This window comes from Lentibacillus sp. L22, assembly GCF_040812445.1.
Lineage (GTDB): Bacteria > Bacillota > Bacilli > Bacillales > Amphibacillaceae > Lentibacillus_C > Lentibacillus_C daqui.
Map to the genome: position 1 here is coordinate 1 of NZ_JBFNXI010000005.1, position 57671 is coordinate 57671.

63 protein-coding genes, 1 tRNA gene and 1 other RNA gene (1 of these 65 running past the window's edge) are annotated in these 57671 nt (G+C 40.9%); 5 read left to right on the forward strand and 60 right to left on the reverse strand.

What is annotated here, in order from left to right:
- Positions 1 to 399: 399 nt before the first annotated feature.
- The 14 genes from lysS to spoIIE all read right to left on the reverse strand — a co-directional run bounded on the left by lysS (position 400) and on the right by spoIIE (position 15480).
- A complete protein-coding gene (lysS, locus tag ABRT01_RS03695) occupies positions 400 to 1884 on the reverse strand; it encodes a lysine--tRNA ligase (protein WP_367746351.1) in 1485 nt (494 codons plus the stop codon).
- A gap of 176 nt (positions 1885 to 2060) precedes the next feature.
- Positions 2061 to 2207, reverse strand: a complete 147-nt coding sequence (locus ABRT01_RS03700) for a hypothetical protein (protein ID WP_367746352.1) — start codon at positions 2205 to 2207, stop codon at positions 2061 to 2063.
- Positions 2208 to 2262: 55 nt separating this feature from the next.
- Positions 2263 to 2772, reverse strand: a complete 510-nt coding sequence (gene folK / locus ABRT01_RS03705) for a 2-amino-4-hydroxy-6-hydroxymethyldihydropteridine diphosphokinase (protein ID WP_367746353.1) — start codon at positions 2770 to 2772, stop codon at positions 2263 to 2265.
- A complete protein-coding gene (gene folB / locus ABRT01_RS03710; RefSeq protein WP_269410850.1) occupies positions 2769 to 3134 on the reverse strand; it encodes a dihydroneopterin aldolase in 366 nt (121 codons plus the stop codon). The genes folK and folB overlap by 4 nt, the downstream gene beginning before the upstream one ends.
- On the reverse strand, positions 3127 to 3957 hold the full coding sequence (folP, locus tag ABRT01_RS03715) for a dihydropteroate synthase (RefSeq protein WP_367746354.1): 831 nt from the start codon (positions 3955 to 3957) through the stop codon (positions 3127 to 3129). Before folP ends, folB begins: the two co-directional genes overlap by 8 nt.
- Before the next feature lie 130 nt (positions 3958 to 4087).
- Positions 4088 to 5014 (reverse strand): cysteine synthase A, encoded by a 927-nt coding sequence (gene cysK, locus ABRT01_RS03720; protein ID WP_367746355.1) that lies wholly within the window; start codon positions 5012 to 5014, stop codon positions 4088 to 4090.
- A gap of 112 nt (positions 5015 to 5126) precedes the next feature.
- Positions 5127 to 5993 (reverse strand): Hsp33 family molecular chaperone HslO, encoded by an 867-nt coding sequence (gene hslO / locus ABRT01_RS03725; RefSeq protein WP_269410847.1) that lies wholly within the window; start codon positions 5991 to 5993, stop codon positions 5127 to 5129.
- 13 nt (positions 5994 to 6006) lie between these two features.
- Positions 6007 to 6774 carry a type III pantothenate kinase gene (locus tag ABRT01_RS03730; protein WP_269410846.1) on the reverse strand — a complete coding sequence of 256 codons (768 nt, stop codon included), beginning with the start codon at positions 6772 to 6774 and terminating at the stop codon, positions 6007 to 6009.
- Positions 6775 to 6933: 159 nt separating this feature from the next.
- On the reverse strand, positions 6934 to 8952 hold the full coding sequence (gene ftsH / locus ABRT01_RS03735; protein WP_367746356.1) for an ATP-dependent zinc metalloprotease FtsH: 2019 nt from the start codon (positions 8950 to 8952) through the stop codon (positions 6934 to 6936).
- 152 nt (positions 8953 to 9104) lie between these two features.
- Positions 9105 to 9650 (reverse strand): hypoxanthine phosphoribosyltransferase, encoded by a 546-nt coding sequence (hpt, locus tag ABRT01_RS03740; protein WP_269410844.1) that lies wholly within the window; start codon positions 9648 to 9650, stop codon positions 9105 to 9107.
- 36 nt (positions 9651 to 9686) lie between these two features.
- Positions 9687 to 11078, reverse strand: coding sequence for a tRNA lysidine(34) synthetase TilS (gene tilS, locus ABRT01_RS03745; protein ID WP_367746357.1), 1392 nt, complete (start codon positions 11076 to 11078; stop codon positions 9687 to 9689).
- A gap of 151 nt (positions 11079 to 11229) precedes the next feature.
- On the reverse strand, positions 11230 to 12177 hold the full coding sequence (locus ABRT01_RS03750) for a protein kinase domain-containing protein (protein ID WP_367746358.1): 948 nt from the start codon (positions 12175 to 12177) through the stop codon (positions 11230 to 11232).
- Positions 12137 to 12880, reverse strand: a complete 744-nt coding sequence (locus ABRT01_RS03755; protein ID WP_269410841.1) for a VWA domain-containing protein — start codon at positions 12878 to 12880, stop codon at positions 12137 to 12139. Before ABRT01_RS03755 ends, ABRT01_RS03750 begins: the two co-directional genes overlap by 41 nt.
- Before the next feature lie 149 nt (positions 12881 to 13029).
- Positions 13030 to 15480 carry a stage II sporulation protein E gene (gene spoIIE, locus ABRT01_RS03760; protein ID WP_367746359.1) on the reverse strand — a complete coding sequence of 817 codons (2451 nt, stop codon included), beginning with the start codon at positions 15478 to 15480 and terminating at the stop codon, positions 13030 to 13032.
- A gap of 605 nt (positions 15481 to 16085) precedes the next feature.
- Here spoIIE and ABRT01_RS03765 point away from each other — a divergent pair.
- Positions 16086 to 16159, forward strand: a tRNA-Met gene (locus ABRT01_RS03765).
- A gap of 106 nt (positions 16160 to 16265) precedes the next feature.
- On the opposite strand, the gene ABRT01_RS03770 is transcribed toward ABRT01_RS03765, so the two are convergent.
- The 24 genes from ABRT01_RS03770 to metG all read right to left on the reverse strand — a co-directional run bounded on the left by ABRT01_RS03770 (position 16266) and on the right by metG (position 39198).
- Positions 16266 to 16649, reverse strand: a complete 384-nt coding sequence (locus ABRT01_RS03770) for a S1 domain-containing RNA-binding protein (RefSeq protein ID WP_269410839.1) — start codon at positions 16647 to 16649, stop codon at positions 16266 to 16268.
- Between the two features lie 212 nt (positions 16650 to 16861).
- Positions 16862 to 17242 carry an FtsB family cell division protein gene (locus ABRT01_RS03775; protein WP_367746360.1) on the reverse strand — a complete coding sequence of 127 codons (381 nt, stop codon included), beginning with the start codon at positions 17240 to 17242 and terminating at the stop codon, positions 16862 to 16864.
- Between the two features lie 7 nt (positions 17243 to 17249).
- Positions 17250 to 17849 carry a spore cortex biosynthesis protein YabQ gene (yabQ, locus tag ABRT01_RS03780; protein ID WP_367746361.1) on the reverse strand — a complete coding sequence of 200 codons (600 nt, stop codon included), beginning with the start codon at positions 17847 to 17849 and terminating at the stop codon, positions 17250 to 17252.
- Positions 17846 to 18145 (reverse strand): sporulation protein YabP, encoded by a 300-nt coding sequence (gene yabP / locus ABRT01_RS03785; protein ID WP_269410836.1) that lies wholly within the window; start codon positions 18143 to 18145, stop codon positions 17846 to 17848. Before yabP ends, yabQ begins: the two co-directional genes overlap by 4 nt.
- Positions 18146 to 18201: 56 nt before the next feature.
- Positions 18202 to 18456 carry an RNA-binding S4 domain-containing protein gene (locus ABRT01_RS03790; RefSeq protein WP_269410835.1) on the reverse strand — a complete coding sequence of 85 codons (255 nt, stop codon included), beginning with the start codon at positions 18454 to 18456 and terminating at the stop codon, positions 18202 to 18204.
- A gap of 5 nt (positions 18457 to 18461) precedes the next feature.
- Positions 18462 to 19910 (reverse strand): bifunctional methyltransferase/pyrophosphohydrolase YabN, encoded by a 1449-nt coding sequence (gene yabN, locus ABRT01_RS03795; RefSeq protein WP_367746362.1) that lies wholly within the window; start codon positions 19908 to 19910, stop codon positions 18462 to 18464.
- A complete protein-coding gene (locus ABRT01_RS03800) occupies positions 19895 to 21490 on the reverse strand; it encodes a putative polysaccharide biosynthesis protein (protein ID WP_367746363.1) in 1596 nt (531 codons plus the stop codon). The genes yabN and ABRT01_RS03800 overlap by 16 nt, the downstream gene beginning before the upstream one ends.
- Before the next feature lie 112 nt (positions 21491 to 21602).
- The gene (spoVT, locus tag ABRT01_RS03805; protein ID WP_269410832.1) at positions 21603 to 22139 is read right to left on the reverse strand and encodes a stage V sporulation protein T; all 537 of its coding nucleotides are present in this window, start codon (positions 22137 to 22139) and stop codon (positions 21603 to 21605) included.
- Positions 22140 to 22559: 420 nt separating this feature from the next.
- Positions 22560 to 26084: a transcription-repair coupling factor gene (gene mfd, locus ABRT01_RS03810; RefSeq protein WP_269410831.1), complete on the reverse strand. Its 3525-nt coding sequence runs from the start codon at positions 26082 to 26084 to the stop codon at positions 22560 to 22562.
- A 69-nt stretch (positions 26085 to 26153) separates the two neighbouring features.
- Positions 26154 to 26384, reverse strand: coding sequence for an anti-sigma-F factor Fin (fin, locus tag ABRT01_RS03815; protein WP_269410830.1), 231 nt, complete (start codon positions 26382 to 26384; stop codon positions 26154 to 26156).
- A gap of 105 nt (positions 26385 to 26489) precedes the next feature.
- A complete protein-coding gene (pth, locus tag ABRT01_RS03820; RefSeq protein ID WP_269410829.1) occupies positions 26490 to 27050 on the reverse strand; it encodes an aminoacyl-tRNA hydrolase in 561 nt (186 codons plus the stop codon).
- Between the two features lie 205 nt (positions 27051 to 27255).
- Positions 27256 to 27882: a 50S ribosomal protein L25/general stress protein Ctc gene (locus tag ABRT01_RS03825; RefSeq protein WP_269410828.1), complete on the reverse strand. Its 627-nt coding sequence runs from the start codon at positions 27880 to 27882 to the stop codon at positions 27256 to 27258.
- 146 nt (positions 27883 to 28028) lie between these two features.
- Positions 28029 to 28982, reverse strand: a complete 954-nt coding sequence (locus tag ABRT01_RS03830; protein WP_269410827.1) for a ribose-phosphate diphosphokinase — start codon at positions 28980 to 28982, stop codon at positions 28029 to 28031.
- 17 nt (positions 28983 to 28999) lie between these two features.
- On the reverse strand, positions 29000 to 30379 hold the full coding sequence (gene glmU / locus ABRT01_RS03835) for a bifunctional UDP-N-acetylglucosamine diphosphorylase/glucosamine-1-phosphate N-acetyltransferase GlmU (RefSeq protein WP_269410826.1): 1380 nt from the start codon (positions 30377 to 30379) through the stop codon (positions 29000 to 29002).
- A 152-nt stretch (positions 30380 to 30531) separates the two neighbouring features.
- Positions 30532 to 30819, reverse strand: a complete 288-nt coding sequence (gene spoVG / locus ABRT01_RS03840) for a septation regulator SpoVG (protein WP_269410825.1) — start codon at positions 30817 to 30819, stop codon at positions 30532 to 30534.
- A gap of 172 nt (positions 30820 to 30991) precedes the next feature.
- A complete protein-coding gene (gene purR, locus ABRT01_RS03845; protein WP_269410824.1) occupies positions 30992 to 31807 on the reverse strand; it encodes a pur operon repressor in 816 nt (271 codons plus the stop codon).
- 59 nt (positions 31808 to 31866) lie between these two features.
- Positions 31867 to 32730: a 4-(cytidine 5'-diphospho)-2-C-methyl-D-erythritol kinase gene (ispE, locus tag ABRT01_RS03850; protein WP_367746364.1), complete on the reverse strand. Its 864-nt coding sequence runs from the start codon at positions 32728 to 32730 to the stop codon at positions 31867 to 31869.
- 117 nt (positions 32731 to 32847) lie between these two features.
- Positions 32848 to 33027: a small, acid-soluble spore protein, alpha/beta type gene (locus tag ABRT01_RS03855; RefSeq protein WP_269410822.1), complete on the reverse strand. Its 180-nt coding sequence runs from the start codon at positions 33025 to 33027 to the stop codon at positions 32848 to 32850.
- A 196-nt stretch (positions 33028 to 33223) separates the two neighbouring features.
- The gene (veg, locus tag ABRT01_RS03860) at positions 33224 to 33490 is read right to left on the reverse strand and encodes a biofilm formation stimulator Veg (protein ID WP_269410821.1); all 267 of its coding nucleotides are present in this window, start codon (positions 33488 to 33490) and stop codon (positions 33224 to 33226) included.
- A 312-nt stretch (positions 33491 to 33802) separates the two neighbouring features.
- Positions 33803 to 34675 (reverse strand): sporulation peptidase YabG, encoded by an 873-nt coding sequence (yabG, locus tag ABRT01_RS03865; protein WP_269410820.1) that lies wholly within the window; start codon positions 34673 to 34675, stop codon positions 33803 to 33805.
- Between the two features lie 158 nt (positions 34676 to 34833).
- On the reverse strand, positions 34834 to 35730 hold the full coding sequence (gene rsmA / locus ABRT01_RS03870) for a 16S rRNA (adenine(1518)-N(6)/adenine(1519)-N(6))-dimethyltransferase RsmA (RefSeq protein WP_439649445.1): 897 nt from the start codon (positions 35728 to 35730) through the stop codon (positions 34834 to 34836).
- Entirely contained in the window at positions 35699 to 36268 is a 570-nt protein-coding gene (rnmV, locus tag ABRT01_RS03875; protein WP_269412409.1) for a ribonuclease M5, read from the reverse strand. Before rnmV ends, rsmA begins: the two co-directional genes overlap by 32 nt.
- Before the next feature lie 71 nt (positions 36269 to 36339).
- Complete coding sequence (locus tag ABRT01_RS03880; protein ID WP_269410818.1) at positions 36340 to 37107, reverse strand: TatD family hydrolase; 768 nt, start codon at positions 37105 to 37107, stop codon at positions 36340 to 36342.
- Positions 37108 to 37239: 132 nt separating this feature from the next.
- Positions 37240 to 39198, reverse strand: coding sequence for a methionine--tRNA ligase (gene metG / locus ABRT01_RS03885; RefSeq protein WP_269410817.1), 1959 nt, complete (start codon positions 39196 to 39198; stop codon positions 37240 to 37242).
- A gap of 233 nt (positions 39199 to 39431) precedes the next feature.
- On the opposite strand from metG, the gene ABRT01_RS03890 reads away from it, so the two are divergent.
- Positions 39432 to 39710 (forward strand): transition state genes transcriptional regulator AbrB, encoded by a 279-nt coding sequence (locus ABRT01_RS03890; protein WP_269410816.1) that lies wholly within the window; start codon positions 39432 to 39434, stop codon positions 39708 to 39710.
- A gap of 179 nt (positions 39711 to 39889) precedes the next feature.
- Here the strand turns inward: ABRT01_RS03890 and rsmI are convergent, their stop codons facing one another.
- The 19 genes from rsmI to tadA all read right to left on the reverse strand — a co-directional run bounded on the left by rsmI (position 39890) and on the right by tadA (position 52156).
- Entirely contained in the window at positions 39890 to 40771 is an 882-nt protein-coding gene (rsmI, locus tag ABRT01_RS03895; RefSeq protein ID WP_269410815.1) for a 16S rRNA (cytidine(1402)-2'-O)-methyltransferase, read from the reverse strand.
- The gene (locus ABRT01_RS03900) at positions 40749 to 41039 is read right to left on the reverse strand and encodes a GIY-YIG nuclease family protein (protein ID WP_269412408.1); all 291 of its coding nucleotides are present in this window, start codon (positions 41037 to 41039) and stop codon (positions 40749 to 40751) included. The genes rsmI and ABRT01_RS03900 overlap by 23 nt, the downstream gene beginning before the upstream one ends.
- Entirely contained in the window at positions 41029 to 41775 is a 747-nt protein-coding gene (locus ABRT01_RS03905) for a tRNA1(Val) (adenine(37)-N6)-methyltransferase (RefSeq protein ID WP_269410814.1), read from the reverse strand. The genes ABRT01_RS03900 and ABRT01_RS03905 overlap by 11 nt, the downstream gene beginning before the upstream one ends.
- An 85-nt stretch (positions 41776 to 41860) precedes the next feature.
- Complete coding sequence (gene yabA, locus ABRT01_RS03910) at positions 41861 to 42208, reverse strand: DNA replication initiation control protein YabA (RefSeq protein WP_269412407.1); 348 nt, start codon at positions 42206 to 42208, stop codon at positions 41861 to 41863.
- Between the two features lie 13 nt (positions 42209 to 42221).
- Positions 42222 to 43049: a PSP1 domain-containing protein gene (locus ABRT01_RS03915; RefSeq protein ID WP_269410813.1), complete on the reverse strand. Its 828-nt coding sequence runs from the start codon at positions 43047 to 43049 to the stop codon at positions 42222 to 42224.
- A 6-nt stretch (positions 43050 to 43055) separates the two neighbouring features.
- Entirely contained in the window at positions 43056 to 44045 is a 990-nt protein-coding gene (holB, locus tag ABRT01_RS03920) for a DNA polymerase III subunit delta' (RefSeq protein ID WP_367746392.1), read from the reverse strand.
- A gap of 20 nt (positions 44046 to 44065) precedes the next feature.
- Positions 44066 to 44164 carry a DUF327 family protein gene (locus ABRT01_RS03925; RefSeq protein ID WP_367746365.1) on the reverse strand — a complete coding sequence of 33 codons (99 nt, stop codon included), beginning with the start codon at positions 44162 to 44164 and terminating at the stop codon, positions 44066 to 44068.
- Between the two features lie 47 nt (positions 44165 to 44211).
- Positions 44212 to 44436 (reverse strand): DUF327 family protein, encoded by a 225-nt coding sequence (locus tag ABRT01_RS03930; protein ID WP_367746366.1) that lies wholly within the window; start codon positions 44434 to 44436, stop codon positions 44212 to 44214.
- A gap of 200 nt (positions 44437 to 44636) precedes the next feature.
- Entirely contained in the window at positions 44637 to 44966 is a 330-nt protein-coding gene (locus ABRT01_RS03935) for a cyclic-di-AMP receptor (protein ID WP_269410812.1), read from the reverse strand.
- A 14-nt stretch (positions 44967 to 44980) separates the two neighbouring features.
- Positions 44981 to 45622, reverse strand: a complete 642-nt coding sequence (gene tmk, locus ABRT01_RS03940) for a dTMP kinase (RefSeq protein ID WP_269410811.1) — start codon at positions 45620 to 45622, stop codon at positions 44981 to 44983.
- Positions 45623 to 45634: 12 nt separating this feature from the next.
- Positions 45635 to 47068 carry an aminotransferase class I/II-fold pyridoxal phosphate-dependent enzyme gene (locus tag ABRT01_RS03945; RefSeq protein WP_367746367.1) on the reverse strand — a complete coding sequence of 478 codons (1434 nt, stop codon included), beginning with the start codon at positions 47066 to 47068 and terminating at the stop codon, positions 45635 to 45637.
- Between the two features lie 136 nt (positions 47069 to 47204).
- Positions 47205 to 47396, reverse strand: a complete 192-nt coding sequence (locus tag ABRT01_RS03950; protein ID WP_269410809.1) for a sigma factor G inhibitor Gin — start codon at positions 47394 to 47396, stop codon at positions 47205 to 47207.
- A 156-nt stretch (positions 47397 to 47552) separates the two neighbouring features.
- Positions 47553 to 47819: a pro-sigmaK processing inhibitor BofA family protein gene (locus ABRT01_RS03955; protein WP_269410808.1), complete on the reverse strand. Its 267-nt coding sequence runs from the start codon at positions 47817 to 47819 to the stop codon at positions 47553 to 47555.
- 251 nt (positions 47820 to 48070) lie between these two features.
- On the reverse strand, positions 48071 to 48286 hold the full coding sequence (locus tag ABRT01_RS03960; RefSeq protein ID WP_367746368.1) for a YaaL family protein: 216 nt from the start codon (positions 48284 to 48286) through the stop codon (positions 48071 to 48073).
- A 195-nt stretch (positions 48287 to 48481) separates the two neighbouring features.
- Entirely contained in the window at positions 48482 to 49078 is a 597-nt protein-coding gene (recR, locus tag ABRT01_RS03965) for a recombination mediator RecR (RefSeq protein WP_269410806.1), read from the reverse strand.
- Positions 49079 to 49089: 11 nt separating this feature from the next.
- Positions 49090 to 49404 carry a YbaB/EbfC family nucleoid-associated protein gene (locus tag ABRT01_RS03970; RefSeq protein ID WP_269410805.1) on the reverse strand — a complete coding sequence of 105 codons (315 nt, stop codon included), beginning with the start codon at positions 49402 to 49404 and terminating at the stop codon, positions 49090 to 49092.
- Between the two features lie 64 nt (positions 49405 to 49468).
- Positions 49469 to 51169, reverse strand: a complete 1701-nt coding sequence (dnaX, locus tag ABRT01_RS03975; protein WP_269410804.1) for a DNA polymerase III subunit gamma/tau — start codon at positions 51167 to 51169, stop codon at positions 49469 to 49471.
- 184 nt (positions 51170 to 51353) lie between these two features.
- Positions 51354 to 51619, reverse strand: an RNA gene (ffs, locus tag ABRT01_RS03980) — signal recognition particle sRNA large type.
- A gap of 72 nt (positions 51620 to 51691) precedes the next feature.
- Entirely contained in the window at positions 51692 to 52156 is a 465-nt protein-coding gene (gene tadA, locus ABRT01_RS03985) for a tRNA adenosine(34) deaminase TadA (RefSeq protein ID WP_367746369.1), read from the reverse strand.
- Between the two features lie 77 nt (positions 52157 to 52233).
- Here tadA and ABRT01_RS03990 point away from each other — a divergent pair, with 77 nt between their 5' ends.
- Both ABRT01_RS03990 and ABRT01_RS03995 read left to right on the forward strand, forming a co-directional pair.
- Entirely contained in the window at positions 52234 to 52767 is a 534-nt protein-coding gene (locus ABRT01_RS03990) for a cysteine hydrolase family protein (protein WP_367746370.1), read from the forward strand.
- Positions 52768 to 52862: 95 nt separating this feature from the next.
- Positions 52863 to 54167: a glycoside hydrolase family 18 protein gene (locus ABRT01_RS03995; RefSeq protein WP_367746371.1), complete on the forward strand. Its 1305-nt coding sequence runs from the start codon at positions 52863 to 52865 to the stop codon at positions 54165 to 54167.
- A 91-nt stretch (positions 54168 to 54258) separates the two neighbouring features.
- Here ABRT01_RS03995 and ABRT01_RS04000 read toward each other — a convergent pair whose 3' ends face one another.
- Positions 54259 to 54777, reverse strand: coding sequence for a type 1 glutamine amidotransferase domain-containing protein (locus ABRT01_RS04000; RefSeq protein ID WP_269410800.1), 519 nt, complete (start codon positions 54775 to 54777; stop codon positions 54259 to 54261).
- Between the two features lie 89 nt (positions 54778 to 54866).
- The gene (locus ABRT01_RS04005; protein ID WP_269410799.1) at positions 54867 to 55304 is read right to left on the reverse strand and encodes an Rrf2 family transcriptional regulator; all 438 of its coding nucleotides are present in this window, start codon (positions 55302 to 55304) and stop codon (positions 54867 to 54869) included.
- A 202-nt stretch (positions 55305 to 55506) separates the two neighbouring features.
- Here ABRT01_RS04005 and hmpA point away from each other — a divergent pair, with 202 nt between their 5' ends.
- Positions 55507 to 56745 (forward strand): NO-inducible flavohemoprotein, encoded by a 1239-nt coding sequence (gene hmpA / locus ABRT01_RS04010; RefSeq protein WP_269410798.1) that lies wholly within the window; start codon positions 55507 to 55509, stop codon positions 56743 to 56745.
- Positions 56746 to 57086: 341 nt separating this feature from the next.
- Here the strand turns inward: hmpA and acsA are convergent, their stop codons facing one another.
- Positions 57087 to 57671 carry the 3' portion of an acetate--CoA ligase gene (gene acsA / locus ABRT01_RS04015; protein ID WP_367746372.1) on the reverse strand. Its footprint extends 1131 nt past the window's final position, so 585 of the gene's 1716 nt are visible here — the last part of the coding sequence; the start codon falls outside the window, past its right edge — the gene reads right to left on this strand; its stop codon occupies positions 57087 to 57089.

A 57671-nucleotide genomic window follows, 5' to 3' on the forward strand; every position in this document is an offset into this window, starting at 1 on the left:
TTCTAACCTCAACCTCTGACATCTGTTACATACTGGTTGTTTTGTTCAGTTTTCAAAGAGCAAATTTCTGATCGCCTTCGTTTTTGGCGACTTGATTAGTATAGCAACTTTAGTGATTGTTGTCAATAACTTTTTAAATTATTTTTTGTCGCTTTTTTGTTTCGCTGAACTAGCAGCGCAACGTTTACTAATTTACCACGAATATTCCCCAAGCGCAATAGTAAAATTAATGTTCCTATTTTCAAATTATATTATCACCCATCTGATAGCTGTAATACATTGCTCAAACGGTATGGCAATCATTATCCACCCAAACCAAAAACCACAGTTACCACCGGGGTATAAGAAAAAGCCAGATGTTGAAAGAATTCTCAATCACCTGGCTTCTTTATCATTCCATTATTTATTCCGCATCTGCGGGAACAATAAAACATCCCGTATTGATGGCGAATTGGTTAACAGCATGATGAGTCTATCAACGCCTATACCTAATCCTCCTGTCGGCGGCATCCCGTACTCTAATGCCTCGAGAAAGTCCTCGTCCATTAGATGTGCTTCATCATTTCCCTGTTCCCGTTCCTTTAGTTGTGCTTCAAAACGTTCACGCTGATCAATCGGATCATTCAACTCACTAAATGCGTTTGCGTGTTCACGACCGACAATGAATAGTTCGAATCGATCGGTAAAGCGACTATCCTCTTTATTTTTTTTCGCAAGTGGGGAGATTTCCACTGGATGCCCATAGATAAACGTAGGCTGAATCAGCTTTTCTTCCACTTTTTGTTCAAAAAATTCGTTTACAACATGGCCAAATGTCATTGTTTCTTTTATTTCAACGCCATGTTCGTGCGCCAGTGCCCTTGCCTGCTCATCACTCATATGATCCCAAAAGTCTACTCCAGTATATTCTTTTACCGCATCAGCCATATGCAACCTTGTCCATTCCGGCTTAAGAGATACCTCATGCTCACCATACGTAATTGTTGTGCTGCCCAATACTTCATCTGCAATATGCGCAATTAAATTCTCGGTTAGCGTCATAACATCGTGAAAATCAGCATATGCTTCATACAATTCCATCATGGTAAATTCGGGATTATGCCGTGTGGATACACCTTCATTACGGAATACACGCCCAATTTCATAGACTTTCTCCATGCCGCCGACAATTAGACGTTTTAAGTGTAATTCAATGGCTATGCGCATATACAAGGGGATATCCAAGGCATTGTGGTGTGTTTTAAATGGGCGTGCAGCGGCTCCTCCGGGAATAGCATGCATCATTGGTGTCTCTACTTCTAAAAAGCCCTGTTCATCCAAATAACGCCGCATTGATCTTATTATTTTACTTCTGAGGATGAACGTCTCCTTGCTTTCAGGATTTGTAATTAAATCGAGATAACGTTGACGATACCGTTGTTCTACATCTTTTAATCCATGATATTTTTCCGGCAAGGTACGCAGTGATTTCGTCAATAAAACAAATTCGGTTGCTTTGACAGACAGCTCACCGACTTTGGTTCGGAACATGACACCTGTTACACCGACAATATCCCCCAAATCGATGGATTGAAAAATTTCATAGGCATCCTCACCAATTGTATCTTTACGAACATAAATCTGAATCTGTCCAGATAAATCCTGCAAGTGGGCAAATCCCGCTTTTCCTTTGCCACGTTTGGTCATAATCCGGCCTGCAATGGTAACCTTGTCCGGTTTTTCTTCCAATTCTTCTTTGGTAAATTGCTCATATTTATCGAACAAATCTTGTGCCATATCTGTTCGATTATATTTATTTCCAAACGGGTCAAGTCCATGTTCGCGGTACGTATCCAACTTTTCCTTCCTTACCTGCATATGCATATTTCCTTCTTCTGACACCATCATCAACTCCAATATTTTAATTACCGTTCAAGAGGATTTCCAGTCTTTTGAACATCCTTTATTAAATAAAAAACTGCCAGTGACTTGCTGGCAGATACGCTCCATCAATAGTATAGAAAAATCAGCTGATAGAGTCAATCATGCAGGGTCAAGCAACCAGCAGAGCATTTTCATCGTTATCTTTGACTGATACTCCCCTTACCGCTTTCCATTTCCACTGTAACCAATCTTACCCCAAACTCATTGGCAGTCAAATGAAACGCATAGTTGGAAATATTGGCCATCGAAGCTAGCACGACCAGTTCGGAACGATATATCACCAATTTAATACATCTTGATCCTTATGTGATTCCTGATATCAATTATAAAGCTCATTTATCAATCCGAAATATCTGTTGGGGTCCACTTTACAACACCTTGCCTGTCCGCGGCCGGTAAGTCTTTGACCATTTCAGAGACAGTGCGATTAAAACCCGTTATTTTTAAATCGGGAGCTATTTCCGCTAATGGAACCAGCACAAAGGCCCGTTCATGCATCCTTGGATGGGGTATCGTCAGTCGTTTCGTTTCTATTTGTTCCTGACGATAAAGCAAAATATCCAGATCCACTGTGCGTGGTCCGAATCGTATTTCCCTTTTCCTTCCCAGTTGCTGCTCAATTGCTTGGCAAGCAACAAGTAATTGGGAAGCGGAAAGGGATGTATCTATCTCAATAACCATATTTAAAAAATCCGCTTGCTCTGTATATCCAACAGGCTTTGTCTCATAAACAGATGATTGCTTGTTAAGAGTAATTGTTTCCTGTTCCCCCAGTAATAAAATGGCATCCATCAAATAGTTATATCGTGGTTCAATATTTGACCCTAATGCAATATATACGCGTGTCATTTTGTTTTCTCCCGGTGAATTTCCACGGCTACGGATTGGTAATGACCAGGTATTGGCGGATCCGGTTTGATTACTTTCACTGTACAAGCGTTTAATAACTCCAGGGATTGTAATAACTCATTGGCTACTTGCTCAGCAACGGCCTCAACTAGATTCTTAGGTTCGCCTTCCAAAATGTCTTTAATGATACCATATACATGTCCATAATCAATTGAATCTTCCATCTGGTCACTCGTCCCCGGTTTCTTTAAATCGAGAAATAACTCGACATCCACAAGGAATCGTTGACCCAGTTTCGTCTCTTCCGGGAATAAACCATGGTAGCCGTAAAATTCCATTTGCTTGATAATAATTTTATCCATTTGCTGTCACTCCTTCACTTAACATGGCATCCATCATCCTGGCCAGCTCCACATTTATTTTTACATGATGAACTCTGACGATGTGTACCCCTTTTACAATACCAAGACATGTTGTTGCACCTGTACCATTATCCCGTTCAGCCGCGGGGAGATCGAGAATTTTCCCGATAAAACCTTTTCTTGATGTCCCTAGTAAAATAGGATACCCTAAATCGGAAAACTCCTCCAGATGATTCATGACAACCAAATTATCGGCGGCTGTTTTAGCAAAACCAATACCAGGATCAAGAATAATGTTCTTTTCAGGCACTCCTCTTTGAATAGCCATATCAATGCTTTCTTGTAGATCACGCTTCATATCATCAATTAAAGACGTATAATTCATGTCGGTCCGGTTATGCATCAGGATAATCGGAACATTGTATATGGCGGCAACGTTCAGGATTTCGGGGTCCTTTTTCCCACCCCATATATCATTAATGATTTCAGCACCGGCTTCCACTGCTTGTCTAGCTGTTTCCGCCTTATATGTATCGATGGAGAGCGGGATATTAATTTCTTGTTTCACAGCCGTAATGGCTGGTAAAATCCGCTTTAATTCCTCTTTTGCAGAAACTTGCTGATGACCTGGTCTGGTGGACTCACCACCGATATCAATCATATCCGCACCCTGTTGTTCCATCAATATCGCCTGTTTAACTGCATTTTCAAGAGATACATAGTTGCCACCGTCTGAAAATGAATCTGGGGTCACATTTAAAATCCCCATGATATGAGTCCGTGCCGTTAAATCAAATGTTTTTGTACTTGTCTTTAACATCATATTCCTGATCCTCCTTTTGACGCTTTTCTCCTAGCCTGGTGACTAAAACAGGCATTGCTTTTATCGTACTACAAAAAAAGGATCAGTATCAGATAAATTGGTACTGACCCAAGCTATGTGCGTTTTTGTATTATTCTTCATCAAATTGATAAAGCGGTGTTGATAAATAACGCTCCCCATTATCTGGAAGGACCGCCAGCACTTTTTTTCCTTCACCTAACTTTTTGGCAACCTTTTTTGCAGCAGCAATAGCAGCACCGGAAGATATGCCCCCCAGAATTCCATCCAATCTTGCTGCCTCGCGAGCTGCTTGAAATGCTTCATCAGTGGAAATGCGAATGACATCCTCGTAAACATCTGTATCAAGAACCTCAGGGACAAAACCGGCACCCAGCCCCTGAATTTTATGCGGTCCGGGATTTCCACCCGATAATACGGCTGAGTCCTCCGGTTCAACTGCATAAATTTTTACGTTGTCAAAGTGATTTTTCAATACTTTCCCTGCACCTGTGATCGTACCACCTGTTCCGATTCCAGATACAAATGCGTCTACACCATCTTTCATTTGTTCAACAATTTCTTCACCGGTTGTACGTGCATGTACCTCAGGGTTCGCCTGATTACTAAATTGCTGCGGCATAAAATAGCCATTTTCTTCTTTCAGTTCTTCCGCTTTCTGAATGGCCCCCTTCATGCCATCGGCTCCAGGGGTTAATACCAATTTTGCTCCATACGCACGTAATAAATTCCGACGCTCCTTACTCATCGTATCCGGCATAACAATCACTGTTTTATATCCCTTTGCGGCACCAACCATAGCTAAACCAATTCCTGTGTTCCCGCTGGTAGGTTCAATAATTGTATCGCCTTCTTTTAATACTCCTGCTTTCTCTGCAGCCTCAATCATGGCAACCGCTATCCGATCTTTAACGGAGCTTGCCGGATTCATAAATTCCAATTTTAAATAAATGTCTGCACCATCTTTTTCGGCTGCACGATTCAATTTCACTATTGGTGTTTTACCAACTAGCCCAGCAATGTTATTAGCAACTCTCATTTGATGATTACCTCCCCAATCCCTAGTAAAATAATAGGATTTAATTATAATGTACGTTTTAAACTGTAATTTGTCAACAGAAAAAGCAAAATAATACCCGTAAATAGAGCCCTTATTGTAATGCCCTGAGTTCAGCCTCTGAAAAATGATAAGTTTCATTACAAAAGTGGCAAATTGCCTCTGCACCATGATCTTCGTTAATCATGTCCTCGATTTCCTCATCCCCAAGACCTTTAATTGCATTGGCAAAACGTTCACGGGAACATTTGCAATGGAACGCAACAGGCATTTGCTCATGAATGGTTACCTGTTCATCCGGAAACAATCGCTGTAAAATTTGCTCTGGATTATTTCCTTCCCTAACTAATGCGGAGATTGCCGGAAATGATTGAATTTGTTCCTCCAGTCTGGTGATTACCTCTTCATCAGCGCCAGGCATCACCTGAACGATAAACCCGCCAGCGGCCAAAATCGATTGATCCGGATTGACCAATACACCTGCACCGACAGCAGAAGGAATTTGTTCCGAGTTTGCATAATAATATGTGAAATCCTCACCAATTTCCCCGGAAACGATTGGTACCTGCCCAGTGAAATAATCTTTTAAGCCTAAATCTTTCACCACACTCAGATTTCCTTGGGTACCAACTGCCCGGGCAACATCCAGCTTCCCCCGGTCATTCAGGTCAAAGTCGACATGCGGATTGGTTACATAACCGCGAACCTCCCCTTTGGCATTGGCATCCGCAACCATCGCACCTATTGGACCATTTCCCTCTACTTTTACCGTTAACGAGTCATCACCTTTTAGCATCGCACCCATCATGGCGGTAATCGTAACCGTACGTCCGATCGCAGCGGATGTTGTAGCCCATGTATCCTGACGCTGTCTGACCTCTTCTACCAAATTGGTTGAGATAATTGCATATGCCCGTACCATTCCCTGGAATGTTGTTGCTTTTACCAAGTAATCATTCATATGTACAACCTCCTTATCTGTTTTTTTGGTTAATTATATGGAGTCCCTTTAATGTTAGATGCTGATCCACAATATCAATTGCCGGTGATGCATCGGAAATAAGCGGGGCAAGACCTCCAGTTGCAATTACTTTAGGATCCATTTTCGTTTGATGTTTCATACGCGCTACAATACCGTCTACCTGGCCAACATATCCGTAAAACATGCCGGATTGCATGGCCTCCACTGTAGAGTTGCCAATCACATGCTCTGGTGCTTCTATTTCAATCTTGGGTAATTTCGATGCCCTTGTGTATAGCGCCTCCATGGAAATTTGAATTCCGGGGGCGATTAGTCCACCTTGATATTTTTCCTCTTCATCGACATAACAATACGTGGTTGCCGTACCAAAATCAATAATTATTAGTGGTGAGCCATATTCAGCAATGGCACCAACCGCGTTGACAATCCGGTCAGCACCAATTTCTTTTGGATTTGGATATCCCATTTTTAAATAGGAATGAACGGTATCCCTGCCGATGATAAGTGGCTGTATATTAAAATAAATGGCACACATCCGTTCCAATGCACGCATCATCGGCGGAACCACAGAAGAAATAATCACTCCATGAATATCGGAAAATGCGACACCCTTATGATCAAATAATGATTTGATTAATACACCAAACTCATCTTCCGTTTTATGTTTGTCCGTCTTTATTCGCCATTCATGTTTTAACTTGTCATTGTCGAATACACCAAGAACCGTATTCGTATTCCCTACATCAAGTACAAAAAGCATCGGCGCCTCAACCCTTCTTATCTGGTTTCTTCTTTTTTAAGTTACTTTGTTTTCATTTCTTAGTTATCAATACCCGTATACTTTCTTACACTATACCTTATTTTTGCAAAAACACCATAAAATAACCTCCCATTTACATGCGGAGGTTATTTTTGAAATCTATTCTTTTTTGTCATCGGATGAGTCATTTTTATCCGGGTTTTGCTTATCCTGATCGCGGTTCAGCTTTTCTTCTGCTTTTTGTTTTGCCTCATCATAGCTTTCCGGACTTTCTTCGTCATCTTTATATTGAATGTTTACACGCAGATCATCCGAATCAGATGGTTTCCGCATTGCCTCTTCCGGTTCTGCCGGTTCAGGAAGGACGCCATCTTCAAACAGACCTTTTATTTGCTTGGCATCTAATGTTTCCACTTCAAGCAATGTTTGGGCCATAAGTTCCAGCTTATCTTTATGCTCGGTAAGAATTTTCTTCGCACGGTCATAACAGTAATTGATAAAGCTTTGCATTTCCTTATCAATCTCATAAGCAATGGTATCACTGTAATTCTGCTCGTTTTGAATATCACGGCCGAGGAAGACATTTCCACCGCCGCCACTGCTGAATTGCAGCGGACCAATTTTGTCACTCATTCCGTACTCGGTAATCATTTTGCGGGCAATACTTGTCGCACGTTCAAAGTCATTGGATGCGCCTGTGCTTACTTCACCAAAATTAATTTCCTCTGATACCCGGCCACCCAACAGACCTGTAATTTTATCAAATAGCTCCGGTTTGGTCATAAAGTAACGATCTTCTCTTGGAAGCATGACAGCATAACCCCCAGCTTGCCCGCGGGGGACAATGGTGACTTTATGAACCATATCGGCATCATCAAGGACCATACCGATAATCGTATGTCCACTTTCATGATATGCCACGATTTTTCGTTCTTTTTCAGAGATCACCCGGCTTTTCTTAGCAGGACCGGCAATTACACGATCGGTCGCTTCATCAATGTCAAACATGTCGATTTTATTCTTATCCCGACGTGCAGCGACCAATGCAGCTTCGTTTAGCAGGTTTTCCAAATCAGCCCCCGAGAAACCAGGGGTCCGCATTGCGATAACCTTCAGATCGACTGATTCATCAAGCGGTTTGTTTTTAGCATGTACTTTTAATACTTCCTGACGACCTTTTACATCTGGCCGGCCTACCGGAATTTGACGGTCAAATCGGCCCGGACGAAGCAATGCCGGGTCAAGGATATCCGGACGGTTGGTTGCAGCGATAATAATGATTCCTTCATTTGCTCCAAACCCATCCATTTCAACAAGCAATTGGTTTAAGGTTTGTTCCCGTTCATCATGGCCACCGCCAAGTCCGGCTCCACGTTGACGACCAACAGCATCAATCTCATCGATGAATATAATACATGGCGAATTCTTCTTCGCATTTTCAAATAAGTCGCGTACTCGTGATGCACCGACACCGACAAACATCTCCACAAAATCTGATCCACTTATGGAGAAAAACGGTGTACCTGCTTCACCAGCAACAGCGCGCGCTAATAAAGTTTTACCTGTTCCCGGTGGTCCTACCAACAGGACACCTTTTGGAATACGCGCACCAATAGTTGCAAATTTACGCGGATCCTTCAGAAATTCAACAACTTCTACAAGTTCCTGTTTCTCTTCATCAGCTCCTGCTACATCCTTAAAACGAACTTTCTTTTTATCTTCACTATACATTTTCGCTTTACTCTTACCAAAATTCATCACGCGACCGCCGCCGCCTTGCGATTGACTAAGAATAAAGAAGAAAAATAGTCCTATAATCAAAAATGGAATCATCGTCGTCAAAAAGGTAACCCACCCGCTTGGCTGTTCCTCTTCCTTGACTTTGAGTACGCTTTGTTCCTGCGCTTTTGCGGTTATATCAGCAACAATGTCAGTATTATCCGGGACTTGGGCAACGAATTGTTTGTCATCCTTTTGTAACGTCCCTGTTAAGCGAATAATCCCATTTGCAGGCTGCATCGTCATTTCGGCGACTTCACCATTATTTAACGATTGCATAAACTCTTCAACATTTAATTGTTCTGCTTGATCATTTTGTCCTTTAAATACTCCTATTACGCCAATAATGACAAGAAATATAAGGAAATAAAAGATCACATTCCGAAATAGTCGGTTCATTGCCTACCTCCTCCCAAGCGGGAAAAACTATATTACATAGTACCATATGAAAAAGTTCAAATACAACTAATTCCTCTTCAATAGCGTTAAATTTCTTACTGGTTTTTTATAGGTTAACACGATATGCTATCGGGAATTTGCTCTAAGGCCTTTTATTTTTCTCCGCCGTAAATTTTTGGCTTTAATACACCAATGTATGGCAAATTACGATATTTTTCCTGGTAATCCAGACCGTACCCAACAACAAATTCGTTGGGCACCTTAAAACCAATCATATCTGCTTTAATATTTGCCGTCCGTCCTGATGGCTTATCAAGCAATGTTACAATCTTAATGGACTTTGCTTTACGGTATTTAAACAAATCTACCAAATAGCTTAACGTTAACCCACTGTCAATAATATCTTCAATAATCAACAGGTCACGGCCCTCTACCTTTGTATCCAAATCCTTGACAATTTTCACTTCACCGGATGAACGCATTTCCCCGCCATAGCTTGATACATCCATGAAGTCCATTTCCAGATAGGTTTCGGTATACCGCAGTACGTCTGACATAAATGGTAATGCACCCTTTAACACCCCTACCGCTAACGGAAATTTGCCTTCATATTCTTCCGTCAGTTGCTTGCCGATCACAGCACATTTTTTGGCAATCTCCTCTTGTGAAACCAATATTTTTTCAATATCCTGATGCATTTTCAATCCTCCTGCAATGTCCCCTTCAAGTCGTTTTTAACAGTCTTTTGCGCTATTCTTATAACTCAGTTTAATCAATGAGGAACTGTTTGTCTGCTTTTTTGGCTGCCCTTTTTTCAAACCGATAAGCCAAAGGATCTCCCCATTATTATCGGTAACAATCGGCCATTTATCCCGTTCTTTTGGCGGAATTTTTGCATCGATAAAGATATCTTTCACCTTTTTACTGCCGTTTAAGCCCTTCCAGCTCATCCGGTCTCCAGCCCATCGTGTTCTAATATGTAGAGGCAATGCGATTTGATCTATTCCACAAACATATGTATCCTCCGTCCAGGTTGGCATATCCGTCCATTCAGCACTTATGATTGATCCGTCCGGCAAACGAATTTCTCCTGGAATATGAAGGGTTTCATGAATTGATTGTGATTCATGAACATGGAAACGAAAATACACTTTTTGGTAGGACTTTTCCACTTTAAGGTGTAATGGAAAGTCTACGCCAGTATTCGCTTTTTTACTTAATAATAACGCAAAAAACTGTTCCTCATGAGTATAGGACAAATCTTTAGGTAATTCATCATATAGATAGTTTAATATTAGATGATAGAACCTCCGTTGTAAAGCATTGGGAAAGGATTGAAAATGATCAATTTGAAAAACCGCTGATCTGTAAGTTTGATCCAATGTAACGACATCATCAAATAGCCGTTTTGCCTCTTCATGCAAAAACTGCTCATCTTGTTGCAAGGCATTACTTAAATGCTGTACTGTAGTATGTATATTATTATTTTTCACTTTTATTAACGGAACAATTTTTTTCCGGAAATAATTTCTGGTGAATTTGGTTTCATCATTTGTAGAATCCCGTCTTGGAACAATACGATGTTTTTTGCAATAGGTTTCAATTTCATCCTTCGTTACTCCCAGGAAAGGACGGATAATAAACCCACATGCAAATGGCCGGGTGACCGGAATTCCTGCCAAAGCTTTTACATTTGCCGAGCGCACAAGGGCCATTAGCATCGTTTCAACCTGATCATCCCCATGATGTCCAAGCGCCAGGTAATCAGCATGATATTTCTGCATTTGCTCAGCGAAAACCCGGTAACGTAATTCCCGTGCGGCAACCTCTACACCAATTTTTTTATTTTCCGCATAGGCGGGAACATCTACAGAGGTACCAAAAAATTCAATATCCCATTCTGCACATTTCTGCTGAACATATAAAAGATCTGCTTGGGATTGTTCACCACGCAGCTGATGATCAACTGAACATGCGATGATCTGCAATTGATATGATGTTCTTATCGATTCAAAAAAGTGCAGTAATGCCATTGAATCAGGGCCGCCGGATACTCCGATGATCACTGTCTTTTGCTTGGCCAGTAGTTGATGTTTGTTCATAAACGCTGTTACCGCTTCACGCATATATCAACAACCCCATTTTGAGGATGTTCAAAAAGTCCGGTAAAAATGACGTGCCTCTAAAAAAGATCTTCTGCCAAAATCGCCCACGTCCTGTTCTTTTTGAACACGCAATTATACTGATACGATCGTTACCATTATAGCATCCTGTTTCTTATGGAAGCAAAAGAGAGGATACGTAATAGAAAATTGATAAAACAGAAATCCCGGCAAGTTCGATTGCTATTGGTGTTTTCACTGTTGCATGATTTCTCATCATACGCCGTACAGGGGGCTTGTCAGGTTGTACCTGATAGAGTATTTTTGCGATATCTTCTTTCATTTGTGCACTCGTTTGGTAGTTTCCCTCTATTGCCTTTTGCAGACAGGACCGATACATCTTTAACGGTCGAATTCGATCAACTTTGTGAAGCAACTGTTTTTTTGGATGGGTATCTTTGCTAAATCGCTTTGGATAAAATATTTCTAAAAACACCATTACAAACGCAAACAAATCATAGCTTGGTTCTGCCTGACGCGATCCCATTCCCCAGTATCCTCGATCATAAAACTCGGTATATTCCTTAATTGCCCTTCCTTGTTTTGTTGTCCCCCCAACATCCACCCAACGAATTTTTACCGGCGAGGATAAAACCAGGAGATTATCTGTCTTTAAATCACCAAATATCCACCCTTGCATATGCAGCCTTTCCAAATCATCTAACAACTGCAGCATCAATACACCAATCCATTCACTGCCGTTACGCTTGATGAACGTGGAAATTTCTTCACCATGCAAATATTCCATGATATAAAATACATATGTTGTCCCTTGTGGTGATATCCAATCATCCACATCGAACAAAGAAGGTCCAAGTCGATATCCTTGGACCTTTGCCAGCGATTGTAATACATTGACTTCCATCGTCATCGATGCGCTGTTATCACTAATTTTTAACGCACGTTCTTTGCCATTATGTTCACAGAGATAGACAGATCCAATTGCACCACTTCCCAGTTTTCGTTTAATGACATAATGTTGGTGGTGCCACTTGCCTTGTATCGTCATACCTGCATATAAATCAATACCCTGTTTCTTCTTCTGCGACTGATTCATCTTCATGTTTAAAGCCCCTTAACAAGCTTTTTTTACCGAATTGATACATCGCCTCGCGAATGGCTGGTCCTGTCGGTGTAATCCCTCCACTTGTCAGTTTGGGAAATGCGGTTGAGACAGCATCAAGTTTAGGTGACCAGTCAAAAACCTTTTGAATATTTTTTCGCCGGCCTGGAAAACTATAAATACAAAACCGATTACGGCCAATTCGTGCATTTAAGCTGATAGACAGATCAATTAATGCCTCTTTTACTGTTGGCAGTTTGTCACCCATACTTGCGCTTGTGTCGACAAGCACAAGCACTTCTAAATCACATGTCTCACCCATATCTTCTACAACTTCCATGATCTCTCCGCGCTTTTGTGGTTCCAAATCATCCATCGATTGTTCCGGACCAAGGATTTGCTTTAATTCCTGATTAACAAACCCCTGCAATGTTTGCGTCATCGCCTGTTTCGTAACCGTTTGTACCGTTTGTACCAATGATTGTTTATACACCAATTGGCTGACACCATTTCCAGACAAAGCAATGTCTTCAATCTCTTGCAGTCCCTCCGGATCTTCAGTCTGATCATCGTCCAATATGCCGATAACATTCACTGTGATTCCTTGCTGGCCAGCAATTGCCGCCACAGCAGCCGGATCTTCTCCGCGGTTAGAGCATCCATCGGTCAGCAACAAAATTTGCTTTAGTGTACCCTTTTTCATTCGTTTACCTCCCAACTATTCCAGTACCATCATCACCAGAATACGAGAGGAATATACATCTACATCGAAAGACAGGTTCCTATTAAACCATGTTAAAAAGAGGGGAAATTCGATAGTGCAATTTTCATCGGGTCGTTGCATACGCTCTATTATTGTGCTTCCTTACTATAAGCAGGGATGTTTGCCCATTTTGGTGTATTCGTTTTGATTTTCGCTACCATGACGGTCATATCATCCTCAATCATCCCTGATCTGGTACGAACAACCTCCTCTAATAATAAATCAGCAATTTCTTGTGGGTCCTCCGTGTTTATTTCACGGATTTTTCGTTTCAACCAAAGATCTGTATTCTCTACATGCTTAGGGCCGTCGAAAATGCCATCACTCATCATAATCAGGATATCCCCTGCCTGCAGCTGTTCACTGACAATGTCCACATCGAACTCACGAATGATGCCCATTGGTAAATTACTTGCTTCAATTTTTATCATTTCATTGTCCCGTTTAATAAAGCTGGGTGTTGACCCGATTTTTAAAAAGCGGACGAACGCATTATGCAAATTGATCACGGCCAGATCCAATGTTGCATACATCTCGTCCGTCGACCGTAATGACATGATAGAATTAATTGATTTAATGGCGACTTTCTCCGGGATACCGGTCTGTAATATTTGCTGAAGCAACCGTAGTGTTTCATCGCTTTCTTCATGGGCTCGTTTTCCGTTTCCCATCCCATCACTAATAGCCATAGCATACTTCCCAGCCCCGAGTTCAATCGTTGTAAAACTATCACCGGAAATTAATCCACCACCTTTCGCAGCATTGGCTACCCCAGTTTCCACCACAAATTCCCTTGCTGAGCCAAAGGTTAGGTAGCAATAGCCATAAGGGATTGGTGAAATTTCTTCCTGTTTGACAACAATCATCTCATTCAATATATCTGAAAGCACTGGTGCAATTAATTTGCTGCCTTCTCCGTGATAATCGTAAAAGGAGACAGTCATTTCAATATCAACATTCCCTTTTTCCAGACAAAAAATATCCAGCTTGTCCAAATTAATGCCCATATGCTTTAATGCATGAACAATTTGCACCTCTTGTTTTTCATGTTGCTGTCTTTCTTTTACTATTTCCTTGGCAAAGTTCTCCATGACTTCAGAGACACCTTGCAGTTGATCTGCCACAAATCGCTTACTCTCCATTACCTGTTCCCTTAACTGTTGATTTGCTTCAAAGAACGTCATTTCATCCCGCATTGTATTCATTACCCGTTTTGACTTAACACAATGATTGGCAAAATCCCGATGCAATTTAATATTCGGCTCCTTGCCTTTATCAAGTTCATCTTTAATTTCACCCATCAATGAATACGTTTTATCAAATTCCTGCTGCCAGCATTTGTTTTTCATAAAGCAACTTTGACAGGTCTTTTCAGTTACCTGACTGAGGAAAAAATCGGTCTCCCGTTTTTTGTGAGTTTCCTCGTCAGGTATACCCTCTGTACTCGAGAAACTTTTTGACAGGGCGGCAAACACATTGGAGAATTGCTCCACCCGTTTTGCAGTTACATTTCGCACCTTTTGCAAATATTGTTCTTGCTCATTCGTGTATTCTTCTGTTCCGGGTATGTAACGTGACAATCGCTTAAACCAGCTTGCCGGGGTAAGAAAGAAGAAAGCAATCGCTATGGATGACTCTGTAATCGAAGGGATCAATGAGGAAGCGTCTCCATAAATACCAACCAGAAACGTTCCTACCAATAATCCAACACTGACACCGATCTTCTTTCCTTCCTTCAGTAATCCGCCTAGCAACCCGGAAAATGCGAGCAGACCCATTTGATAGAGGTTAGCCACATTTGCCAGGGATAGTATGAGGCCCGCAACAACACCAACTGTTGATCCGACTGCTGCCCCGCCCACATAAGCAAGCAGCAGGACAAAATAGCGTGAAAATATCTGCTCAAATGATGCATCATATATATGCCAGCCAATCATCCCTGTCAAGATGGAAGCAATTAAAATGATCATGCAGACAATCTCTTCATTTTTCAAGGTCGGTTTATACCTTTTTGGTGATAATAATGGGATACTCTGCATAAAAATTAATACTAATACCGTACCAAGCACACCCTCAACAAATAACAGCATCCATTCATACGATGTAAGCTGCCCCGCCAGAGAATAAAGAAACAATCGCGGTGCAATCGTAGATAGAAACACAAATAGCGGAATGATCATCTGCTGGTTATTTGCTTTTTTAAACACGCCAGCTAAGAGGACAAATAAAACCATTGATAATGTAACAAATATCCCCTGTGTGCCGGAATAGGTTAATGCTCCTGCAATGATGGCCAACATTACCTTGAGAGCATTTTTCTTGTGTGCAAACCAGATGGTCGCCAAAAACGCGACAGCAAATGGTGATACAGCCGATAAAATAACAGCTCGTCCAAGTAAAAAGCCAACAAGCACAAATAGCCATCCTTTTTCCAATAAGATGGTTTTACTTATAGATGGTAACTTTTTCTTCAGTTTGTGCCCGCTTTTTGCACCTTTTCCAATTGCTTTCGCTTCTACTCCAGTAATTGAATCCATCATACAATACCACTCCTTCTTTCAAGGATGTTCAAAAAGTCCGGTAAAAATGACACTTCGAATTTCTTTGTTGGCTTGTTTCTCCGCTGCTCATGTATCAAATTGCTCAGGGGATCTTCTGCTAAAACCGCCCATTCGGGCAACGCAGAAGTCAGCACATTCGTGCAAGCCCGTTCTCGAAACTACGCCGCCTCGAACTTCTCGGTCCTTTTTATCCTACTTTTGAACATGCACTTTCAGTTATTAAATCATAGGATAGATTCTTTTTTTGTCAAAACAACGGGGTGTATTCCCAAAATCGTTCGACTAAGTTTCAGCCAAATAAACAATTTTTCTACAAGTGTACAAGCAAGTTTATCGTACCAGCTGCTTTTGATTTACCTGATCGTGCCATCATTTAACCCAAAGCAGCGACAAATGATCGCGGCTAACCTTAAGATGTTTTGTCGTTCAATCCCCGTAAACTAGTGTTTATTACTATCGGGATTGCTCGAATATTGCATGAAACTTTCTAATATAACAAGGTGTTTTTTATTTATTCTGTATACGATCTATGCTATTGACACCTTAGTCTGGCTATTGTAATATGTCATTTGTGACTTATTTACGGCGGTGTAGCTCAGCTGGCGAGAGCGTACGGTTCATACCCGTAAGGTCGGGGGTTCGATCCCCTCCGCCGCCATTAACTTAAATAAAACCCCGCATAAAAAAACAGGTATCAACTTTTCAACAGTTGATACCTGTTTTTTGTTTTATTGGACAAGAGCATCCTAAATAGACAGCAGTTGCTATCCTCTTTTAGCACCTCGACCTCCACGTTTGGATTCCGTGTGCTTCTTTAAAGAGGCTAAACGGTCTTCGGAATCTTTGAGAAAGCGATTCATTTTGGATTCAAATGATTCAGTCCGCTCACGGGTGTTCCTTTGGCGTTGTGGCCGATCTTTTGCTTTCTTGATTGACAGACCAATTTTGCCATCTTTTTCGACATTGATGACTTTTACCTTAACCTCATCACCGACACTAAGATGGTCATGAATGTCTTTCACATAGTTATCGGCAACCTCACTAATATGAACAAGACCTGTTTTACCCTCCGCGAGTTCAACAAAGGCCCCAAAATTAGTAATACCGGTTACCTTTCCCTGCAGCTTGCTGCCTACTTCGATTGACATAAAAAAAATGCTCCTCCTTAAAAGTATAAAATATATAACTAATTAGTGCGGGTTCAAAAAGGAGATAAAAAGAACAGGATCGGCTAAGTTCTCAGGCGTCCTGTTGCAACGCCGACACTAGCACGTCTGAGTGCGTCGAAATTCCATGGTTCATTTTTACCGTACTTTTTGAACTTCCTCTATTATATTATAGCGACATACATGAAAGCGTGTCAATATGACGGATCTTCATCAGGAATTTTAAAAATGGTTTCCCCTTTGTCTGAGAAAAAATAGTTCGTTCGTGCTATATCCAGAACATAATCCTCATCTTTTAACAGTTTTATTTCCTCATTCAACGTTTTTTCTTCCTTTTGCAGTGTTGACAGTTTATCCTGCATCTCGGCATATTGTTCTTTTTTCTCCGCATGTATTGCCCGTTGTTTAACATGGTATGCAGTCATACTGCCAAAAGCGATGAAAACAACGATCGCAAAAAGCATCAGACGACGGATAAGACGCTTCTTTTTGTTTTTTTGGCGTTCCATATATGCATCATATTGTTGCATATACTCGGAATCCAAACGTGTTACTGTTTGTTTATTTGCCGACAAAGCCTTGCTACCTCCTTTTAAACTTGATATAATCCAAGCCCTTTTTACATATATTCTCCATTGTACTATAAAATCCTGCTGTTTTGTGTAAAAAGTTTCGGATATTTTTGGGCAGCATCCGATAAAGAAGTATCAATATCCATTTTATTGGGAAGAAAATGACTTTGACGACAAAAAGGAAAACCTTTACAAGGAGCTGAACGATAAATAATATCAGTGTTATTAACAATTGAATGATATATTTTATTGGCGCTATCACCAATGTCTTAATCAACTTTTCAATAAAATGGTAACACGTCAGGATAATCCGAATAAATAATTCCAGCAGACGTTTATATAGCGGTGCAAACAAAGCCTTGTAAGCAGCAAACCCCATAAATAGGGCGAGGAATACGTAAACACGTAATTCACCCGCATTAACAAGAAATAATACATAAAATAACAGCAGTACTTGTGACAGCCAAAAGGCAATCTCCATGAAATATAACATAAACCAATTGGATTTCCAATATGGCTTGAATCGCAGGAAGGTTTCCAGTGCCGCTCCCAAGTAGATACCACTAATAATCATGACGATCATTGTCAGGAACTGGACGTCTAATGTCATCGAAATAGCTTGCTAAAGATTCCTTTAGCTTTCTCCTGATGTTGTTCGTCTACATAGGAAAGCTCATATATTTTGCCTTTGATAGAAACTAGTCCTTCACCAACATCAAGGTTTTTCAATTGCAAGTTTTGTCCACGAATAATCAGGTAGCCCATTACCGTTTCCAATAAAAACTCTTCATTATCAAAACTATCTACCTCTTTAACACCGGAGATTTCCAGGTTTTTTCGGTTGTTAATTTTTATAAAATGATCTTGCTGTACGCTTTGTGTGGAATTTTTCTCATAATAATTCATATGCCTTGTCCCTCCTTATCGTTATTAGCTTATGAAAGGATGGACAAGGTTAGAACTTAACTTTTTTCTTCTTTGACAACCTTATATAAGTTTTGGGCCTCATCTTTTTTGACTGCTTCTTTCAACGCGGTTACTTCAACAGTTACCAGTTTTTGTCCGTATTGAATGGTAAGTATATCACCGATGGCTACATCAGTTGCTGCTTTTGCCTGGTTGCCATTTATCGTAATTCGCCCTTTATCTGCAATTTCCTTGGCAAGTGTGCGGCGTTTGATTAACCGGGATACTTTTAAAAATTTATCAAGACGCAATACTATCACTCATTTCTTTTTGCTTGATTCCAATATTGATCCATTTCTTCAAGATCGGCATCATGGATATCCTTATTTTCTTCGCTTAACCTTTGTTCAATAAAAGAAAACCTGGAAGTGAATTTTTGATTGGTTCGATTTAGGGCTAGCTCAGGGTTTATTTTATAATACCTGGAAATATTCGCAAGGACAAATAGCACATCGCCAAATTCACATTCTATCTCGTTATCGTTTCCTTGTTTAATCGCCGCTTGCACCTCATTAATTTCCTCGTTTAACTTGTCCCAAACTTCTCCAACGGATTTCCATTCAAACCCGACTTTACCCGCTTGTTTCTGTAAATGATACGCTTTGGTCAAAGCTGACATGCTCTTTGGAACACCATCCAACACAGATTTTCGCTGACCTTCTTTTTCTGCTTGCTTTAAAGCATCCCAGTTTCGATTGACATCGGCAACTGTTTTGGCCTCTTTATCGGCAAACACGTGGGGATGACGATGGATCATTTTATTGGTAATAGACCGAATCACATCATCAATTGTAAAATAACCGGCATCCTCACCGATTTGACTGTGCAGCATCACCTGTAACAGCACATCACCGAGTTCCTCGATAATCCCTTCATCATCCTGCTCATCAATCGCATCAATTAATTCATAAACTTCTTCAATCGCATATTGACGCAATGTCTCATGTGTTTGTTTCTTATCCCACGGACAACCGTTTGGCCCCCTGAGTGTTGCAATTACTTCACGCAGCCGGTTAAAGGTATGATGAAGGTAATCCGCTGCTACGGGCGGGATATAAACACTGGTTAAATTACTGATTGAAAGCCTGTGATCGAGTTCTTCCAATGGAATGGTTCGCAAATGTTCTTCCTTGCTTCCTGCCGCAACAATAATCGTAACCGGATAATCGGCTGGAAGATCTTCCAATAAGGCAAGCTTGATATTTGAGGCAACAAACTGATCATACACCTGACAGAAAATGATATGATGCGTATAATCGAGTTGATTCCGTTTAAATGATGTAGCATCAACAAATTGAAACCCGTCAATTGGATCTATTTGCAAGCTGGTAAACAAATCATCCAGATAGCTTTTCCCGCCCGCTATCGTAACTTCTGCCTGCTTTTGCTCCAGTAGCAATTGAACTGTTTTTTCAGCTAACATCGGGTGGCCCGGAACAGCATAAATCACCGGAGAATTTGCCGCTATGTCTATTAATTGGTCCGCAATCTCCTGGTAAACATTAGCGAACTGGTCTTTGGACTGATACACATCATCAAACGAGGCAAACATTACCCCTTCGTCCTGTAAAGCTGCAATAACCGGATGGTCCATTGTCCGAACATAAATTTTTTCCCGGGAATGAATCAGTTTTTTATAAATCCCCAGTGGCAACTGATCAAGATCCCCTGCCCCAAGGCCGATAATTTCTATTTTCTTCTCCATACGCAGACATCCTCTCCTTTGCCAAACCGGGCTAATAACGAGGAAAACGGGAGCAACTTTATTTCCTCTTTTGTAAATGCACCGATCTTTATGAGTAATAGCAAATAAACGAGCGCACCTGTTAATACAACCACCAGAACATAAATAAGTAAGCCAACCCTCGTCTCAATCCCAACCATGGTAGTGATTATCTGAATGAAAAAAAGGTAAACGGCCATCCCAAGTCCAGGTATTATCAAAGATCGCCATTTTAAGGATTTGACCAAGTGCAGTTTTGGCAATTTTCGTTTGAGTTCGATTAAGTCCAAACAGCACAAAACAAGTAGACTAGTGACCGTGGCTATTGCACTGCCTGTAAGACCCCATAATGGAACAAGCAACTGATTGAGAAGCCATTTAATCAATAGTGCCAGCAAAATAAACATCGCTGTACGTTTAACATACCCTAACCCCTGGAGGATAGAAGCAGCAGTAATCGCGACTGAACAAAGCAGGATAGCAACCACCAAAGTTCTAAGGCTGCCTGTCCCTTTATCATCCTGAAACAGCAGCATATTAACTTCCGGAAAAATCATCACTAACCCGATTGTTGCCCCAATCGCCAAGTAGATGCTGCACTTCATGGCGGCACGAATATGAAAATAAAATGGCCCGGGTGATTGGGAGCGTTCTTCTTTGCTGATGGAGGGGATCAATGCCAGGGCAAACGATGAACCAACCACTGTACCAAGCTGAATCAATGGCTGCCCCCTGTCAAACACACCTTTGGCTTCCATTGCCTCAAACGCAGACAGGCTATGTTTCACTAACCCTGGTACAAGTGTGAACGCATCCGCAAATTGAATCAGCAATAACAACATATGATTCAAGGCAGCAATTAGCCCAAAAATAGCTACCGTTTTTAAATAATATCTCCATGGTATCGGGAAAAAAACGGTACGATTCAGCAAATTTTGTTTCTGCAAACTTCCAATCAAGATGATAAGTGCAACCACGCCACCAGCAATCGCAGCAATTGCGGCTGCTGAACCAATATCATATATATGATTGTGTTTTCCCGCGATAACTGCTGCAGCAGCGATTATAATACAAACTCGCGTACATTGCTCACCAATTTGTGATAACGCAGTAGGTTTCATTTGATAATTACCTTGGGATACCCCACGTAACAATGCTGTAAAGGGAATGAATATAAAAACAAAGGCACTAAGCTTCAATCCCTGTTGCAAATGGATATTCCCCATCCAGCAGGCTATTGTATCGGCATTGAAATACAGAACAACAGCAATCGCTCCATTGATGGTGAATAAAATAAACAAGAGCGGAATATAAAAATTTGTAATGGAGAGCTGTTTATTCGCCCCTTTCATATCGACTGTTACCTTTGATATTGCCGAGGGAAATCCATACAACGATAAAACAAGGGCGATTCCGAGGATAGGATAGACTTGCTGATATATGTAAAATCCCAGGTCACCCGTCATATTTTGTAGCGGTATCCGATATCCGGCACTTAACAACTTACTAATAAACCCTGCCACTGTTAAGAGCAAGGCACCTTTTACTAATTTATTATCCATGTTGACATTATAGCATATATAAAAGGAGCAAGCGCCCGGTTAACAACGTACAACAAAAGTGGTCAGTCCCCCACCACTTTAATGCGTTAGTGTGGTGGGGGACTGACCCGGTTTATTCCATTTGTTTGGCAAGGAAGTGCGCAGCTGTTTCGGTTGCCTTTTGCTCCACATTGCTTAATGCATTTCCTTCCTTCGCATATATCATTACGCAACCAATCGGATCACCATTAGCAATGATTGGGCTGACACTGTAGGAAACAAGCTCTTCCTCATTACCCTCCAGGATTTCCAATGTGCTTGTTTCTGTCACGAATAAGGATGAACGATCCTGAATTGTTCTTCCCAGCTTGGTTCCAATGTTTTTATTTAAGTAATCTTTTTTAGAATCTCCGGCAACGGCAATAATCTCGTCTCGGTCACAAATAATAACGGGATAGTTTAATGAATCAAATAATGCTTCAGCATATTCCTGTGCAAAGTTGCCTAACTCGTTGATTGGGGAGTATTTCTTTAAAATCACTTCACCTTCCCGGTCAACAAAAATTTCCAATGGATCTCCTTCTCGAATTCGTAATGTCCTCCTGATTTCTTTCGGGATTACTACTCTTCCTAAATCATCAATTCGACGTACAATTCCTGTTGCTTTCATCTCTATGAAGCCTCACTTTCCTATGATGATCGTCTCCGGTATCCATTTCACTCGCTTCGTTCAAATGCGTCCGCCACTTTTTTCTTTCATTATCCTTGGTATGACACTCGAGCTTGTACAACAGAAGTTTTTTTATCTTTTACTCTAGCCCACTTATCACTATTTTTGAACGGTCATTTAAGTTCCGAATGTGAAAAAGCACCAGGTGTGATTTTAGTATAAATCATCTAGTAAGAACTATGCATAAAACACATTTTTTTCTAATTGTCCGTGTTCAAAAAGGAGGATAAAAAGGACCGAGAAGTTCAAGGCGGCGTAGCTTTGAGCACCGGAGTGTACATAAAAGGTACATGAGGAGCGGAAAAGCAAGCCAACGCAGAAATTCGAAGCGTCATTTTTACCGGACTTTTTGAACATCCTCTAATTGTCCCGATCAACAGTGGAAAGCCGATCCAATAACTCCGTCACAATATCATACCTTTTGTCTTTCGTTTTATTTGACCATTTAAATACGATCTTCAACTTTTTATCTTCTGTGCCAAGCTGTACTTCCCTTCCGAATTCATTCGCCAGTGCAAACAGTTTTGAACCATCAACCCGCTGACTGCGCTTATCCTCCATGAGCAGCTCGAGTTTGTTATTTTTCTCCCGGATGGATTCTATTCTTTCACGTTTGGCATACATTTTCAATTTGGAAACAATAAACAAATTACCCACTTCTTCAGGATAATCTCCAAATCGGTCAATTAATTCTTCTTGTAAATCAGCCAGATCGTCTGCAGATGTCGCCGTTTGGAAGCGTTTGTACATGTCAATTTTTTGTTTCCCATCTTTAATATAGCTTTGAGGAATATATGCATCCAGATCAATGTTAAGTTCTGGTTCAAAAGCCTTTATTTCGTCCAGTTCTTTTCCTTCCTTACGCGCATCAATAGCATCTTTTAACATTTGTGAATACATATCGAAACCTACTGAGTCAATAAACCCATGTTGCTGTGCGCCAAGCAGATTACCTGCTCCGCGGATCGATAAATCCCGCATGGCAATTTTAAACCCTGATCCAAGTTCGGTAAATTCTTTAATAGCCTGTAATCGTTTCTCAGCAACTTCACTTAATATTTTATCCCGTTGATACGTAAAGTAGGCATAGGCAACCCGGTTTGAACGGCCAACTCTTCCGCGCAATTGATATAGTTGACTTAGCCCCATACGGTCAGCATCATAGACAATTAATGTGTTGACATTTGGAATATCCACTCCAGTTTCAATAATAGTGGTGCTAACCAACACATCAAATTCACCTTCTAAAAACCCAAACATGACACTCTCCAGTTCCGACTCATTCATTTGTCCATGGGCAACACCAATTCTGGCATCAACGAGCATTCCGATTTCCCTGGCAATACGATCAATATTCTCCACACGGTTGTAAAGAAAGAATACCTGTCCGCCACGAGCCATTTCACGCTCAATGGATTCCCTAATAAAAACAGGGTTATATTCCATAACATACGTTTGAATTGGGAAGCGGTTTTCCGGTGGTGTTTCGATAACGGATAAATCACGGACACCCAGCATGGACATGTGCAATGTTCTTGGAATCGGAGTTGCTGTTAAAGTTAGCACGTCCACATTTGTTTTTAATTGTTTAATCTTTTCTTTATGTTTGACACCAAAGCGCTGCTCCTCATCGACTACCAATAAACCAAGGTCACGGTATTGAACATCCTTTGACAACAGCCTGTGTGTCCCGATAACAATATCAACTGTGCCTCGTTTCAAGCCCTCAAGTGTCTCTTTTTGTTGTTTCTTGGTTCGAAATCTGCTTAACAATCCAATCGTTACTGCCTGGTCTTGAAACCGCTCACGTATCGTTTCAAAATGCTGCTGGGCCAAAATCGTTGTTGGTACTAAAATGGCGACCTGTTTACCATCGACAACCGCTTTAAATGCTGCACGAATGGCTACTTCAGTTTTGCCATATCCAACATCTCCGCATAACAAACGATCCATTGGCCGTTGTCTTTCCATATCCTGTTTAATTTCTGCAATACAACGTAATTGATCCTCTGTTTCCTGATATGGAAAGGCCGCTTCAAATTCACGCTGGAGTTCTGTATCCTCGGAAAATGCATACCCTTTTCTTGCCTCACGTTCGGCATAAAGCTTGATCAGATCATCGGCAATATCCTCAACAGATGATTGCACCTTTCGTTTTACTTTGGTCCATTCACTTCCGCCCAGTTTATATAATTTCGGTTCTTTTCCTTCAGATGCAACAAATTTTTGTACCAGATCTATTTGATCGATCGGTACATATAGCTTGTCGTCACCGGAGTACTTAATCAGCATGTAATCATTGTGTAAACCATTGACTTCCAATGTCTCAATGCCGATGTATTTACCAATCCCATGGTTGGCGTGGACGACATAATCACCGATTTTTAGTTCCTGATAATTTTTTATCCGTTCAGCATTGGAAATTTTTTGTTTCTTTCGGGCACGTTTGGGAACCTTTTTAAATAATTCATTTTCTGTGATAATGACTAGTTTATGCATGGGAAATTCAATACCACTGCTGATATGGCCAATGGTTATGATTGGTTTGCTTACCGGTAAAGTTAGCTGCTTAACTACCGTTGCATCCATATCATAATCAGAAAGAATGGCTTGAACCTTCTCTGCACGTTGTTCATTAGGAGCTATAATCACAACGGAATAGCCACCTTTTTCCCAACGTTTTAATTCGTTTTGAAATAAGTTCATTTGTCCATGAAATTCTTGCATCGCCCGCGTTGATAAATTGATGATATTTTCCGGCTGTGTGTTGGGAATATGCCGCAGAAACACTGACATATATAGACGCTGCCGCTGCTGCATCCCATCGAAAATATCATGCCAATCAAAGGAAAATGTATGATGTTGTACCATTTGGTTGGAAGCCAGTAAACTGCTGTACCATTCCGCCTCTTCCGTATCCAAATGGGTTGCGGTTTCCTGGATTCTGCTCATTTCATCGAGTACAATCAATCCATCATTTGGCAAATAATCTAATAAACTAGCAGGGTTATTATAGAGAAACCCGATGTATTTGTTCATTTCCGGAAAATGTTCAAGATTGCGCAAGCGCTCTAAATCTTGTTCGATTACCTCATTTAGTTTTTCCTTTCCTTCATCGGTTTTTATTTTTCCGAGTGACTTTTGCAATGCATTCTCCAGCCGTTCCGCACCTGCGATAATATCTTCCTCTGTTAATAAAAGCTCTGTCGCAGGTCCAATTTTGATGCTGTTCAGCTTTTCCATCGACCGTTGTGAATCGGCGTCAAAATAACGGATCGAATCTACTTCTTCATCAAATAATTCAATACGTACCGGATTTGCTTCTGTTACGGGATAGATATCAATAATACCACCACGTATACTAAATTCACCCGGCGCATTGACCATAGGCTGACGTTCATATCCCATATCTATTAATGATTGGATATATGACTGAATAGCAATTTCCTCACCAAGGTTAAATGGCAGCTGGTATTTACGCCAATAGCTTGAAGGTGGCAGCATTCGTTTTAACGCCGCCACCGGTGCAATCAGAATACCTGATCTTTTTTCTGACCACGCGGATAACGCCTCGATTCGCTGGCTTCGTAATTCAGGACTGGCCACCGCAATTTCCGAGGCAATCAATTCGTTAACCGGGTATAAATAGATATCATCGTCGCCAACGAACGCTGATAAGTCGTCATATAACTGCTGAGCCTGCACTAATTGGTGTGTTACCAGCAGTATTGGTTTGTTTATCGATTCATTAATGATCGAGACAAGCAAACTTCTTGCCGAGCCTGACAACCCGGCTATAAGTTGTTCTTTCATGCCATTTTTAACCCCGGTTATAATGGACTGTATATCTTCTTTTGATTGTAAAAATGCATTAATCCCTTTCATCGTAAACCCCCGTAAGCTTCAACCGCAAAAATGCCTTGGCCATAGAACCAAAGCTGTTTTTCGCGTTTATTATTGAATAAAATAGTCCAATTCATGATACTGCGGATTAGCTCCCAAAGACGCTTCACAGTTTTCGCAAATTGTCTTAATCTGAACGTCACCATCTTCTTGATAGTCAACCATTTCCTTCTTGTCCGCTACAGATAGTTTATCCAGGCCAAGCATCGCTTCATCAACTACCTGCTGGTTGATTCTTCCGACAACTTGGCCGCAATGCCTGCATCGATAGACAATGGACATATGTATACCTCCTCAAATAACATGGGGTACCATAAAGTTTATCCGAAAAGCCGTATTTTATACTTCCTACACTGTCACATTATCTATTTCTGTATAGCGGATATATTATGCATTAAAATCATTCATCACTTCAATAAATGGTTTCTCCAGCCATTGTTGACATGCATCTGCTGCCTTTTTAATACTGGCTGTCACATCTTCTCTTTGTTCCTTTGTAAAAGTGCCTAGCACATAATCAACAACTGGCATTGGTTCAGCAGGCCTGCCTATTCCAATCCGTAACCGGTTAAATTCTTTCGTCCCCAAGTGATCAATAATCGAACGAATACCGTTATGACCACCATGGCCACCTTTTTGTCTCAAGCGGATTTTACCAGGAGGCAGATCCAAATCATCATAAATAACCAATAGCTCATCAGCGCTTATATGGTAATAATCCATAAACGGCCGGATCGACTCACCGGAAAGGTTCATGTAGGTTTGCGGCTGTAACAATAAAACTTTCTCACCTGAAATGAATTCTACTGTAAATTTGCCATTAAATTTTCCCTTTGTTAAATCAGTATCAAACCGGTGAAGTAGTTCATCGATAACCATAAACCCAATATTGTGCCTGGTCTTGTTATATTTTCTGCCTGGATTACCCAATCCTACGATACACTTCATGTTACTTCTTCCTTTTCACTAAAGACCTTTATAAAGCGGGATTACATTCAAGTGAGGGTATCCCTTCTACCTCCGCCAAATGTACTTTACCCTCCTTTTTAGGCAAACAGCTACTAAAGGAGGGTTATTATCCATTCTATTGTATTAGATTTATTTTAGGTAGGAATGCTGGATAATGTGTCTTCCAGCATTCCTAAATCATATCTTACTCTTCTTCCGGTTCAGCGTCTACCAATTCAGGCTGAGCATTTTCGTCAGGCGCTTCCTCTACATCGCTAACCGTATCCGGTGGTACAATTGTTGCTATGGTTGTCTCCGGATCGTCAAGGAATTCATAAACATTACTTGATGGTAAATCAGCAATTGCAATGCTATCACCCATACCAAGATCGGTAACATCGACACTAATTTCATCTGGAATATCAGCAGGTTTTGCACGAACTTGAAGTTCATAGAATGGTTGCTGCAAAACGCCACCTTCTTTTACTCCGGTCGGCTCTCCATTCAATTTCAATGGAACTTCAACATCCATTTCCTGAGACATATTAACGATATAGAAATCAGCATGTAATAATTCATCCTTGATTGGATCCATTTGATAATCGTGCAGCATAACATCAACAGGTTTGTCATTTTCAACATCAAGCGAAATGATGGAGTTTCTGCCTTCATCACGAACGGTCTTATATAATGCTAACGTATCTACGGAGATAGATTTAGCTTCTTTGTCCTTCCCATATACAACAGCAGGAATATGTCCTTTTTCCCTGATTGCCTTTGTAGTGGATTTTTTATGATCCTTTCGAGTTGCTGCTTTTAACTTTACTGCCATATTCATCATCCTCCAATTATTTGAACCTAAGATTATTAAGTTTTCTTGAATTATGCTAAATTACTGGTTGTTACTTTCAAAAAAGTCTTTGCCAAAGTAATAAGGGCTAGTATAGTTATTTCCCGAATAGATATGATTCTAAACCTTTAATCGAACAAGATACTCACAGATTGCAATTCGTGTACACGAATAATGGCTTCACTCATGAGTGGTCCTACTGATAATTCCTTCACTTTATCAAATCGTTTCTCCTCTGGAAGTGGTATCGTGTTTGTTACAACCAATTCCTTGATCGATGAATTTTGGATGCGCTCAATTGCCGGCCCGGACAATACTGGATGGGTACAGCAGGCATACACATCTGTAGCACCGTTTTCAATCAAAGCCTCGGCTGCCAAAGTAATCGTACCAGCTGTATCGATGATGTCGTCAATCAGAATGGCCGTTTTTCCCTCGATATTTCCAATAATGTTCATGACTTCAGCTACATTGGGTCTTGGTCTGCGCTTGTCAATGATACCAATTGGTGCTTTCAGTCGATCAGCCATTTTTCGTGCCCGGGTCACACCGCCATGATCTGGTGACACAACCACAATGTCGTCCAGATTCTTTTCCTCAAAATATTGTGATAGAATTGGCACCCCTTGCAAATGGTCTATTGGTGTATCAAAGAATCCCTGTATTTGCGGCGCATGTAAATCAAGGGTAATCATCCGATCAGCCCCAGCAGTTTCATATAAATCGGCTACAAGTTTGGCTGTGATTGGTTCTCTGGCCCGAGCTTTACGATCCTGGCGTGCGTACCCATAGTAAGGCATTACGATATTAATCGATTTTGCTGATGCCCGTTTACATGCGTCAATCATAATCAACAGTTCCATGATGTGTTGATTGATTGGAGCACAGGTCGATTGTACAATGTATACATCACAGCCACGTATACTCTCCTCGATATTTATTTGAATTTCACCGTCACTAAATGCCGACACCGTACATTTGCCAAGGGAAGTACCGATATGGTCGGCAATTTCTTCTGCCAGTTGCCGATTTGAATTTAGTGAAAACACCTTTAAAGCTGGATCTTTATAGGTTGATGTCATGAGAAAAAAACCCTCCGTTAATCTTTTTGTCTGCCTTTTAATTTTGCGACATAGCCTTCTTTGTTCGTCTGTCTGGAACGTGCAACAGATAATGACTCCGCTGGTACATTTTTGGTTATGGTCGATCCTGCTGCAACATATGAACCCTTACCCACTGTAACAGGTGCGATTAAATTGGAATTACAGCCGATGAATGCATCATCTTCTATGGTTGTTAAATATTTATTTTTGCCATCGTAATTAACTGTTATCGTTCCACAGCCAACATTTACATTACTGCCAACATTTGCATCGCCTATATAACTCAAATGGGAGAACTTGCTTCCATCACCGAGGGTCGACTTCTTCACTTCGACAAAATTACCCACCTTTACCTCATTTCCTATTTCTGCCTCAGGTCTAATATGTGCATAAGGACCAATTTGTACCCGGTTACCAATGTTACTCTCCTTGGCAACACTTTGCCGTACAACGGTTGCCTTCCCGATGGCACAATTGGAAATTTCTGTATGCGGGCCTATAAGCGCATTTTCTTTAATAGACGTTTTTCCAGTAATAATCGAACCTGGGTAAATCGTTACATCCCGGCCAATTGTTACGTCTGGGCCAATATATGTGTTATCTGGATCCATGATGGTAACTCCATTGCGCATATGTCGTTCATTAATCCGTCTTTTCATGACTTTCTCCGCATAAGCCAGGGCAACCCGGTCATTAACACCGAGGGTTTCATCATAATCTGCAGTTTGAAATGCACTTACTTTTTCCCCTTTATTGCGAATAATTTCTATCACATCGGGTAAATAATATTCCCCTTGCGCATTATCATTGGATACCTCTTGTAATGCCTGAAAAAGAGTTTGATTATCAAAACAATATGTAGCTGTATTTATTTCATTAACAGCACGCTCTGTCTCATTTGCATCCTTATGTTCAACTATTTTTTCCACCTCACCGGTCTGATTACGAATAATTCGTCCATATCCGGCCGGGTCTGGTGCCTTTGTTGTTAAAACAGTAACCTTAGCCCCTGTCTTTTCATGGTGATCATAAAGCGCTTGATAGGTTGCACTGGTAATCAAAGGGGTATCGCCACATACGACAATGGTTGTACCGGTTTTATCACCTAATAGCTCTTCTGCTTGTTGAACAGCATGACCCGTTCCAAGCTGTTCTCTTTGGGTAACAAACTTACTTCGATCACCGATTTGTTCCATCACCTGGTCAGCTCCAAACCCAACGATGGTTACAATTTCATCTAAATTAACGGATTGTAATTGATCAATAACGTGTTGTACCATTGGTTTACCTGCTACCGGATGAAGGACCTTATAAACATCTGATTTCATCCTTGTGCCTTGTCCTGCTGCCAGAACTATACAAAAGCGTTTTGCCATGAGGTAACCTCCATTCTAATTATCCATTATGAATATATCTCAAAAAGCCATTAATTTCAACAAACACCTTCCAAAGGTTCTGGGCAATATCTGTAGTTAAAGACAAAAAAAGAGACTAATCATAGTAGATTAGACCCTTGTTATATCAGTTTTCACGAAGCACCTGCTTCCTCATATTCCATTTCTTCTCCAACACGGCGATACTCCTCTAATACAGCGGTTTGAATCTTGCCGCGAGTACCCGAATTGATCGGATGTGCAATATCGCGGAATTCTCCATCTGGAGTACGCTTGGATGGCATGGCAACAAACAACCCATTATTTCCATCAATAACACGGATATCATGGACAACGAACTCCTGATCCAATGTGATCGAGGCAATTGCCCGCATTCTTCCCTTAGTAGCAACGCGGCGTAATCTTACGTCAGTAACTTCCATGATGTTTCACCACCTTTTCTTTTTCCCTTTTAAACTCATTACCAATATTCAACAAAAATTAGATAATTCCTGCCTAATATTAAAAAAAGTTTAAAATATTCATATGAAGATCATAGAAAAGGACGTGAAAAAGGAATGAATGATACGGCCCATCAAATCCCCGGCTGCCGGATCAGGATTTAAAGATATTCCCTGCAAGAACTTGGATTTGTTTATGCTTCATGTCAACGTTCTTAATCTTTACTAGTGATGTATAATCTTCCACCAAACGATCTTCTTCTTCATCATCCGCTTCGGCCAATACACCAATTGCCTTTACCTTTGCATTAAATTCATCAAGCATACTGATCATCCCCGTAATGGTTCCCCCGGCTTTCATAAAATCATCGATAATGCAAACATTGGCACCTTCTTGTAAGCTTCGTTTTGGCAGCACCATCGTTTGCACTTTTCGCGATGATCCGGATACATAATTAATGCCAACTGAAGATCCTTCCGTTATCTTAGGATCTCTGCGGACGATAACCACAGGAACATCTAAAACCGATGCAACAGCATATGCCAAAGGGATCCCTTTTGTGGCTACCGTCATCACCACATCGATTGTCAATGAAGAGAAAGAAGCAGCCAAGACACGACCAATTTGTCGGACCGTTTTTGGGTTACCCAAAATATCAGTCATATACAGATATCCACCAGGCAAAATACGATTCGGATCTTCCAATGTATGGCACAACTCATCAATAAACTGTTGACCTTTTTCTTGAGCATAATCCGGCATGTAACTGACTCCGCCTGCTGCACCAGCAACTGATTGCAAATGACCTATGCCTTCCTTCCTTAGCACCCTGTCTACGATAACAAGATCTTCGCTAATGGAGGATTTTGCTGCTCCATATTTCTCGGAGAAATACGGTAATGATGTATGTGTCTTTGGATTTTCCAAAAAATAATTGGTTAATGAAACCAGACGGTCACTTCTTTTCATAACTACACCTCTAAAGCCGAATATTTACTTTTAAATATAACACCTTTATACGTATTCTATCAAGACTTACGCTGGTCAAGCAGTCGGACAACGTATACTTCCTCGCAAAACCCTCGCAAACCATTATAAACACGCCTGGCTTTACTAAAGTGTTCCACCAGGCCGACAATAGTTGGTCCACTTCCGCTCATTAGTACACCGTTAACCCCTGCTTGTATCATTTTTTCTTTAATCTGTTTCACTTCCGGATGCAAACGAAAAGTGACACTCTCCAGGGCATTGCCAATATTCAACACTAGTTTAACAAAATCCTTCGTTTCGATGGCCTGGATGATTTCATTCGTATTTGGATGAGAAATTTCATCAATGCATAATTTTTGAAAAACACCTCTGGTTGATACACCGATATTCGGTTTGGCTAAGACGACATAACAAGGCGGCGGAGAAGGTAACTCATAAATACATTCTCCATGTCCCGTTGCAAGTGCTGTCGTGCTATATACACAAAATGGAACATCGGAACCAATGTCCTTACCCAGATTAGCTAATTCGCTTAGCGGGGCATTTATCGACCACATCCGGTTAAGACCACGTAACACCGCAGCAGCATCACTGCTCCCACCACCAAGGCCGGCTGAAACAGGGATGTTCTTTTCGATTTTAATTCGTACACCTTTATTGATCTGATAACAGCTTTTAAATGCTAGTGCCGCCTTATAAGCCAGATTCCGTTCATTATTGGGTACGTATTGATTATCAGCTGATATTTCGATCCGATTTTCAGCCAGCGGATATAATTCAATACGATCCACCAAATCGATGGCTGTCATGATCATTTCTACCTCATGAAAGCCATCGTCACGCTTTCCGAGCACATCTAAAGATAAATTAATCTTGGCCGGCGCCCTCTCAAAATGAATCATCTCCGTCACCCACTTTATAAAACTATAACAAATTGTATCATAAAAAGAAAAGCGAAGTGGGCTTGAACAGAGACGTATCCGTTGGTTTCTCCTAAAAAACAAAAGGCAAACCCACTATTAGGGTCTGCCTCCTTGTTGCATATTTTGCTCGGCTATTTCAATTGCTCGTTTCACCATATTACCGGCATCCCGTGCCTTAATGCCACCCCAGCCTTCTTCCTGCACCGTGTCGTAAAAACCTAACTCTTTGGCAATTTCTTCTTTCAATTGGTCCGACATGATTCCACGTCTACCCATGAAAGAACTCCCCCTTCTTGTTTGAGCTTTCTTTCTTACGACACTTATAGCATTTGCTGGTATTAAAAACATACACCAGTTATTTGTTTGTAAAACAGGAAATAATTGATCCTGACCGAATTCATCAATCGTGTCAATACATTGGATTTGAATATTCCGACATCCCATCAAAAAGGAAAAGCAGTAAACATTATGTCTACTGCTCCATCAATATCGCTTTTGTTCTGTCATCTTGAAAACTCAGTTCTACTGTCTCTGTTAAAACGTCCGCATAGCTGTATGAAACACGTTCGAATGCGTTCTCGTCTTGATCAAGTTCAACAATGAAGACGGAAGGATACGTTTCAGCCAACACACCATATCGTTCGATCGTTTTCCTTCTACCTCCATTGGCTTTTACCTTTAACCGCCTACCCTTTCGACCCTCAAGACCTTGCTTAATTTCGACTAATGTTTTTGCCACTATACTCCACCTCACTGGATTAATCATACCATACATTTGTTTTATCGTCAAATAAAATCCTTAATTATAACAATATACCTTTTTCCCTGTCAACCATTAAAATAAATATTTACCTTATTATTTTACAAATAGGCAAAAAATATGTATAAAAATTAAAATGAATTTCCGGTTGATGGGGAAATATCAACTGGAAATTCATTTTAGATCCTATTCAAAAAAGGATGAAAAAGATCCCGACAAGCTTCTACGGGAAGTGTTGGCACGCAGCCGTAGTTCTCCTGTACGACAGACTGGATCTCTTAAGCATCCTCTTTAGTTTTCATACGATTCATCCTCTATATACGGCATTCCGGTTCGCAGCAATCCCCTTGTTTCTACACCACCCATACCCTTTTCACCTGACAGGGTATTGCGCAATGCATCCAACACACCCACCTTTTCCATAAATGGCGTATAAGCAATCTTTGCAACAATATAAACCGGATCAAGCGCATGTATGTTAACTCGTGAAGGGGAACTGGCAAAATTCGCCCCTGCCCGAATAAGTGATTCAAAATGAGACTGACAGGCACCTGCAAAGATAACTAGCTGATCCAATTGCGGGATAATTTGTCTCGCCTCCCGAACCGTATCCACAAAATATCTGGAATGACGATATGCCTGAAGATCCTTTTTTACACCTTTATTCTGTGAAAACGAGTCATGTCCCGTTATAACAATCATATCCGGCTGAATTTTTTCTACAAGCCCACCAATTTCGAAGGGCATTTCCTTTTCATGCAAATGAATACCATGAACTTGTAAGCCGATTCGGTGGTATAGTTCAATACATTTCTTTAAATATATTTTGTCACCATCCACATGTAATACCTTAGCCGGCAATTGAAAATGTTTGGTTGGATAAGTAAACCCGCCTGTTGACTGATAATCACGTTTTTCCTTCATTAATTGATAATCCTGGCGAAAAAGCCGATAAGATGATTCCTCTTTTTCTTTCACTTTTTTTCGTCGTTTATCCAATTCCCGCTGCTCGACAAGAACAAGATCATCAACCGGTGCATCCGCTTCAAGCCTTATGTCTTCCCCGTGAATAATGACAACATCACCCTGTTGTGACGAAACACGAAATAATATATCGTGCTGATATGATTTACGTGTAACCAAATCTCCAATAACAAAGTCCATAAAAACACCTCTCCAGCCTTCAAGAATGAAAGCACCCACTGACATAGCCTATGTTATAGCACTGGCTTTGGTGAGAAGAAAGCTAAAAAACGGACGAAATAGTGCGAAATGAAAAAGAGCTATTGCCTTATAAGACAATAGCACGCATGAAGATTATGTCACAGCCTGGTAAAAGTATTGGCAAGGACAGCGAACTCCTCTATTGTTAATGATTCCCCGCGTCTTGTGCCGTCAATTCCGGCTTTATCCAGCAATTGGTTAACTTCCTCTTTGCTAAAGGACTTGGCAAAGTAATTGGTTAAGTTATTTCGCAATGTTTTTCTTCGCTGGAAAAATGCCGCTTTTACCAGCGTAAAAAAATATTCCTCATTGATCACATCAACTGGCGGGGTTTCTCTTATTGTCAGTTTTAATACACTTGAATCGACATTGGGTTGTGGCATAAATACACTGTTCGGCACCTGCATAACGATTTCGGCATGTGTATAGTATTGTACTGCAATCGATAGGGATCCATAGCTTTTGGAATTGGGCACTGCTGCCATCCGTGCAGCAACCTCTTTCTGAATCATGACCGTTAAACTGGTAATCGGCAAGTTCTCTTGCAGTAGCTTCATCAGAATCGGTGTGGTAATATAATATGGCAAATTAGCAACGATATGAATGACCTGCCCGGGTGTAAAGTTATCCTTAATTACCTGGATGACATCTGCTTTTAATATGTCCTGATGAATGAATTGCACATTATTATACTGTTTTAATGTGTCATCCAGGATGGGAAACAGGCGCTGATCAATTTCAAAGGCAACTACCTTTTTGGCATGGATCGCTAGTTGTTCGGTTAAGGCACCAATACCGGGACCAACTTCAATAACCCCGGACTCATGATCAATACCTGCCTTTTTAATGATATTTTCAAGGATATTGACATCAATTAAAAAGTTCTGGCCAAGACTTTTTTTAAACTGAAATTGATATTTACGAAGAATTTCCCTTGTTCGGGTTGGCGTTGCAATATAATTATTATTCACGATTGTTTTCCTCCTGAAGCACATGCTTGATTGCCTGTTCAAATTGGCTTCGTGTGATTTCAAACATGCCCAGTCGTTTTAGCAACTGTTTCCCATTCACATGCCCAATTTGCAAGTGTTTGCCCAACCTATCCCTTCTTGAACTGGCATGTATCCCGCCAATCAAACCATAATCAATAAGGTCCTGCTTCGTAATATTATTCGGTTTTGTCTCAGCTATTTCATAGACGTGGGCCAAGGCACGTCTGATTGCAGTAACAGACGCATGCTCGATTCCCAAACTTTGACGATCGGAATGTTTTGCCCGTGCATCCGCTTGTTTTAAGAAGGCATGCTTGCACCCGGGAACCTCCTGATTAATGATATGGCGAATCCGTTCCCCGGGATAGTCGGGATCGGTAAAAATAATGACGCCGCGTTTATCCTTTGCATGCTGTATCTGCTGCAATATTTGCCTGTTAATTGCAGACCCGTTTGTTTCGATCGTATCAGCATGAACGGCTTGGTGGATTTTTGCCGTATCATCCCGACCCTCCACAACAATAACTTCCTTTATTTTCACTATCATTCCCCATTCCCTCATGTATTTGTAACATCTGCTTTTGTTATTATAGTCAATTTACGATGTGTGTTTTAAGAGATACGAAAGAGAGAAAAGGCATTCTCCGTTGTGATCTTGCTGATTTCCTCAAAAGTTTTCCCTCTTAGTTCGGCAATTTGTTCAGCGACTAATTTAACATATGCTGGTTCATTCCTTTTTCCCCGATTAGGATGCGGAGCTAAAAAGGGTGCATCTGTTTCAATTAAGAGCCGGTCGCTCGGAACCTGTATAGCTGCTTCTTTCGGTAATGGTGCATTTTTAAAAGTAACCGTACCACCAAAAGAAATATAAAAATTCATATCCAGGCAAGTTTGCAGGTAATCAGCGGAAACGTTATAACAATGCATAATACCCCCAACCTGCCTGGCATCCTCCTCCTCTAAAATCGCTAATATATCTTCTGTTGCCTCCCGATTATGAATAATAATCGGCATGTTTACTTTTTTGGCGAGTCGAATCTGTTTACGGAACACATCCTTTTGTACATCTTTTGGTGATTTATCCCAATGATAATCTAGTCCCGTTTCACCAATGGCCACCACTTTTGGATGGGCAGACAGCTCCTCAATCCAGGCCAACTCCCTCTCTGTCATATCAATCGCGTCGACAGGGTGCCATCCAACTGCGGCATAAATGGTTTCATATTGTTCAGCAAGTTCGATTGCAAGCGGAATGGTTTCCCGATCAAATCCAACAACGACCATATATTTAACCCCGCTATTAAATGCTCGTTCGATTACCTCATCGCGATCCTCGGCGAATTGCTCTACGTTTACATGCATATGTGTATCAAACAACATTGACAACTTCCTCCTTTGTGTCTGAAAAAGGCCATATCCTTCCTTTGGATATGACCTTTTAAGCTTAACGTATAAAATTTCCTGGGCATATAACTGAAAAGGCCGTCCAGCTTTAGCACCTGTTGGCTAATTTTATTTTACAATCGAACCATTAGGCAATGTCTGTTCAACGGTCGCCAGTGCCAATTTGCCTTCCGCTGACTCTCCGGAAAGAATCATTCCTTCAGACATTTCACCGCGCAGTTTCACCGGTTTTAAGTTGGTCACACAAATAACCTTTTTGCCGATAAGTTCTTCTGGCTGGTAATGCTCGGCAATACCAGAGATGACTTGGCGCTTTTCTGTTCCTAAATCAAGCTGGAATTTTAAAAGTTTGTCAGCCTTTTTCATTTTCTCTACCTTGATAACTTCGGCGACTCGCATGTCCAGTTTCATGAAATCATCATAGACAATTTGTTCTTTTGTCTCAGGCTGCTGTGTTTTTGTTGCTTTTTTCTCTTCAGTCGGCTTTTGCATCATCGCTTTTATCGCATTAACCTCAGCTTCCACATCCAGACGCGGGAAAATCGGTTTACCTTTTTCCACCTTTGTTCCAGCTTTAATTTGTCCTTTTCGGTAGACACTATCCCATGCTTTTAGAGCGTCATCTTTGATTCCCAGCTGTCTAAAGATTTCTGCTGGGGACTCAGTTAAGAACGGTTGTAGCATAACAGCGGCGATACGTAATGATTCTGCTAAATGAGCCATCACATTGCCAAGCCGTTCTCTTTTGTCTTCATCTTTAGCTAAGATCCATGGCTCTGTTTCGTCAATATATTTATTTGTCCGACGAATCAATTGCCATATGGAAGAAAGAGCAACTGAAAACTGCATGTTCTCCATGGCATCTTCTACCTTGTTAACCGTTTCATCCGTCAATTGCTCGAGCATCTCGTCAGCCGCTGTTTCTGACGCTTTATACGCAGGCATATTTCCATCAAAGTATTTTTGGATCATGGCTACTGTGCGATTTAATAGGTTACCCAGGTCATTGGCCAAATCATAGTTCGTTCGTTCAACAAAGCCTTCTGGCGTAAACACCCCATCTGCGCCAAATGGTACTTCCCGTAACAAATAGTAACGCAATGCATCTAATCCATATCGATTGGTTAGACTGATTGGATCAACAACATTCCCTTTTGATTTGGACATTTTGCCATCCTTCATCAAAATCCAGCCATGGGCAAATACTTTTTTCGGTAACGGCAAATCCAATGCCATTAGCATAATAGGCCAGTATATCGTATGGAAGCGCACAATTTCTTTACTCATCAAATGCACATCGGCCGGCCAATATTTTTGAAACTTTTCATCATGGTCGGTTCCATAGCCTAATGCGGTAATATAATTGCTTAATGCATCAATCCAGACATAAATCACATGTTTAGGATCTCCTGGCACTTTAATACCCCAATCAAACGATGTACGGGATACAGCCAGATCCTCCAGTCCAGGTCTGATAAAGTTGTTAAGCATCTCATTTTTCCGGCTTTCCGGCTGGATGAATTCAGGATGTTTATCATAAAACTGGACAAGCCGATCGACATACTTGCTCATTTTAAAGAAATACGATTCCTCTTTAACTTTTTCTACAGGACCACCGCAATCAGGGCAATGACCATCTTCTAATTGTCGTTCGGTGAAAAACGATTCACATGATGTACAATACCAGCCTTCGTATTCATCCAGATAAATATCGCCTTGTTCCAGCAACCGGGAAAAAATTTTCTCGACCGCTTGTTGATGACGCGGCTCGGTAGTGCGAATAAAGTCGTCATTTGTTATCTTCAATTTTTTCCATAATTCCTGTATCCCACTAACGATATCATCCACATATTTCTGAGGAGAGACACCTTTTTCCTCTGCCTTACGTTGAATTTTTTGTCCGTGTTCATCGGTACCAGTTAAATACATCACATCAAACCCGCGTAATCGTTTATAGCGTGCAATCGCGTCACCAGCTACTGTAGAATAAGCATGTCCAATATGCAAATTCCCACTAGGATAATAAATTGGCGTCGTGATATAAAATGTCTTCTTTTCGTTTGGCATTATTTTACCTCCTACGACTAAATTCCTCTTTCTATTGTAGCGATTTTATCACAAAAATTCCATTTTAGGGTTATAAGAGCGTGAAGGGAACCGTTTAATGGTATGGATTCTATCGTTTAATTAATTTTCACATTTATTTTAATTGACACTTCTGGTAAACGTTGGTATCATATTACATAGATAGATGTCGAACATTAGCGAAAATTTCTAACCCAAAAGGAGAGGGGAAACTAATGAAGTCTACTGGGATTGTAAGGAAGGTTGACGAATTGGGACGGGTCGTCATTCCGATTGAACTTCGCCGGACTCTTGACATTCATGAAAAAGATGCACTGGAGATTTATGTCGATAATGACAAAATTGTGCTTAAGAGATATACACCAAACAATACTTGTCAAATTACTGGTGAAACTTCCGACGATAATATGTCCTTTGCCAACGGAAAGCTTGTTCTTAGTCCAGAAGGAGCCAAATCACTTGTCGATGAAATTCACTCGCGACTTGGTGAGTAATCATTTCCAAGAAATAGTTTAACCCGGGAAAACGGATGTCATAAAAGGGGTCAACGCCTTGGTCAAGCCAACGTCGGCTCTTTTTTTATGAAGTAGGAAATATAAAATTACGCTTCATTGCCATTCCGCATACAATAGGCAGGTCTTCGCTGAACAAGTACTGCACTTTACTCTGCCATTTAACTTGTTTCAACATGGTATGCCTGGTATACTTCCCGTTTCGGTAAATGGCGGTCTTTGGCCACTTGCTTGATCGCATCTTTGTTGGACATTTCTTCTTTTTTTTGATAATAATCCACATGGTCAATGATAGACAAGGAGCTCCACCATATTGATCCCTGTTCGTCCGCTTCTTTCATCGTTCCTTCTACAACTATGCAAAATTCACCCTTTTGCGTTGTCTCTCCTATTCGTGCGTTAATCTCAGCAATTGTACCACGCGTGTACTCTTCATACCGCTTTGTCAATTCCCTGGCAATAGCCATTCGCCGATCTCCGAACACTTCAAGCATAGCAGCTAGCGTTTCTTTTACACGAAAAGGTGACTCATAAAAAAGTAATGTTGCCTTTAATGATGCCAGCCGCTTTAATTCACTGACCTTTTCCTTCTTTTTTCTAGGTAAAAATCCGTAGAATAAAAACTCTGTTGAAGGAAGGCCCGATCCTATCAATGCACATAATGCGGCATTAGCCCCCGGTAAGACTACGACTGGTATTTCTTTTGTTATTGCGGTCTGAATAAGCTCATATCCAGGGTCGGAAACTCCAGGCATCCCCGCATCACTAACAATCGCAATCGATTCTCCTGTTTGCAGCCGGGAAATTAACGGCATTTCTTTCGCTTTCTTATTATGTTCATGATAACTTGTTAACCGTGTTGTAATTTCAAAATGGTTTAACAACCTACTCGTGTTTCGTGTATCCTCCGCGGCAATAACAGCAACAGTGCGCAACACGTTCAATGCCCGGTATGTAATATCCTCCAAATTGCCGATTGGTGTTGGAACCACATAGATTGTTCCCGTATTCTGATGGTTATCAAAGCTCTTCTGTATCTTCATTCTGTACATCTTCCTTTTGATTCAGACATATCAATTGTTCCTTTTCTTTACGTTTTAGCTGTTTAATCGCATATTCCTGCTTCATTGCCTCCTGTTTGGTGGTAAACCGTTTCATATATTTGATCCGAAACGGGCCCCGTCCTCTTGTATATTTTGCCCCTTTTCCCGCTTCATGCAAATTCAGTCGTCGCTTTATATTGTTTGTATATCCGGTATATAATGTGCCATCATTACACTCCAATATATAGACCACATGTTCATTTTCCACCATAAATGATTTCCTCTGCCTTTTTGGTATAGGTATTGTCCGAACCATAAATGTATAATGGCGGCAAAATTGTCAGATCTGGTTTGCCATCACGAATTGCTTCGATTAAAAGCATGTTTGCCTCTTTTCCCATTTTAGGATAGATTAATTGCATCCGCTTAGGTTCCAAATGATAATTGCGAAATGCTGCGATAATATCGACAAGCCTTCCCGGTCGATGGACGATTGCCACCTTACCACCCGGACGAACATGTAATTTGCATGCTTTAACAACATCATCAAGTGTACAATGCACTTCATGTCTGGCTACCGTTAGATAATCATTTTTATTATGTTCCGTTGCCTTCGGTGTGCGAAAATAGGGCGGATTGCACACCACGACATCAAACTGACTCTGTCCAAGTCTGGTTTGCATCGCACGTAAGTCCCCGTGAATCATGGTTATCTGTTGATCCAAATCATTCATTTGTATATTCCTTGCCGCCATATCGTACAATCTTTCCTGAATTTCTACACCGGTAATTTGTGCATTGGTTCGTCGGGATAAAAGCATGGGAATAACTCCATTTCCCGAACATAAGTCAAGGATATTCCCCCGCTTAATCGGAACATAGGCGAAATGCGCAAGTAATACCGCATCCAATGAGAATGCAAAAACAGTCGGACTTTGAATTATTTTTATCCGCTCATCGGCCAATAAATAATCAAGCCGCTCATCGCCATATAACGCCACCAATCCTTATCCCTTCTTTCTATTTGAAAAAGCTGCCCCCGGGTCCTTATCAAAGACATGAGACAGCCTAATGTTCTGCACCACTTGTTTATTTCGTTTTACTTAAGAAGTCAAGGCAAAAGATACAATCCTCATCCCTTCTTGGACTGCCAAATTCCAAATTACAGATATGGAAGCCTTCTTCATACAGTCTTGCCAGGTTATCATATCCTTCACCAGGGATATCCTTTGTGTAATTCGTGCCATTGGTGCCATCACCACTAACCTGTTCGTTCGCATTCAGGTGATTGCGTAAATTGTGATTTTCCAACGTTAGACGCTGATTCTCTTCCAGCAAACTGCCCAACTGATTTTTTAAATCACCAAGCTGTTCATATAATTCACCGATCCGTTTTTCCATATCGGATACTTGGTCAAAAATCTGCCTTTTGCTCAACATTTACACCCCACTATTCTGTGGCTTGTGCTGAAATGACTCCTTCTTCAATAAGCTCATCTAACGTATATTCAATAACTCGCTCTTTTTCCGGAAGCTCAATATGGATGATACGTTCAAGGATGTTCAGTCCCACCACTTTTCCGTTCCCGAACGGTGTTTTAATTGTTTCACCTAAATCCGGCAGATCGCGTTTGGCTGTTTCATACGCATCGTTTTCATATTTTAAACAACACATTAACCGACCACATAACCCTGATATCTTAGCCGGGTTCAATGACAGGTTTTGATCCTTGGCCATCTTAATGGATACCGGTTCGAAATCACCCAAAAAAGTGGAACAGCACAGCATGCGTCCACACGGGCCAATTCCTCCCAGCATTTTGGCTTCATCACGTACCCCGATTTGTCTAAGCTCAATTCTGGTTTTGAATAATGCCGCCAAATCCTTAACCAAATTACGGAAGTCTACGCGGCCATCTGCTGTAAAATAGAAAATAATTTTATTGCGATCAAACGTGTATTCTACCTCTACCAGATTCATTTCCAGTTTATGCTCAGTAATTTTCTTAGCGCACGTTTGAAAAGCAGTTTCTGCCTTTTCCTGATTTTCAACTACCGTTAATTTATCCTTTTCATCAGCAACCCGGATCAATTGCTTCAAAGGAAGGACAACATCTTCCTCATCGACCCGCTTATCGGTAATAACGACCTTACCAAATTCAACACCGCGGACCGTTTCCACAATCACATAATCATCTATATCAATATCCTGTTGTCCAGGATCGAAATAATATACTTTACCCGCCTTTTTAAAACGGACACCAATTACTTCAACCAATCTATATCACCTCTGTATTTGAAGTGTAAGCTGTTCCATCACTAATGTCGGATGAACATTTTGCTTCAATTTTTGCTTTGCTGCTAAAATGGCATTTAAAATCATCAAGATCTTTGCTTGCGAGAAGGCCATCATGAAATCTTCAAGCTTCTCTTTCGACTTGTAAAAAAAGACAATAGCATCTTCATAACCGATATGAGCCATCATCATATCCTTAAACGCCAATAATAACAAATCCAATCCATGTTCCTGCTGATTTCGTTCTTTAAAATGGGGAAGCCACTTGTTATGAATCAGCAAATACACATCGTCTGTACTTTCTACAAACTTTTCTATTAATTGTACCACTAATTTTCGAGCACTGGCAAACCAATCATCTTCATTCCACCGGGTTGCCTCTGTCAAATTATTGGTCAACGCACTAAAAAGCCTTGCATTATCTTCAGTTATTCCAGCATCAATTAATTGTTTCTGGAAATGGTATGGGTCTAATGGTTGTAAATCAAGGATTTGGCAACGTGAACGAATGGTAGGGATAATGGCTTGACTATTTTCAGTTAGCATAATGGCGGTCGTTTCTTTATTGGGTTCTTCCAGAAACTTCAGGATCCGATTTGCAGCATTTAAAGTCAAGGTATCAGCGGCCTTAATAATATAAACTTTCCGATTTGACTCCAGACCGGAATACTTAAATTCCTTTTGTAAGTTATCGATTTGTTCTCTTTTAATGGATTGTCCTTCAGGTTCTATCCAATGTACATCCGGGTGATTTTTCGACTCGATCCGTTTGCATGTGTTACACGTTTGGCAAGGCTCTACTCCCTCTTTATTGGAGCAAAACAAACTCTTGGCAAGCTGAAGTGCGATGGATGCCTTGCCGGTTCCACGTTCCCCGCTAATTAAATAAGCATGGGAGACCCGAGCCTTTTTAATACTATTAGTAATAATCTTGCCCGCTAATGGCTGGATCTCCATTATTTCAGCCCATGTTTTCATCATTTTCCGTCCTTCATTATCTATATATTAATCAATAGTCCTTTTATTTCTCCGATAATTCCCAGTAAATCAATCGTTTTCTTTTCCTGATGCATCATTGCCTCGGTTAATTCTGTCAATTTGTCATCTACCTCTTTGACAATCGTTAATTTCCTGCTTTCACCTGTTAATAAAAGCTTTGATCATGTTTTAATATTAGTCCGTTTTTTATTGCCCTCTGTAAGAAACCCTTAACCATTCGCCTAAATTTAATAAAATCACGAAAAGAACGAAAATGTGCCAGTTTATTTCCTTGTTGTGTGATATTTTTCATGAATTGTTCTAATTCCTGGTGGTTTATTTTTTGCGTTTGGGACTTGATGACACCGTGAAATGATGTTTTGCCACTCATATTATTTTGATTAGGCTTGACGATTGTGCCCGTAGTTCCTGACTAATTTTCATCAGGTTGTCTCCTTTGTCATTGCTAAAAACAACTATAACCGGGCGCCATCCGCTTTCCATGTCCAGCTTCAGCCCCGGTCTTCGCTTTTGTTGAACAAAGGCCCCAACGCCCGGCAAACCTGTTAACCGGGCGCTGCAACCTTTGTTTTAAAATTGATGGAATTGTTCGATTGGGAGGATGAAGACAGTAGCGCCTCCAACTTCAACTTTGACTGGTTTGGGAATATAGGAATCTGCATTCCCGCCCATCGGTGAAATGGGTGCAACCATTTGTTCACGTTGCGAGCAATTATCGCGAATAATGTCCATTGCTTCCTCAACATACTCATCTTCACAGCCAATCATTAATGTTGTATTTCCTTCTTTTAAAAACCCACCTGTTGTCGCCAGTTTTGTTGTTTTGAAGTTCCCCTCACCCAGGGCATCCACCAGCCGATTCGAATCCTTATCCTGTGTAACGGCAATTATCAACTTCATTGGGTTAGCCTCCCCTAAATTATTTTATGTTCCTCTAAAAAGGAAACAACTCTGCTTCGTGCATCCATTTCGACCTGTTCCAAAGGCTGTTCCGCATTAATCGAAACAAACCGTTCCGGAAATTTGTCTCTTAATATATTATATGCCTCGTATACCCGCTCATGGAAGTGAATCTTTTCTAAATCCAGCCGGTTTCTTTCTCTATCTTTATTCGCCGCAATCCGCTGTAAACCCTTCTTCGGGGCAATATCAAAAAATAATGTCAGATCCGGCATGCAGTTCTCAATGGCAAATTGATTAACAGACCATACATCCTCCATATCCAGACCACGTGCATACCCCTGATATGCCAGACTGCTGTCGATAAACCGGTCACATAGTATTATATTCCCTTTTTTTAGTGCTGGTAACACGATTTCGACTAAATGTTGCCGTCGTGCTGCTGCATAGAGCAATGCCTCCGTTCGGCCATCCATTGCAGTGTTTAACGGATCAAGAATGACTTTCCTGATTTTTTCCGCGATCTCAACACCGCCGGGCTCACGGGTAACAACCACGGGTAGCCCTAGTTGTTGCAATTTGTTTCCTAAAGCATGAAGGATAGTTGTTTTGCCTGCACCCTCCACGCCTTCAAAAGTTATAAAAACTCCGCTCACAACGCATCTCCCTTATTCATCCGCAAAGATACAAATACTATTTATAATATCTGGATGTTGAAAAGTCGCACCTTGCTTGATTAAATGTTTGATCTGTTTGATATGTTCCACTGTTACCCGTTCCCCCATCATGATTAGTGGAATGCCAGGGGGATAGGGAGTAATTGCTTCTGCTGCTACCTTATCAACTGCCTGATGAAGGGAAACATGTACGATGTCATGCAAATGCATCTGCTGATAAGGTATTGCCAGCGTGTCCAACTTTTGTGGAAACTGATTTACTACTTCTATTGTAGCATGTTTTTCCACAAATTTTAATTGATCATTCACGTGTTTTATCGCATTATCCAATTGCTCCAGTTCGCCAAAAGGCTGTAGGCCATGAATAAATAACACTTGCGTATTCGTGGCGAGTTCCGGATATATTCCAGATTGTTCAAAATGTCGGGCTACTTGAAATCCAGTGTATCCCTGTTTTATATGTAGTGTTAATTTAAGCGGATCATCAAGTTTTGTTGCCGGAAGCAATTGCCAGGCATTACCCTGACAAAAACACGCTCTCACTTGTTTGACACTGGTCATAACCTTATCTTTATCTTGTTGAGAAAATGTTGCCAAAAAGGACCGGGCTATATCCAACGAGGCCATTAACGGATAAGATGGACTACTGGACTGTAGCATTTGTAAATAATGGGCAACACGATCTTTTGCAACCAGTTTCCCTGTAATATGCAAATAAGCGGTCATCGTCATAGCTGGTGCCATTTTATGCGCTGATTGCACCACCATATCAGCACCGAGTCTTGCCGCTGATGGTGGAAATGGATTACCTAATGAAAAATGGACACCATGTGCTTCATCGACTAAAACCGGTATATCATATGTGTGGGCTAATTGAATCATTTGTTCCATTTTATAGGCTTTCCCAAAATAGTCGGGATATGTTAAGACAATTCCTTTGGCATCGGGATATTTCCGTAGTGCCTGTCTTAGTGTATCCAAACTCGGTTGTGTATAGCGACCTGCTGTCTGATCATATTCCGGTGCAATAAAAACTGGTACGGCACCGCACAATTCCAATCCATTAATGATTGATTTATGACTGTTACGCTGGACAATAATCCTTTCCCCCGCCGAACAAACTGCTAAAATCATTGCCAAATTACCCACAGTACTGCCACCAACAAGGAAAAATGTACGGTCAGCAGCAAAAAACGCTGCAGCTAGCTGTTCCGCTTCGGCGATGATTCCAGTGGGCGCATGCAAATCATCCAAGCCGGTTAATTCAGTCATATCGATAGACAGGATATCTCTAAATGTATTTTTAGCCAATTCAGGGAAAATAGCCCCATTCTTATGGCCGGGAACATGAAAGGAAATAGGATGTTGCTGACTAAAGCGGGTTAATCCTGTATATAACGGTGTATCCTGCTGATTTTGCTTCATCATTTTCTCTTCCTTCATTTGTTGTTTAACTGTACAAAAACTGTTTTCTGAAATATTGCTGTCTTTTAGTAAAACGATGCGAAAACAATCTACATAAAAAAAGCCTTTGCACATTTCAAGCAAAGACTGAGAGCTTTTAGGAATACATGGTTGGTTGATTGATATTTTTTAGTTTTTGTAAATAGTATTGGTATTTTTCTTCTCGTGGTTCGGTATGGATCATGTTATGTTCGCATTCACAACAGATAAACAAATTGTATAAATGAATCCCTTTGTCCTTTTCTTCTTCACATATGCCACAGCGTTCCAACGAAATAGTTTGTTTCAATTTCCCCACCTCCGTTAGTTAGTATCTCCTAATCTAACGAATTTATACATGCAATCTGTGAAACTTTCTTCTAATTATCTATATGTTTCACCGGCCTGTATGTTTACAAAAAATGTGGGGTGAAGTACCTTTTACTTGTACGCAAAAGTTTAATGGTCACGATATAATGAACAACTGAATTGCTGCAAGTGAAGCAACCCCAAATAATCCTAAAAAACCGGATATAATGGTGGTAAATAGATTAATAGGAATATGCAGCCCAAAGCCAGAGCCAAAGACATTAAAGAAAAATAGAAACAGGATGCCAATTCCCAGCTTTACGATACTATGGGCGATAAACCGCATGGGCTTCGCTGGTGCGCCAATGATTAAAAGTATCACAATTAGTGCGACCATAATCGAAATAACTACAGTAGCGTTCAACACCTTCAACTCCTTCTCCTTGTCCCTTTCTATTATTTATGAAAAGGAAGTCGGAAAAAGAACCAAATGTTAAAGGATGTTCAAAAAGTCCGGTAAAAATGACACTTCGAATTTCGTCGTTGGCTTGCTTTTCCGCTCCTCATGTACCTTTTATGTACACTCCGGTGCTCAAAGCTACGCCGCCTAGAACTTCTCAGTCCTTTTTATCCTCCTTTTGAACACGTTCTGCTAGTACGTCTTCTAAATAGTCTTTAGTTATAACGGACTGCACTTATCTTCCGGTGTCGGGCCTCGCGCAACAAATATAAATACTTAGCCTGAGCCAAATTCTCCCTTAAGATGCTGGACTCCATTGGGTCAATACTTCTTTCAATCAATGAACGGATTTGTTTCCATTCTCTCTCCAAAGTGAAAATAGCATCCAACAATTCCTCATCGATATCCTTTTTCTTTATTCTTCTCCCCATCGAATCCCTCCATCACCAGAATTTTGGAACATCTTCTATAAGAGGATGTTCAAAAAGTCCGGTAAAAATGACACTTCGAATTTCGTCGTTGGCTTGCTTTTCCGCTCCTCATGTACCTTTTATGTACACTCCGGTGCTCAAAGCTACGCCGCCTAGAACTTCTCGGTCCTTTTTATCCTCCTTTTTGAACACGCTCTATAAATCCCTTCTGCCTTCCAACGCCTTGGATAACGTAACTTCATCCGCATATTCAAGATCCCCGCCGACCGGCAAGCCATGGGCAATACGGGTCGTTTTTATCCCGGATGGTTTGACAAGACGGGAAATATACATTGCTGTTGCTTCCCCTTCAATGTTTGGATTCGTTGCCAAAATTAATTCCTTTACTTCATCATCCTTTAATCGGTTCAGCAAATCAGGAATATTAATATCTTCTGGACCGATCCCATCCATTGGGGAAATGGCACCATGTAAAACATGATATTTGCCATGGAATTCTTTCATTTTTTCCATTGCAATAACATCTTTTGGATCCTGCACAACGCAAATAATTGATGCATCTCGTGACTCATCCTGACAAATCGCACATGGATCCTGATCGGTTATATGTCCACAAGTAGAACAATGTGTCAGTTGGCGTTTTGCGTTGACAAGTGAATTGGCGAAATCCATGACATCATCATCATTCATATTAATAACAAAAAAAGCCAGACGGACTGCTGTTTTCGGCCCGATCCCTGGCAGTTTTGTAAAGCTATCAATCAATTTGGAAATCGGTTCTGGATAATACATAACGTTGCCCCCTAGAACATACCAGGCATATTTAATCCTTTCGTGAATTGCCCCATTGTTTCATTGGTCTTATCATCGATTTGTTTAATGACATCGTTTGTGGCGGCTAAAATCATATCCTGCAGCATTTCCACGTCATCGGGATCAACCGCTTCTTCCTTAATTTCCACATCGGTAATTTCCTTTTTTCCATTTGCTTTTACGGTTACCATCCCGCCACCACTGGTTGCTTCAAAATTCATTTCATACAGTTCATCCTGTGCAGCCATCATCTTTTTTTGCATTTTCTGCATTTGTTTCATCATATTACCCATGTTACCTTTCATAAACAATTCCTCCTTCAATTTCTGTTTCAAAAATATGTCTTCTCCATATATCTCACTTGTTTAACTAATCCTTAATCTCCAACAAATCATCACCAACCAATTTTCTTGCCTCCTCCACTAACAGATCAGCTTTTTCTTCTTGTATCTGATTGGATGGTTGCTGTTCTTGTCTTTGTATATATTCACGGCGTAACTCCTGCCAGTTTTTGTCCGGAATTGGGATAATGGTCAGCCGCTTACCAAGGGCTTTTTCCAATACTTCCTCGCTCATCTGGCGGTGATCAAGAAACAGGGAACAGTGAATTTCATATTTAAACGCAACCACAAGCGCCTGACTTGATGCCGCTGCCGGCTTACTGTCCTGTATTGTCGCATGTGCTGGTGCATTGGTTGCCTTCAAATTGCCCAAAAATGAAGCCCATTCGGATTTCACTTGGTTAAGCGCCTGTTTTTCCGCCTCTTGCAAAACATGACGGATCTTTTCATAAGGTACCTTATAGCTGCTTTTAGATGATGATCTGGGCTGTGTGCGTCTTGGTTCTGGCTGTGAAGGTTGGTTTACCGGCTCGACAGGTTGCTCTTTTAGGGTTTTTAATTCTCTTTCCAGCTGTTCCAACCGATTGGTGAGGTTGCCAACAACATCAGTATCAGCAGTTGTAAGCTCCTCTTTTTGGTGATTGTTGTGATTGACAATAGTTAAGATCGTTATTTCAATAAATACTTTCGGACTGTTCGACCATTTCATTTCCTGCTGGCACTGATTGAGTTGAATGATTGCTTCCTGAATCCAGCTTGCAGGTACCTGATCAGCCAATTGTTTGAAATTATCATCAATCATTGCTCGTTCTAAAATATTTTCTATTGATGGTGCACTTTGATAAAGCAATAAATCCCGCATAAAATAAATCAGATCAAAAACAAACCTTCCCGGATCTTTACCATGCTGAATTAATTTATCCAATAGTGTTAACGCCTGCTGTACCTCCTGATTGTACATGGCTCTTACAATGTCTGTCAGAATTTGCTGTGAAACCCCGCCAGTGACAGCCAATACATCGGACAATTCCACACGGTTTTCTTCACTGTACGAAATGGCCTGATCCAAGATACTTAAAGCATCACGCATTCCGCCCTCAGCAGCAAGTGCTACCGTATCAAGTGCTTCTTTGGTAACAGAGACATTCTCCTTTTCCATAATGTTCTTCATACGTTCAGCAATTGTTTGATTGGAAATCGGTTTAAAATCAAAACGCTGGCACCTGGAAATAATGGTTAATGGGATCTTATGCGGCTCGGTTGTTGCCAGGATGAATACCACATGCTTTGGTGGCTCCTCCAAAGTTTTTAATAACGCATTAAATGCATTTACGGATATCATGTGTACTTCATCAATAATATAAACTTTATATGGAACAGCACTTGATGCATATTTTACCTTATCTCGAATTTCCCGAATATCTTCAACACTTGTATTCGATGCTGCGTCCATCTCAATAATATCGGATATGGAGCCGTCCTGGATACCACGACAGGCCGCACATTCATTACACGGCTCTTTAACCGGTGCATGTTCACAATTAATGGCCTTGGCAAAAATTTTGGCTGCACTTGTCTTTCCTGTTCCACGCGGGCCGGAAAACAAATAGGCATGCGAAAACTTTTGCTGCACAATCGCATTCTGTAATGTTCTTGTAATATGTTCCTGTCCGACAACATCAGCAAACGTTTTCGGGCGCCAAACACGATATAATGCTTGATAACTCATAATGAATGTGCTCCTTTTTAAACTCACTCTAATTATACCTGATTTCAGGGGTGAATGTGAACCATTTACATCGAGATGGCCAGACTTATTGTTATTCATTTTACTGCTAAAAACATGATTTAGATACATAAAAACGCTGTATCAACCATCACTGATAGTCAATACAGCGTTATAGATATGTATACCGTGCACCCAACTTCGATGAAATATCCCTAAGCGTTACTTAAGTTCATGGCTCGGCCTAGGCTTCCCCGCGGCACACAGAGGAATCCACTTACTGCTGCTTCCTTCCGGACCTGACAGGGTTCATGGGTCTCTGTTGCGCGGGACCTCGGCGTCAACACCAATCCCTTAAGGCAGACCTTAAAGATATTCCACCTCGGATGGGGATTCGGCCTCGCTATAGCGGATTGCGAGTACAGGGCACCGCTACCTCCCCACTTAGCACGGCATTTCTTATTATAACGACTTTTTACGATGAATGCAACGGAAATCAATGATAAACAAGTGAATTTCATCCAACTAATGTTCTTTCTTTTTTTGCCGCAGTAATCGGAAGAAATTAGATAAGAGCTGTCCACATTCTTCTTTTAATACGCCTGATATAACCTCCGCCTGATGGTTAAACCGGGGCTCACCCAATAAATTCATTAAAGTTCCGGCACATCCTGCTTTTGGATCAGATGCCCCATAAACAACACGAGGGATTCGTGACTGGACGATCGCACCTGCACACATCGGACAAGGTTCCAGGGTGACGTACAAGATACAATCCTCCAATCGCCAGCTGCCAATTTTTTCATTGGCCTGTTTAATGGCAATCAGTTCTGCATGCGACAACGTGGATTGTGATGTTTCCCGGACATTAAACCCGCTTGCAATCACTTCACCTTTGCATAGAATCACAGCACCAATCGGAACCTCTCCTTGTTCTTCAGCTAATCGTGCTTGTTCAATCGCTGCATACATGTATTGTTCGTCATCCATTATCAACACCTGCTTTTACAAAGAAGTTTGAAATCTGTTCATTGGGTTAAAAATAAAAGAAGGAAAGGAGTATTTCCATGAACATCTCGCTAAAAAACAGCGCCGTATTACTTATCGATTTTATCAATGATTTTAATTTTGAACGAGGTGAGCGCCTGCTTAAACATACGAAGGAAATCCTGCCAAATGTCAAACGTTTAAAAGCATTCGCCAAAGAAAATAATCTGCCTGTTATTTATATTAATGACCATTATAATCTATGGCAAGCGGATTTTCATAAAATAATTGACAATTGTACAAATGACTGGAGCCAGGAAGTGATTAAAGCAATCAAACCAGATGAAGATGACTACTTTTTTATTAAACCAAAACACTCAGCCTTTTTTCAGACACCATTGCACACATTATTAAATCAGTTAAAGAAAACACATCTGATTATGTCCGGAATTGCCGGTGATATTTGTATCCTGTTCTCTGCCAAAGATGCCCATATGTACGATTATTCCTTGCATATTCCGGAAAATTGCATGGCGTCCAATGAAAAGCAAGGGAATGAATATGCCCTGTATTTAATGCGTACCGTGATGAATGCAAATACAGAACCAATTTAAGAAACATAGAGGCGGGTCACTCCACATATGATGTAAGCAGGGAAAAATAATTACCTGCACCAGAAAAAACTTCATATGAAAGGAGGGGCCTTTTCATGCAGATATATGTAGTCAAACAAGGGGATAATCTCAATCAAATTGCCTCCACATACGGCACTACTGCAACTGCTCTCATTGACGCAAATGAACTCGAGGCACCAGCCAACCTTGTTGTCGGTCAAACAATGGTCATCCCAATCATTGGAGAATTTTATTTTGTTCAATCCGGTGATACGCTTTATTCAATTGGTCAAAAATTTGGCATATCGTACCAGCAACTAGCCCAAATCAATCAATTTCCGGTTAATAATCCCCTGCCAATTGGATTACGCTTATATATCCCACCGAGGCCAAAGCGGGAAATCACCGCAAATGCCTATATTGAACCATATGGAAATACTGTTTCACAAGGTTTAATCAACGCCGCGTCTAGCAATACGCCATACTTAACCTATCTCGCACCATTCAGTTATACCATTAATAATGACGGTACACTTAATCCGCCGCCATTAGATAATCTCAGGCAAATAGCCACTAATAATAATGCATCTCTCATGCTTGCTGTGTCAAATCTGCAAGAAGGTCAGTTCAGCACGGAATTAGGCAGAACCATCGTTACCGACCAGACTGTACAAAATACTTTATTGGACAATATTATTACAACTGCTAATAATGGTGGATATCATGATGTCCATTTTGATCTGGAATTTTTGCCACCAGAAAACAGAGAAGACTATAATGCCTTTTTGCAAAAAGCAAGAGATCGACTGCATGCCAATGGATTGTTATTATCGACCGCCCTGGCACCAAAGACAAGCGCAACACAACAAGGAACACTATATGAAGCACATGATTATGCAGCACATGGCCAGATTGCCGATATGGTTGTGTTAATGACATATGAATGGGGTTACAGCTACGGGCCGCCTATGGCTGTATCACCAATCGATGAGGTAAGAAAAGTGGTTAATTTCGCAATAAGTGTGATGCCAGCAAACAAAATTCTACTCGGCCAGAATTTGTATGGATATGATTGGACATTACCATTCGAACAAGGAGGCGAGGCAGCAAAAGCTGTTAGTCCGCAACAAGCCATTACCATTGCCCGTGAACATCAGGTAGCTATTGAATACGACCAACAAGCACAAGCACCTTTTTATAATTACACGGATGGCCAGGGTAATCGTCATGAGGTTTGGTTTGAAGATGCCCGTTCGATTCAAGCAAAATTCGACCTGATCAAAGAATTGGGTCTGCTTGGTATCAGTTACTGGAAACTTGGATTGAGCTTTCCCCAAAACTGGCTTTTACTTGGAGATAACTTCACGATAAGAAAGATCCAGTCACCTACAAGTGCATAATTGCGGTGGAGCGCAGGAACCCATCCTGCGCTCCACCACTTTTTCCCACGGAATAAAATAGTGGGACAAGGGAATCCCTTGTCCCACCGCTTTATTGTTCCAAGATTTTTAATGCTTCTCGGTTAAATGATGGAATGTCATTCGGATCACGGCTTGTTACCAATTGATTGCAACATACCACAACATCCTGGTTTTTAACTGTTGCACCGGCATATTCCATATCTACCTGAATGGATTTATATCCAGTAGCACTACGACCTTCCAGTGACTTCGCTGTAATTAATAATTGTGGACCGTGACAAATGGCGAATACCGGTTTTTTTGCGTCCATGAAATGCTTGGCAAATGTCACAAACCGATCATCCGCACGTAATTGGTCTGGTGAAAATCCACCAGGGATAAAGAGTGCATCATAATCGTCCGGATTTACATTGTCAATTCCTTCATCAATCGTAACGGTCGCTTCGTTATTCTTACCAGTAACCTTATTGCCCTTTTCCTTTTCGATTGTCACGACTTCATGTCCAGCATCTTTAAACGCTTTTGCTGGATCAGTATATTCAACGTCCTCAAACATATCGGTAAGAACTGTAGCTATTTTTTTACCCATGATTATCTACTCCTTTAACAAATAGTTCACTTTAGCTTTTCCCGCTCTATACAAAATAAAACATAGAAAAGCGCCCGAGCTAGACATGTCTAGTCCAGACCCATCAATTGACGTAATTCTGCATCGTTTGTCAGTAAATCTTTAATCGTATAGCCATCAAGCACACGAAAAAAGGCTTGTAATGCTTCATGTAAGGCATGTTTTAACTTACAGGCTGGCGAAATTACACAATAGTTGCTTGCTTTATCAAAGCATTCCAATAGGACAAAGTCATTTTCCAACTGGCGCACCACCATACCAACATTAATTTCCTCAGGATCTTTGGCCAGACGAATACCACCATAACGTCCACGGACCGTCTCCAACAGGCCAAGATTATTCAATTGCACAACAATCTTACGCAAATGATCCTGGGAAATCGCAAACGTCTCTGAAATTTCTTTGATACTGGCTAGTTCCCCATCACGCTTTGCCCCAGTAAATATGAGCACACGCAAAGCATAATCGGTATATTTTTTTAGGTTCATCGTTCTGCTCCTTGTTATTTTATTCACAAAACTGTAACAGTAAATCCCGTTCACCCTATTGAAACAGATTATATAGTTATATACAATAAAGATGTATTCAAAATACATGTTTAAAATCCTAAAACAAACGGCGCCTGGTTAGGGGCGTCAAAGCTGGAAGTGAGTAATTCCAGTAATCATTAAATCAAAGGAGTGCTTTGCTTTGACACAAGCTACAACAGGGTTAGATAAGGAATCTATGGATATTGTAAAAGCTACTGTACCAATTTTGCAAGAACAAGGGGATGTCATTACCTCACGATTCTATCAACGCATGTTTGAAAATCATCCCGAACTAAAAAATATTTTCAACCAGACCAATCAGCGAAAAGGAGATCAATCAAAAGCACTGGCTGGTACAGTATTGGCTGCGGCTGCCAACATTGATAATCTTGAGGCAATCCTGCCAAAGGTTAAGCAAGTGGCCCAAAAGCATCGCAGCTTAAATATCAGACCGGAGCAATATCCAATCGTTGGGGAAAATCTATTACTAGCAATGAAAGAAGTGTTGGGGGACACGGCTAGTGATGATGTTATCAACGCCTGGAAAAAAGCATATAACGTAATTGCCAGCGTATTTATTGAGACTGAACGCAAAATGTATGAAGAAACAAAAAACAAAGTCGGTGGCTGGTTAGGCTTTCGTTCATTCAAAGTAGTGGATAAAGTAGTGGAAAGCGATGTGATCACATCGTTCTATCTTGAACCAGCGGATGGAAATCCATTCCCAAGTTACCAGCCTGGACAATATGTAACAGTTAAGGCTGAAATTGAAGGGGAACCATATACCCACTTACGCCAATACAGTTTATCCTGTGCACCTGATGAAGGGGTATACCGGATCAGTGTCAAACGGGAAGATGCTCAAGGGGATCTTCCAGCCGGTATTGTCTCTAACTATCTGCACAATCAGGTTGAAATAGGCAGCACGATACCAATTAGTGCACCATCAGGAGACTTTGTCCTGGATCAAGAAGATACACGTCCATTGGTATTAATTGCTGGAGGAGTTGGCTTAACACCACTGATGAGTATGTTGGAAACAACGCTGAAACAACAGCCTGAGCGAGAAGTTTATTATCTGCAAGCAGCTCAAAACGGAAATGTCCATGCCATGAAAGATCGTATTCAGGAGTTGTCAGAGAAACACAACCAACTGCATGCCTATACAGTATATGACAGCCCTGTAGCTGAAGATGATGGTTATTATGATAAACAGGGCCACATTGATTATGAATGGTTATCCTCAGTCGTGCCAACGAATAATGCATCCTTTTATTTCTGTGGACCTAAAGGATTTATGCGCGCTATGTATCAGGTATTGAAAAAACACCAGGTAGCTGATCAAGATATTCATTTTGAAATCTTTGGACCTGCAGATGATATAACAGCAACCGCCTGAGAAATGGAGAAAGATGTCCGGTGTTAAGCCGGGCATCTATTTTTTGTTTAAAACCCAGGTTCTATTTTGCTCATGCTAGAATAATGAAAAGCTAGACATTCAACTATATTTCCCTAAAATAAAAAACGACATTTCCCGGGAAATAATTACAAAATCATTGCCGATATGATTTTATTCATCTTTAGTTTCTTTGCAAATTATTAAGTCTTGAAAACAATCCTTAAGGTCGATCACCTTATTTACCACTATTAAAACAATACATCGAAATCACCCAAAAAACCTCCAATTTGATAACAGATCAAATTGGAGATTTTTTTGATGTCTTGCTCTACCTTGTCATTTTACTCCTCAAGGGTTGATGTATCCCCTGTAGGTAGCCCTAGTTCCCACGATTTCAGCAGACGGCGCATAATTTTACCGCTGCGTGTTTTTGGAATCGTATCTTTCACTTCCAATTCACGGGGGGCTGCATGGGCGCTTAATCCTGTCTTGATAAACTGGCGAATTTCCTCTAATAATTCTGGTGAATCCTGATAACCTTCATTCAAGGTGATAAATGCTTTAATGATCTCCCCGCGTTCAGGATCCGGCTTACCAATGACACCTGCTTCGGCAACAGCAGGATGTTCGAGTAGTTTGCTTTCCACTTCAAATGGCCCGACGCGTTCACCGGATGTGTTAATCACATCATCAAGCCTGCCTTGGAACCAGAAGTAACCATCTTCATCCCGAAACGCACTATCACCGGATACATACCAGCCATTTATAAAATAGCTCTTAAATTTTTCTGGGCGTTTCCAAATTTTCCGCATCATCGATGGCCAGCCTTGTTTAATGGCAAGATTCCCCATTTGATTTGGTGGTAATTCATTACCTTCATTATCAACAATGGATGCCTCAATCCCAGGAATCGGTTTACCCATGGA

Bases quoted from the DNA above. Each gene is read 5' to 3' on its own strand.
- ABRT01_RS03960 (WP_367746368.1), bottom strand. From the start codon at position 48,286: ATGGGGAGAAGAATAAAGAAAAAGGATATCGATGAGGAATTGTTGGAT.
- ABRT01_RS03890 (WP_269410816.1), top strand. From the start codon at position 39,432: ATGAAGTCTACTGGGATTGTAAGGAAGGTTGACGAATTGGGACGGGTC.
- tilS (WP_367746357.1), bottom strand. From the start codon at position 11,078: ATGCGTGAAGCGGTAACAGCGTTTATGAACAAACATCAACTACTGGCC.
- tadA (WP_367746369.1), bottom strand. From the start codon at position 52,156: ATGGATGACGAACAATACATGTATGCAGCGATTGAACAAGCACGATTA.
- mfd (WP_269410831.1), bottom strand. From the start codon at position 26,084: ATGAAAGGGATTAATGCATTTTTACAATCAAAAGAAGATATACAGTCC.
- ABRT01_RS03755 (WP_269410841.1), bottom strand. From the start codon at position 12,880: ATGAAAAAGGGTACACTAAAGCAAATTTTGTTGCTGACCGATGGATGC.
- ABRT01_RS03880 (WP_269410818.1), bottom strand. From the start codon at position 37,107: ATGTTGTTTGATACACATATGCATGTAAACGTAGAGCAATTCGCCGAG.
- ABRT01_RS03935 (WP_269410812.1), bottom strand. From the start codon at position 44,966: ATGAAGTTGATAATTGCCGTTACACAGGATAAGGATTCGAATCGGCTG.
- spoVT (WP_269410832.1), bottom strand. From the start codon at position 22,139: ATGAAAGCAACAGGAATTGTACGTCGAATTGATGATTTAGGAAGAGTA.
- ABRT01_RS03855 (WP_269410822.1), bottom strand. From the start codon at position 33,027: ATGGGTAGACGTGGAATCATGTCGGACCAATTGAAAGAAGAAATTGCC.
- yabN (WP_367746362.1), bottom strand. From the start codon at position 19,910: ATGGAGAAGAAAATAGAAATTATCGGCCTTGGGGCAGGGGATCTTGAT.
- ABRT01_RS03970 (WP_269410805.1), bottom strand. From the start codon at position 49,404: ATGAAAGGTAACATGGGTAATATGATGAAACAAATGCAGAAAATGCAA.
- ABRT01_RS03995 (WP_367746371.1), top strand. From the start codon at position 52,863: ATGCAGATATATGTAGTCAAACAAGGGGATAATCTCAATCAAATTGCC.
- rsmA (WP_439649445.1), bottom strand. From the start codon at position 35,730: ATGTGCTTCAGGAGGAAAACAATCGTGAATAATAATTATATTGCAACG.
- recR (WP_269410806.1), bottom strand. From the start codon at position 49,078: ATGTATTATCCAGAACCGATTTCCAAATTGATTGATAGCTTTACAAAA.
- yabQ (WP_367746361.1), bottom strand. From the start codon at position 17,849: ATGACATTAGACGTCCAGTTCCTGACAATGATCGTCATGATTATTAGT.
- folB (WP_269410850.1), bottom strand. From the start codon at position 3,134: ATGGATAAAATTATTATCAAGCAAATGGAATTTTACGGCTACCATGGT.
- hslO (WP_269410847.1), bottom strand. From the start codon at position 5,993: ATGAATGATTACTTGGTAAAAGCAACAACATTCCAGGGAATGGTACGG.
- ispE (WP_367746364.1), bottom strand. From the start codon at position 32,730: ATGATTCATTTTGAGAGGGCGCCGGCCAAGATTAATTTATCTTTAGAT.
- ABRT01_RS03830 (WP_269410827.1), bottom strand. From the start codon at position 28,982: ATGACATCAACCTATAAAGATCCAGCTTTAAAGGTGTTTTCACTAAAT.
- rsmI (WP_269410815.1), bottom strand. From the start codon at position 40,771: ATGAAGATACAGAAGAGCTTTGATAACCATCAGAATACGGGAACAATC.
- folP (WP_367746354.1), bottom strand. From the start codon at position 3,957: ATGATGTTAAAGACAAGTACAAAAACATTTGATTTAACGGCACGGACT.
- holB (WP_367746392.1), bottom strand. From the start codon at position 44,045: ATGAAAACATGGGCTGAAATAATGGAGATCCAGCCATTAGCGGGCAAG.
- ABRT01_RS03750 (WP_367746358.1), bottom strand. From the start codon at position 12,177: ATGAAGATGAATCAGTCGCAGAAGAAGAAACAGGGTATTGATTTATAT.
- yabG (WP_269410820.1), bottom strand. From the start codon at position 34,675: ATGGACTTTGTTATTGGAGATTTGGTTACACGTAAATCATATCAGCAC.
- ABRT01_RS03945 (WP_367746367.1), bottom strand. From the start codon at position 47,068: ATGAAGCAAAATCAGCAGGATACACCGTTATATACAGGATTAACCCGC.
- purR (WP_269410824.1), bottom strand. From the start codon at position 31,807: ATGAAAAGAAGTGACCGTCTGGTTTCATTAACCAATTATTTTTTGGAA.
- ftsH (WP_367746356.1), bottom strand. From the start codon at position 8,952: ATGAACCGACTATTTCGGAATGTGATCTTTTATTTCCTTATATTTCTT.
- ABRT01_RS04005 (WP_269410799.1), bottom strand. From the start codon at position 55,304: ATGAACCTAAAAAAATATACCGATTATGCTTTGCGTGTGCTCATATTT.
- ABRT01_RS03730 (WP_269410846.1), bottom strand. From the start codon at position 6,774: ATGCTTTTTGTACTTGATGTAGGGAATACGAATACGGTTCTTGGTGTA.
- hpt (WP_269410844.1), bottom strand. From the start codon at position 9,650: ATGCATCAGGATATTGAAAAAATATTGGTTTCACAAGAGGAGATTGCC.
- yabP (WP_269410836.1), bottom strand. From the start codon at position 18,145: ATGAATTATTATGAGAAAAATTCCACACAAAGCGTACAGCAAGATCAT.
- cysK (WP_367746355.1), bottom strand. From the start codon at position 5,014: ATGAGAGTTGCTAATAACATTGCTGGGCTAGTTGGTAAAACACCAATA.
- spoIIE (WP_367746359.1), bottom strand. From the start codon at position 15,480: ATGATGGATTCAATTACTGGAGTAGAAGCGAAAGCAATTGGAAAAGGT.
- fin (WP_269410830.1), bottom strand. From the start codon at position 26,384: ATGTCCATTGTCTATCGATGCAGGCATTGCGGCCAAGTTGTCGGAAGA.
- glmU (WP_269410826.1), bottom strand. From the start codon at position 30,379: ATGGCAAAACGCTTTTGTATAGTTCTGGCAGCAGGACAAGGCACAAGG.
- spoVG (WP_269410825.1), bottom strand. From the start codon at position 30,819: ATGGAAGTTACTGACGTAAGATTACGCCGCGTTGCTACTAAGGGAAGA.
- folK (WP_367746353.1), bottom strand. From the start codon at position 2,772: ATGACACGCGTATATATTGCATTAGGGTCAAATATTGAACCACGATAT.
- ABRT01_RS03800 (WP_367746363.1), bottom strand. From the start codon at position 21,490: ATGGATAATAAATTAGTAAAAGGTGCCTTGCTCTTAACAGTGGCAGGG.
- ABRT01_RS03990 (WP_367746370.1), top strand. From the start codon at position 52,234: ATGAACATCTCGCTAAAAAACAGCGCCGTATTACTTATCGATTTTATC.
- pth (WP_269410829.1), bottom strand. From the start codon at position 27,050: ATGAAGTGTATCGTAGGATTGGGTAATCCAGGCAGAAAATATAACAAG.
- ABRT01_RS03770 (WP_269410839.1), bottom strand. From the start codon at position 16,649: ATGTCAATCGAAGTAGGCAGCAAGCTGCAGGGAAAGGTAACCGGTATT.
- dnaX (WP_269410804.1), bottom strand. From the start codon at position 51,169: ATGAGTTATCAAGCATTATATCGTGTTTGGCGCCCGAAAACGTTTGCT.
- lysS (WP_367746351.1), bottom strand. From the start codon at position 1,884: ATGGTGTCAGAAGAAGGAAATATGCATATGCAGGTAAGGAAGGAAAAG.
- ABRT01_RS03825 (WP_269410828.1), bottom strand. From the start codon at position 27,882: ATGGCAGTAAAGTTAAAAGCAGCAACTCGAAAGGATCATAAAAAATCC.
- ABRT01_RS03930 (WP_367746366.1), bottom strand. From the start codon at position 44,436: ATGAGTGGCAAAACATCATTTCACGGTGTCATCAAGTCCCAAACGCAA.
- metG (WP_269410817.1), bottom strand. From the start codon at position 39,198: ATGCCAAACGAAAAGAAGACATTTTATATCACGACGCCAATTTATTAT.
- ABRT01_RS04000 (WP_269410800.1), bottom strand. From the start codon at position 54,777: ATGGGTAAAAAAATAGCTACAGTTCTTACCGATATGTTTGAGGACGTT.